Source organism: Haloferax sp. Atlit-6N (assembly GCF_003383195.1).
Classification (GTDB): domain Archaea; phylum Halobacteriota; class Halobacteria; order Halobacteriales; family Haloferacaceae; genus Haloferax; species Haloferax gibbonsii.
Genome location: NZ_QEQJ01000006.1, coordinates 1 through 53,478, shown reverse-complemented (window position 1 = coordinate 53,478; position 53,478 = coordinate 1). Strand labels below are relative to the sequence as shown.

Sequence of the window (53,478 nt, the reverse complement as noted above, 5' to 3'; positions counted from 1 at the left end):
CCAGCAGTAAGCGATGACCATCTTCAAAGAAAAGCTCGACGAGGAGTATCTGACGACCTCCGAGGTCAAGGAACTGCTCGCCGAGGTTGAGGCGGAACGCGCCGCCGACGAAGAGCGCGAGATGCGCTACGAACTGGCCCGTGCGATAGAACACGTCAACCGGTTCGCCCACCTCGACCCCGAGGAATCTCGCGAACTCGTCGAGGAGCTCGCCGAGCTCGAGAAGGTCGACGGTCCGACCGCCATCAAAATCGCGGACCTCCTCCCGCAGTCGCGCGACGAACTTCGCGCGGTGTTCGCCCAGCAGCGCTACGCGCTCTCGGGCGCCGAACTCGACGAAATCCTCAACGTCGTCGCGAAGTACGTCTGACCGCGTGACAGCGCGGCCAACTATTTAAATATCGGCTCGCCGTAACTACTGGCATGACACGTACGGAGAGCGGTGACGCCGACGCCACGACCGAGTACGTCGTCGTACTCGACGTACTCCGCCACGGGCGTCAGGGAGACGACCGACGGCGCTTCGACGCGGCACCCATCGCGTACGCGCTCGGAGAGTCCGACTTCCGTCTCCTCGAGTTGACCCTCGTCGAAGACGCCGACGTGAGCATCGGCGACCGGCTCGTCGTCTCGCCGGTCGCCGACCGCGAGCTGATTCAGTCCGTCGAAGAACTCTCGTACGGCGACCTCTCGAACACGGCGACGGCCGAAGTCGACTACGTCGTCGAGGACATCGTCGAGGCCGACGAACGGCGGTTCGTCGACTTCTACAACGACGCACAGCCCATCACCCTGCGGCTCCACCAGCTCAACTTGCTTCCCGGCATCGGGAAGAAGCTCCGCGACAAGATTCTCGAATCGCGCAAGCGGCAGGGACCGTTCGAGTCGTTCGAAGACCTCGAAGAGCGGGTCTCCGGGCTTCACCGCCCGAAGGAGGTCATCGTCGAGCGCATCCTCGACGAACTCCGCGACAACGACGTGAAGTACAAGACGTTCGTCGGACGCGACGGGCGGTAGCGGAACGGGACTTTTACCCGCTCCCGCACGATACCTCTCCCAATGACGAGCGACGGCAGCGAACAGGTCCGCGGGGCCGGCGCGCGCGACCCGGACGCCCTCATCCGGCGGGCGGGCGCTCGCGGGAACCCGGACCACGACCAGCACTTCCTCGTCGACGACCGCGTCGTCGACCGCATCCCGACGTACCTCCCCGAGGACGCGGACCGCTCGCACGTCCTCGAAATCGGCGGCGGGCCGGGCGTCCTCACGGACCGACTGCTCGGCGTCGCCGACCGCGTCACCGTCGTCGAACAGGACCGGACGTTCGCCGAGCACCTGCGCCGCGAGTTCGCCGACGAGGTCGAAGCGGGACGGCTCACCGTCGTCGAGGGCGACGCGCTCGAGGTCGACCTGCCCGAGTTCACCGCGTGCGTCTCGAACCTCCCGTACGGCATCTCCTCGGAGATTTCGTTCCGGCTGCTCCCCCGCGGGAAGCCGCTGGTGTTGATGTTCCAAAAGGAGTTCGGCGAGCGGATGGCCGCCGAGGCGGGCACCTCGGAGTACGGCCGCCTCTCGGTGAGCACCCAGCACTACGGCGAGGTCGAGGTCTGCGAGCACGTCCCCCGCGAGGCGTTCGACCCCAAGCCGGCGGTCCAGAGCGTCGTCGTCCGCATCACGCCGCGCGACCCGGAGTACGAGGTCGAAGACGAGGCGTTCTTCCTCGACTTCGTGAAGGCGCTGTTTACCCAGCGACGGAAGACCATCAGAAACGGCATCCGAAACACGGCGCACATCTCCGGGCTGTCGGACCCCGAAGCGGTCGTCGAGGCGGCCGACGAGGACGTGCTCCGAAAGCGCGCCGGCAACATGGCTCCCGCGGAGTTCGCCGAACTCGCGGAACTCGCCGCGTCGGTCGGCCGGTAACCTAACTCCATGATACGCCCCGCGCTCGCCGTGACCCTCTCTCGTCTCGCCTCCACCGGCACGCCCCTCCAGAGCGACACGGTTCTCGACATCGCGTCGCTGTTCCCGACGTTCGAGCTTCGCGTCGCCGCGAGCCTCCTCGTGACCGTCGCCGTCGTCGCCGTCTGGCGACTCGGCGCGCGACTCCACGACAAGGAGGTCGACGCCGTCTCGATGCCGGTGTGGCACCTCTCGGTGACGGTGCTCCGACTCGTCGTCGTCGCCGGCGGCGGGGCGTTCGTCTTCGCGGTCTGGTCGCTGTCGGGCGACATCGGCACGATTTCGGCGCAGTACGACCTCAACAGGCAGACGTTCGTCCGCATCGCGCTGTCGGCGGCGTTCGTCGTCGGCGCGTACGTCCTGACGAGCGTCCTCGGTCGGTTCATCGGCGAGATTGCGAGCACGCGACCGGAGATTTCCGACCACCAGCGCGAAATCATCTACCGCATCGCGCAGGTGACGACCTACCTCGCGACGCTCGCGGTCATCCTCGGTATCTGGCGGGCCGACCTCGGCGGCTTCCTCGTCGGCGCTGGCTTCCTCGGCATCGTGGTCGGGATGGCGGCGAGACAGACCCTCGGCGCGCTCATCGCGGGCTTCGTCATCATGTTCTCCCGGCCGTTCGAAATCGGCGACTGGGTCGAAGTCGGCGACCACGAGGGTATCGTCACCGAAATCACGGTCGTGAACACGCGCATCCAGACGTTCGACGGCGAGTTCGTGATGATTCCGAACGACGTGGTGAGCTCGGAGAGCCTCGTCAACCGGAGCCGAAAGGGTCGACTCCGCCTCGACGTCGAGGTCGGCGTCGACTACGAGACCGACATCGACCACGCCGCGGACGTGGCGCAGGCGGCTGTCGAAGACCTCGACGAGGTGCTCTCGGTGCCGAAGCCGCAGGTCGTCGCCAAGCGGTTCGACGACTCCGCGGTCGTCCTCGGGGTTCGCCCGTGGATAGACCGCCCGAGCGCCCGCCGGTGGTGGCGCGCCCGCACGGCGACCATCTCGGCCGTCCGCGAGACGTTCGCCGAGGAGGACATCACCATCCCGTTCCCGCAGCGCGCGCTGTCCGAGCGCGACCCCTCGGGGCCGATTCCGCTCACCGATACGAGGCCCGAGGCGAGCCCCGAAGCCGACGGCGGCGTCGAGGGCGGTGAGGCCGATGGCGACGCCTCGACTGGTTCCACGGAGGCCGACGAATGACCGACCTCGCCGAGCGCCGCGGGATGAACACCTCCGTCTACCAGCCCGCGGAGGACTCCGGACTGCTCGCGCAGGCCGCGGTCGGGCGCGTCTCGGGACGCGTCCTCGAAGTCGGCACCGGCTCGGGCTGGGTCGCAGAGCAACTCGCGACGAAGACCGACGCCGACGTGGTCGCGAGCGACCTCAATCCACACGCCTGCCGGCAGGCGGCCGAGCGGGCCGCAGCCATCCGCGCCGAGGGCGGCCGCGGCTTCGAGGTCGTTCGCGGGAGCCTCGTCGAGCCGTTCCGCGACGACGCCTTCGACGCGGTGGCGTTCAATCCGCCGTACCTCCCCGAGGACCTCGAAGCCGCGCGCGACGACTGGATGGAAGTCGCGCTCACCGGCGGCGAGGACGGCCGCGAAATCATCGACCCGTTCCTCGACACGGTCGGCCGCGTCCTCAAGCCCGGCGGGACCGTCTTCCTCCTCGTGAGTAGCTTCACGGGCTACGACGAGGTGCTCGCCCGCGCCGAGGCGAACGGCTTCGGCCACGAGGTCGTCGTCCAGGAGTCGTACCCCTACGAGACCCTCACGGTGCTCGCGTTGGAATAACCAATGCGCATATGTTGATACAGGAAATATTATAGGCCGTCATTTCTTAGCCAGGAGTGATGACTGAACTCGTCTCGACGACACCGGGACTGTATCCCCTCCCGGATTGGGCGAAACAGGAGCTTTCCGACCTCAAGGGTCACCAGAAACACGACCTCATCTCCGGTAACGAGGGCGCGGACATCGTGAGCGCGTACGACCGCGCCCGCGAGGAAGTCGTCTCCGAACAGACTGACGCCGGTCTCGACCGCGTCGTCGAGGCGCAACTCCGCTGGGACGACATGCTCGCGCACCCGCTGACGGTCCACGAGAACGTCGAGACCGGCGGTATCGTCCGCTACTACGACAACAACAACTTCTACCGCGACCCGCAGGTCCGCGGCGAACTCACCTTCTCCGGCGACGTCGCGGCCGAACTCGACGCTACCGCCGACCTCCTCGGCGACGAGTCGCTGCAGGCGGTCCTCCCCGGCCCGTACTCGCTTTCGGACCTCGCGACCGACGAGCACTACGGCGACGAGGCCGACTTCCTCGGCGCAGTCAGCGAGTTCCTCGCCGGCGAGGTCGACGCCTTCCCCGACCACGAGACGCTGTTCCTCCTCGAACCCTCGCTCGTGTTCTCGCCGCCGGGCGAGGACGTCGACGAGCGCGTCGCCGAGGCCATCTCCGCCGTCTCCGACGCGACCGACGCCGACGTGGTCGTCCACACCTACTGGGGCGCGCTCGACGAGAAGGTCTACGCGCACCTCATGGACGCCGACGTCGAGGCCATCGGCTTCGACTTCGTCGCCGGTGACCGCGACCAGACGCTCTACAACATCAACGAGTACGGCACGAAAGACGACATCGCCCTGGGCCTCGTCGACGGCCAGAACACGCTGGTCGAAGACCCCGACACGGTCCGCGAGCGCGTCGAGTGGACCCTCGACAACGTCCAGAGCCAGACGTTCGACACCGCCTACGTGACCTCCAACACCGAACTGTTCTACCTGCCGGAGAACCGCGCGACGGAGAAACTCGCCGCCCTCGCGGCCGCCACCGAGGACGAACTGGAGGTGGAAGCATGAGCCGCGACGCCGAGAACCGCGAGCAGTTCCGCCCTGAAGGCCACGAAAACGAGCACTTCCTGCTCACCACCGTCGTCGGCTCCTACCCGAAGCCCAAGTGGCTCAACCGCGCCAACGACCTCGCGGAGGACCCCGACTCCAAGTTCACCCAGGAGCACCTCCACGAGGCCCACGACGACGCCTGTCGCGTCATCACCCGCGAGCACGAGCGCTCCGGCCTCGACACCGTCGTCGACGGCGAGATGCGCCGCGAGGAGATGGTCGAGTACTTCGCCCACCGCATCCCCGGCTACGAGTTCAACGGCCCGGTGAAGGTGTGGGGCCACAACTACTTCGACAAGCCCTCGGTCGTCGGCGAGGTCGAGTACGACGAGCCGTGGCTGGTCGACGAGTTCGAGTTCACGAGCGACGTGGCCTCCAAGCCCGTCAAGGTCCCCATCACGGGCCCGTATACGCTGGCTAGCTGGTCGTTCAACGAGCACTACGACTCCGAGGCCGACCTCGCGTACGCGCTGGCCGACCTCGTCAACGAGGAAATCGAGAAGCTCGTCGAGGCGGGCGCGACCTACATCCAGATCGACGAGCCCGCGCTGGCGACGACGCCGGACGACCACGCCATCGTCGGCGAGTGTCTCGAACGCATCGTTGCGGGCATCTCCGACGAGGTCCGCATCGGCCTCCACGTCTGTTACGGCGATTACTCCCGCATCTACCCCGAACTCAACGACTACCCAATCGACGAGTTCGACGTGGAACTCTGCAACGGCGGCTACGAGCAGATTGACGTGTTCACCGACCCCGAGTTCGAGCCGGACCTCGCGCTCGGCGTCCTCGACGTGCACACCACCGAAGTCGAGACCGTCGAGGAGATAAAGGAGAACATCAAGCAGGGTCTGAAGGTCGTCCCGCCGGAGAAGCTCACCGTCTCGCCCGACTGCGGCGTGAAGCTCCTCCCCCGCGAAGTCGCCTACCAGAAGACGGAGAACATGGTCAAAGCCGCCCGCGAGGTCGAAGCCGAACTCGACGCCGGCGAAATCGACCTCGACGCGCCCGTCCCGCAGGCCGACTGAGCGGCTGAGTGTCCGAGCGCCCGAACAACTCCCCGTTCGTCTTTCTTGTCCGTATCGAACCCAGAGTCGCAGACTCCCATCGCGTTCTCGCCGCCGTGAGTGTCTCCCCGTCCTGTACGTGAAATAAATGTTAACATAGCACATAGCGTATCGCTCGGTATGGGCACCGAATCAGTCGCACCGGAACGGACGAACGTCGAACTGTGCCGCCGATACGTCGAGGAGTTCGTCAACGAGGGGGACGCGGCGGCGGCCGAGGAGTTGGTCCGCGAGGACGTCGTCACTCACCAGTTGGGCGTCGACGTCGACAGAGTGGGGAGAGACGCGCTGGTCGACCAGATACTCGGTTTCCGGGGGGCGGTTCCGGACTGGACCCTCGCTGTCGAAGACGCGGTCGGCGAGGGCGACCGGGTGATGATGCGGCTCACGGCGCGGGGGACGCCGCAGGAGCCGTGGGGGAACCTCGTCCCGACCGGGAAGTCGTTCGAGCAACCGGCGTTCTTCGTCTTCCGACTCGAAGACGGCCGCATCGTCGAGCAGTGGAACCTGGTGAACCTGATGGGAATCGCGCGCCAACTCGGGTTGCTTCCGCCGGGACCGCGGGTCGTCGCCAAACTGGCGGCCCGGCGCATTCGGTCGCGCCTCGGCGGCGGCCGGTGACGCGGTCGAGCCGACAGACCGAGTTAGACGCGCTCGGTCTCGAACGAGCGTTCTCGGGTCGCGTCGTCTCCGACGTCGGCACCACCGAGCCCGCGATTGCCCTCACTCCCGATTCGCCACCCGCCGTCGGCACCGCGGACTAACGGAAGCTCCGTCCCGACGGCGTCTGAAATCTCTTCGGGTGGCACGTCGCACGCCGCGGCGATGCGTTCGAACCGCGAGCCGCCGGTCAGCGCCTCGGGAACCGGAACCCAGACCGTCGCGGTCCGGTCGTCGGGCGTCGCGAGCGCGAGGTCGAGTCGCACGCCGTCCCGGCGAGAGAACCGGGCGAAACCGCTCGCTCCGCGCCGCCGCTCGGGGACCACGTTCGTGACGACGCCCGAATCGACGTGGTCGAGCGCGCGCAGGCCGGCCACGCGGAGTTCGACGTCGCGGATGTCGGTCGGCCCGAGGACGACCGGACGCACGAGCGTCGAGAGCGTCGCCGCCAGTCGCGCGGTCGTCCACGCCGCCACCGCGGTCGCGCCGAGCATCGCCACCGCGCCGACGACGAACAGCGCCGCGAGCGCGAGGAGTACGAGTTCAACTTCGACCATGTGACACGTTTCGCCGGGCGACGAGAAAACCGTTGTTCGCCGCGCGGTGGACGGTCAGGTCGCGGTGACGGTCGTCGCCGGCAGTCCTGGTGTGACTGATGATAGTCTTTCGCACACTCCATTGTCGACGGGAGCGTCCCCGTCGGCTGGAGCGCGGACGAGAGGGGAGACGTGGCCGCCGCTCCTCTCGGCAGAAAACGTGAGAACCGCGAGACGAGACTTACTCGTAGAGCCAGGTCTCGTCGATGCGCTCGTAGTCGACGAGTTCGTCCTCGTCGAAGAAGAGCGCGATTTCGCGCTCGTTCGCGCCCTCGTCCTCGTGGTCGGAGCCGTGGATGACGTTCCGGCCGAGGTCGAGACCGTAGTCGCCGCGGATGGTGCCGGGAGCGGACTCTGCGGGGTCCGTCTCGCCCATCATGCCGCGGACCTGTCGAGTCGCGTCCTGTCCTTCCCAGACCATCGCGAAGACGGGACCGGACGTGATGAAGTCGACGAGACCCTCGAAGAAGGGCTTGCCCTCGTGCTCACCGTAGTGGTCGTGAGCGAGCTCCTCGTCGATCTGCATGAACTTGCCGCCGACCATCTTCAGACCGCGGTCCTCGAAGCGGGAGACGATGTCTCCGATGAGGCCGCGCTGGACGCCGTCGGGCTTGACCATCACGAAGGTGCGCTCTGCGTCGGACATCAGTTGTCCTCCGACTTGCCGCTCGCGCGGCGGCCGGCCTCCGTCCACTCGAGGTCGCGGGCCTCGCGGCCGAGGAAGTAGTTCTTCTCGGCCTTCGAGTCCTTGAAGTGGAGGATGGTACCGTCGGTCTTGACGTACATCGTGCCCGTGCCGGGCTCGATTTCCTCACCGCTGTAGTCGCACGTGCGCTTTTCGACCATTGTTACTGCCCTCCGATGGAGTCGGCGTCACGCTGAGTCTCGCGGAGCTGGAGGATGTCGCCCTCGCGGACGGGACCCAGCACGTTTCGCGTGATGATACGGCCCTGGTTGGAGCCTTCGCGGATGCGGCACTTGACCTGCATGGCCTCGCCGTGCATCCCAGTCTTTCCAACGACTTCGATGACTTCGGCAGGCGTCGAGTCGCTGGCTTGTTCGTCCGCGCTCATAGTCGGTTATCGAAGGTCCTCGACCTTAGTCGCGATGTCCTCGACATCGTCGGACGCGTCGCCGGCGTCGACGATGGCGGCCGCGGCACTGCCGACTTCGAGGCCGGCGGCGTGGCCGATGTCGTCCTGCGTCTCGACGAAGATGAACGGAATGCCCTTCTCGTCGGCGAGTTCGGGCAGGTGCATGACGATCTCCTCGGGGGAGACGTCTTCCGCGATGAGGACGAGCTGGGCGTTGCCCCGCTCGATGGACTTGGTCGTTTCGTTGGTTCCTTTCTTCACGATACCAGTATCTCGGGCGACCTCGAGCGCCTCGACGGCGCTGTCAGCGAGGTCGGCCGGTACGTCGAAGTCTACGTAGACAGCCATTGTTGTTCACCTATATCCTGCTCGCGGGCTCGACTCCCTCGCCGGTATCACACCGGTCGGTCGGTCGCGACCGGTCAACGATTTCCCTACGGCGAGGAGGTTCATCAACCCCGGACAGGCTGTAACCACTCTTTGCTTCGGCCCCCATAAAAGCGCTTTCAAAATCGTACCGCCGTGCGACGCGTCCGCACGACCCGCGAAACACCCGATTTCTCGCCGACCGAAGCGCCACGGATTCGCGTGTCGATTGCTCACACGAAACGCTCGTGGCGGGGCGTGACACGCCACCGAAACCGCCGGCTGAACCGACTGGGAGACGAGCGCGCTCGCACCCGACCGAAGGATGTGAATAGTCGCGCCGGCGTATCGCCCCCATGACCGAACTCGGCGACGACCCCGACGTCGAGGCGCTCGCCGCCGCCCGTCGCGAGGAGGCGCTGGCGACGAACCAGCGACGCCTCCTCGTCCTCGCCGGCGACCGGGACGCCGGCATCGACGCCGCCTTCGACGCGGTCCGCGGGGCCGACGTGCCCGACGACGAGGTGACGTTCGTCACCGCGCGGGAAGGATTTCGCTTCCACCGCGTCGAACCGAAGCGCGCCTCGTCGCTCCTCGGGACGACCCGGACGCTCGTCGTCCTCGACGCCCACGAGGACTTCTCGGCGAACGCGCTCGGCCGCGTCGCCGGCGCGGTCGACGGCGGCGGCCTGCTCGTCCTGCTCACGCCACCCCTCGACGAGTGGCCGACCCGCTGCGACGCCTTCGACGAGCGATTGGCGGTCCCGCCGTTCTCCGTCGCGGACGTGACCGGCCGCTTCCGCGGCCGACTCGTCTCGACGCTCCGGGACCACCCCGGCGTCGCCCTCGTCGACCTCGATTCGGGGACCGTCGAGCGCGACGGCGCGTACCGACAGGGAATCAGTTTCGACGCCGCCCCGCCGCGGATACCGAGAGAGAAGAACCGAAGGTTCCCGCGGCGCGCCTACGAGGACTGCCTCACCGCCGACCAGTCCGCCGCGCTCGCCGCGCTCGAAGCGCTGGCCGAACCGGACACCGCCGTCGTCGTGGAGGCCGACCGCGGCCGCGGGAAGTCGAGCGCGGCGGGCCTCGCCGCCGGGAGTCTCGCCGCGGAGGGCGCGGACGTGGTCGTGACCGCGCCCGGAAAGCGAAACGCCGCCGAGGTGTTCGCCCGCGCGGAGCGACTCCTCTCCGAACTCGGCGCGCTCCGAGGCGGCGGCGCGGACGATTTCGACCTCGCGGCCGAGAGCGGCGGTCGCGTCCGCTACGTCCCACCGACGGAAGCCGGCGCGGCGGCGGCCGACGCCGACGCGCTCGTCGTGGACGAGGCGGCCGCCCTGCCCGTCAGGCTCCTCGAATCGTTCCTCGCCGCGCCCGCGGTCGCCTTCTGTACGACCGTCCGGGGCTACGAGGGCGCGGGCCGCGGCTTCGCCGTCCGCTTCCGCGACCGCCTCGACGACGCGGACCGCGAGGTGACCGACGCGCGCCTCGACGACCCGATTCGCTACGCCGCCGGCGACCCCGTCGAGTCGTGGACGTTCCGCGCGCTCCTCCTCGACGCCCGGCCGCCGGTCGACCAACTCGTCGCTGACGCGACGCCCGATACCGTCTCCTACCGGGCGTTTTCGCCCGACGACCTGCTGGCCGACGAACACCTGCTCCGCGAGGCGTTCGGCCTGCTCGTCCTCGCGCACTACCGGACCGAACCGGACGACCTCGCGCGACTTCTCGACGCACCGAACCTGACGCTCCGGGCGCTCACCCACGGGGGGCGAGTCGTCTCGGTCGCGCTCCTCGCCCGCGAGGGCGGCCTCGACGCCGACACCCGCCGGCACATGTACGACGGCGGCCGCATCCGCGGGAACATGCTCCCCGACGTGTTCACGAGCCAACTCCGGGACGAAGCGGCGGGCGTCCCCGTCGGCTACCGCGTGATGCGCATCGCCACCCACCACGCGGTCCGGTCGTCCGGCCTCGGCTCGCGGCTCCTCTCGGAGGTACGCGACGAGTTCGCGGGCGACGCGGACTACCTCGGCGTCGGCTTCGGCGCGACGCCCGAACTCCTCTCGTTCTGGCGCGACAACGGCTACGGCACGGTCCACATCTCGACCACCAGAAACGACACCAGCGGCGAGTACTCGGCGCTCATGATGCGCCCCCTGTCGCCCGCCGGCCGCGACCTCCGGGACCGCCACGCCGAGTGGTTCCTCGGCCGCGTCGGCGACGTGCTCGGCGACGCCCTCTCGGACCTCGACGCCGACGTGGCGCGGGCCGCGCTCGCCGCCGTCGACGCCGGTGCCGACCCAAGCGCCGACGCCGCGTTCTCGCCCGGCCTCTCCGAGTACGAGTGGCGCGTCGTCGTGGGCGCGTCCTACGGACCGGGGCTCTACACGACCGCCCCCGGCGCGTTCCGGCGAATCGGCCTCGCGCATCTCACGAACCCGGACCGGGCCTCGTTGACGCCTCGGGAGGAGCGACTGCTGGTCCGCAAGGTCTTCCAGATGCGACCGTGGGACGCCGTCGCGGACGAACTCGACTTCCACTCGACCGCGGGGGCCATGCGCGCGCTCGGCGACGCCTACGAACCGCTCGTGGACGAGTACGGCACCGACGCGGCCCGCGAGGAACGCGAGCGATTCCGGTGAGCGCGCGGTGAGCGCGAGCCGTGCCGCGGGCGAGGGGGCGGCGAGCCGACCGTCTCGCTCGCCGACACACCGATAGTCGTCGGAACCGACGCTCCTCGTATGGCCGAGTGTAGCGAACCCGACTGCGAGAACGTCGCGGCGGTCAGGCTCTACGTTCCGTGGGACGCCGACAGAGACGTCTGTACGGCCCACGCGAGGGCGCTCGTCCAGCAGGACGGCGTCGTCGCCGAACCCCTCGACGGGGCCGAAGACGACTGGTCGTAGCGCCGCCGGTCGCGAGCGGGGGCGGCCGCACCCCGACGCGTCGCTGGCCGGAGAAGACAGTGCGCAGAAATTCAGGGTCGGAGACGGGGCCGGTCAGCGCTCACCGGAGCGTGACGGCCATCATCACTTCGTCGACGTAGTCGCCGTCTATCTTGTAGTGGGCGTCGCGGACGGCTTCGGTCTCCCAGCCGTGGCCTTCGAGGAACGCGATTGCCTCCTCGTTAGTCGCCGGAACGCTGTTGTAGAGCTTCTCGAAGCCGCGCTCCCGAGCCCAGTCGACGCCGCGGTCGAGGAGCTTGCTCCCGATGCCGTGGCCGCGGAACTCCGGTCGAGTGCCGACCGTCAGGACGGCGGTGTGGCTCAGCTTCTCCGCCTCGGGCAGGTCGAGGTGGACCCAGCCGGCGAGTTCGTCGCCGACGGTGGCGACGAACACCATCCGGGAGTTGACGTCGTTGTGCCGGAGGACGACCTCCTCGTGGTCCAGCAGGTCGGCGACCGTCTCGGCCTCGATGTACCGGCCCTCGTCGGCGACCTCGTGGATGGCGTCGACGAGGCTCTCCAAGTCGACGTTCTGGGCCATCCGAATCGTCACGTCGAGGTCGCCGAGTTCGACCGTCTCCTCCTCGCCGGGCGCGTAGGCCACCTCTACGTAGTTGCCGACCTTTCGGATGTAGCCGTCCCGTCGCAGAACGGTCAGGTGCGCCCCCAGCGCCGCTGGCTCGAAGTTGAGCGCCCGCCGCACCTCGTCCTCGCGGACGGTCCCGTGGCGCTCGATGTACTCGTAGATGTCCTTGCGGTCTTTGTGTCCGAAGTTGAGACTGTCAGTTACTTCCATGGTACACAATCACACTCATGATTTATAATTGTTGTTCGTGCCGGACCCGACGACAGTCGGTGGAGCCGACGGGTGAATCGGGGTCCGTGCGCCGCCCTCAGCGCCTCTCGGGGACGCAGGTCAGCAGTTGGGCGGTGTCGAGCACGTCGTGGGTCCGCAGCAGGACCTCGGCTGCCTCGCGGACCGTGAAGTCCGCGTCGAGGTCGACCCCGTAGCACCGGGCGTACATGTCGAGCCAGTCGTTCATCGCCCGGTGGAGGAGTTCGAACTCCTCGCCGGTGAAGGAGACCTGCCGGTCGCCCGTCCGCGCGCTGACGTAGAGCGAGACCGCCGGGCCGACGCCGTCGCGGGCGCATTCGAGCGCGCGCTGGTCCGCGGCGGACGGCGGCGGCGGGTCGAACGACTCCCGCGCCTCTCGCGCCTCGGCGGCGAGGGCTCTGGCGCGCTCCCCGAACCGAACGTCTTCGGGATGTCGCTCCTCGGCACCGCGACCGTCGGCGACGGCGCGGGACTCCGAGTGGGTCGCCTCGCGGCTCATGGTCTCACCTCCGTCACCCCCACTTGAACTCGACGCCCTTGTCGCCGCGCGGGTGGGTCCACTCCGTGTCGGCGACGACGGCGCAGGTGCCGCACTCGACGCAGGGCTGGGTGTCGAGGCTGACGACGCGCTCTTCCGAGCCGTTGGTCCGGACGACTTCCTCGCGGTAACAGCCGCCGCCGAAGTCGACCGCCGAGACGGGACAGGCCGCAACCGCGGCCCCGCTGGCCTCGTAGGACTCGTCGCGGAGCGTGATGTGCGGGTTGCCGATGTCGGTGTCGTAGGTCAACCCGCCGATGCGGGCTTCGAGGTCCGGCGGCGTCACCGAGCTCTGGTCGCGGACCCGCGTCCCCAACTCCTCGGCGATGACCGTCGGGAGCGTGACGTAGGGCGTCCGCGTGTCCGGCATCAGCGCCGACAGCGTCGGGACGTTGTAGAGCCGTTCGAGCCGCCCCGAGAGCGCGCGGATGCCGGCGCGCCCGACCGGCGAGGTGAGCACGGTGTCGACCACGTCGGTCACGCCGTCGTCTTCGGCCACGCCGCGGAGCAGTTCGTAGCCGCGGGGCCGGAGCTTCTTCATCACGCCCTCGCTCCGGAGCTTGCGGGCGTAGCGAGTCCCCGCTTTTTCGGGCTCGTTGCGCGATTTGGCCTGCGCGTACGCCTCCGCCGCGAGTGCGCCCGCCGTGACGGCGTGGTTCATACCCTTGATTATCGGTCCCTGCGCCTGCATCTGACCGGCCGCGTCGCCGACGAGGAGCAGGCGGCCGAAGTGCGGTTCGCGCAGGGCGACCTTCTTCGAGTCGGGCACGAGCTTCGCGCTGTACTCCAGTTCGGTGTAGTCGTCGCCGAGCCACTGCGCGAGAAGCGGGTGGGTCAGGAGAGCGTCGAGGAGCTGGTGTGGTTCGGCCTCCTCCGCGACGAGGCTGTCGAGGTGGAACACCGTCCCGAGCGACAGCGTGTCGCGGTTCGTGTAGAGGAAACCGCCGCCCCGGACGCCCTCGAAGAGGTCGCCAGAGAACAGGTGCGCCGCGCCCTCGTCTTCCGCCACGTCGAACCGGTCGGCGATGGCGTCCTCCGGCATGTCGACGACGGCCTTGACGCCCTGGAACCACTCGTCGGGCTCGTCCCAGTCCATCAGGCCGGCGTCGCGGGCGAGTTCGGAGTTCACCCCGTCGGCCGCGACGATGATGTCGGCGGTTATCGGGTCGAGTTCGTCCAGCGTGACGCCGACGATGCGGCCCTCCTCGCGGAGCAGGCCGTTGACGTGGACGCCCGTCAGGAGGCCGCCGCCGGTCTCGCGGGTCCGTTCGTGGACGCGGTCTTCGAGCCACGAGTCCATCTTTCGCCGGAGGACGGAGTCGGACCACTCGGTGTCGTGTTCGTGGAGGTCCGTGAGGTCGAACGACTCGACCTTGTCGCCGGCGATGTTGTGGATGCGGTACTTCGTGATGGGCCGCTCGGCGGCCGCCTCCCGGAACCCCGGAAAGAGGTCGTCGATGGTGTACGGCGCGGACTCCTCGGCGTAGATGAGCCCGCCCGAGACGTTCTTCGACCCGGCCTCGACGCCGCGTTCGAGGACGAGCGTCTCGATGCCGTAGTTGGCGAACGTCGCGGCCGCCGCCGCGCCGCCGGGTCCGGCCCCGACGACGAGCGCTTCGTAGTGTTCGTAGTCGCTCATCGTGACTCACCTCGGTCGTCTTCGGCCGCGCCATCGTCCGGCGTTCCGGTCGGTGCGGTACCCCCGTCGCTCGCCACCGCCGCCTCGAACCGACCCTCCTTGAGCGCCGTCGTCAGCCGCGGCAGCACCTCGAACAGGTCGCCCTCGATGAAGTAGTCCGAGAAGTCTCGGATGCGGGCGTCGGGGTCGGTGTTGACGGCGACGATGGTGTCGGACTCGTCCATGCCGACCTTGTGTTGGACCGCGCCGGAGATGCCCGCCGCGACGTAGAGCTTCGGCGCGACGACCTGTCCGGTCTCGCCTATCTGTCTGTCCTCGTGGGTGTACTGCTCGACGTGGCCGTCGAAGTTGAACGACCCCGTGACGATGCCGCGGGTGACGCCCACCTCGGCGTCCTCGAACTGACCGGCGAGGTCCAAGGCGAGTTCGATGCCCTTCGTCGGGTCGTCGCCGATGCCGCGGCCGACCGCGACGATGACGTCGTGGCCGGTCAGGTCGATACCCTCGTCGAGCTGGTCGAAGTCGGTGACGGTGACGCGGAACCAGTCGTCGTCGAGTGGGGCGTCGTGTTCGACCACGAGGCCCTCGCGCTCGGCGTCGGGTTCGGGCAGGTCGAAGCTCCCCGGGATGACCGACGCGCCCTGCGGGTGGAACTCCCGCGTCGGGTTGTCGATACAGAGGATGGTCGAGTACTCGAAGCCGGAGAAGTCCGGGCGCTTCATGTGCAGGACGCGCTGGAACTCCTTTTTCTCGCCGGCGACGCCGGTCTTGACGGGGTTCGAGATGACCTCCTCCGTGATGTAGAGCCCCGAGCAGTCGCTGGCGAGACCGGAGTCGAGTTCGGCCTGCACGAGCGCCGAGAGGTCCCGGCCGTTGTTCGTCGCCGGGAACAGCACGTACCGCGGCTTGTCGTAGTCGCGCCACGGCTCGTCGCGGCCGCCTCGGACCTCGAAGTTCTCGTGGGTCGCCCCCGCGCGGGCCATGTCGCAGAATATCTCGGTGTACGGCTTGTGCTGGAAGCGTTCGAGCCGGGCGTCCTCGCGGACGACGACCACGTCCGCGCCGTAGGCGATGACGTCCTCGACGTGCTTCGACACGTCGGAGCCGATGAGGACCGCGACGACCCGCTCGTCGGTCGTGTAGTCGTCGTTGTAGGTGTCCATCAGGTCGCGGGCCTTGCCGAGCATCTCCTTGGACACGTCCACGAGTTCGCCCGCCTGCGTCTCGCAGTAGACCCACATGTCGCGGTAGGTCCCCCCGTGGAGCGACCGGACGTGCCGCTTGTCCCGGGTCGGGTGGTCGAGGTCCGGGTGGCGCTCCTCGGGCGGCCGGTCGTCCACCTCGATTTCCGTGTCCTCCTCGTCGCTTCCCTTCACGGAGTCGATGCGGCTTCTGATGAGCCGCTTCACCGAGTCGCGGTCCTCGCCGGCCTCCTCGCGTTCGAGGAGGGATTCGAGGTCCGAGACCTCCTCGACGCTCTGGAGGGCGTTTCCGACCTCCGCGGTGCTCATCGACGCGAGGTCCATCTCGTCGGCGTCGGCCGGCTCGTCGTCGTCCTCGGAGAACTTCTCGATGCGGCTCTCGATGAGGGCGATGGCCGGCGCGCGGTTCTGTCCGCGGTGTTCCGCCTGTAGAATCTCCTCTAACTCGCCGAGGTCGTCGATGTCCTTGATGGCCGGGCCGAGCTCCGAAATCTCGTAGTCGCCGGGGTCGAAGTCGGTCACGTTCAGTCACCCCCCGCGGCCGCGGCGTCGCCGGCGTCGTCGCCGACCGCCGACTGCATCGCGCCCAGTACGTCCTGCATGGCTCCCGTATCCTCCGGGTCGACCATCGTCGCCTCCCGCTCCGCCGGGGCCTTCGGAATCGGGTCGACCGACGAGACGATGGTCGGCGAGCCGTCGAGGCCGATGTAGTCCGGGTCGACGTTGATGTCGGCGTGGTCCCGCACCGTCAGGTGCTCCTCGTAGTTCTCGGCGCGCGCTCGAGTCTCCTCGCGCAGGTCCTTCAGCGTCAGGCGTTCGCCCGCCGTCCGATACGACGGCTCGAACTCGGGGTCCGCGACGACGAACGCCGGAAGCTCCGTCTCGACGGTCTCTATCTCCTCGATATCGCCTTCGACCAGCCGCTTGGCGCGCAGCGTCCCCTCCGCTTCGTCGATGTCGAGGGAGATGACGTGCGTGACGAGGGGCATGTCGAGACACCAGTTCGTCTGCGGGCCGGTGTGGCCCGTCTCCCCGTCTGCGGTCTTGAACCCGGCGAACACCACGTCCGGCTCGCCGAGCGTCTCGATGCCCGCGCTGAGCGTGATGGCCGTCGCCCACGTGTCGGCGGCCGCCATCTCGCGGTCCGAGACGAGATGGAGGTCGTCGGCGTACACCGTCTCCATCGCCTCGCGTAACACCTCCTTGTACCCCGGCGGCCCCATGCTCATTACGCTCACTCGCCCGCCGTGTCGAATCCGCGTCTGGAGCGCCGCCTCCAGCGCGAAGCGGTCGTTCGGATTCATCACTGTGGGCGTCTTCCCCCGTTCGAGGTGCCCGTCCTCGTCGAACGATACCTGGCCCTCCCGGAAGTCGGGCACGCCTTTTGTAAGTACCACCATGTGCATTGAGAACACTCTCCAGTTAATGCTAGCTCATATTCATAATAATCTTTTGTACTAGGTGACCGGAATGTCCGCGCCGCGTATCGACGTCGCTGTCGGCGGTGTCGCCCGCAAAAAATCGGGGTTTCTTCCCTCAGATGCGTCCCGCTCGCCCGGGGTCGACGTCGATGGCGTCGACCGGACAGACGTCGACACAGAGCATGCAGTCGATGCACTGGTCTTCGTGGGTCGGTTCGGCCTTGATGTCGGACTCCGGGTGCCCCGGCGTGTCGACCCACGTGAACACGTCCACGGGGCAGTCTTCCAGACACGCTCCGTCGGCGAGACAGATGTCGAAGTCCACCGCGACGTGCGTGCCGTGGATGCCGTGTTTCTCCGGCGGGTCGACCGGTCCCCAGACGGCCACGCCGTTTTCCTCTCCGACCTTCTCCCTGTTTGTCTCGAACTGCGGGTCGATAGCCATGACTCTTAGTGACATATTTCGGTAGAGGCAATAAACTATCCCCCGAACGGGCGGAACCCGGGCGACGTGGCGCGCGAGTTAGAACCCGGTCACACCCGCCGTCCTTCCGCCGCGGCCTCGACGCGCCCACTCGGTGGGGTGAATAGCCCCCGGCCCGAACCACCCCGGTATGGACGTGTTCCTCTGGGTCGCGCTCGCCCTCTTGGTCCTCGGCGTCGTCGGGAGCGTGCTTCCGCTCCTCCCCGGCGCGCTCCTCTCCGTGCTCGGCGTGGTCGTCTACTGGGTATCGACCGGCTTTTCGGACCCCGGGCCCATCGCGTTCGTCGGTCTCACCCTCGTCGGCCTCGTCGCGCTCGTCACCGACTACGCGGGCGGGATGGTCGCCGCGCGGTTCGGCGGCGCGTCGACCCGAACGTCGATTGTCGCCGGAGTCGCCGGCTTCCTGCTCATGTTCCTCATCGGCCCGCTCGGCATCTTCGTCGGCGTCGCTGGCACGGTCTTCGCCCTCGAATATCTCGAACACCAAGACGCGGAAGAGAGCGGTCGGCGAGCCCTCGTCGCCACGGTCGGCGTCCTCGCCACAGCGGCGGTGCAGGCGCTGTTGACCTTCTCGATGCTCGTCGGCTTCGTCCTCGTCGTGGTGCTCTAACGCCGGCCGACTTCGCTTCGCTCCCGAGTTACCGCTCGTCTCGACGCCGAATCAGTCCCGTCTCCGCGTCGGCGACGACCCGAGCGGGCGCGCCGTCGGCGTCCACGCGCAGCGGCATGACGTACAAATCGAACGTCCGGTCGGTCGGCAGCGCGTCCAACCCGCGGAGGTTCTCGACGACGAGCAGTCCCGCCCCGAGAATCGCGTGGTGCGCCGGGACGCCGTCGCCGCCGGTCGGGTCCGGGCTGAGCGCGTCGATGCCGACCGAGAGCCCCCGTTCTGCGCAGGCTCTGGCCGTCTCGGGCGCGAGCGCCGGGTGGTCGGGCATGCGCTCTGTCCCCCACTCGTCCTCCCAACCGGTTCGGAACACGAGGAAGTCCACGCGCGGTTCGAGGTGTTCGGGAATCGCGTCCGGCCCGATTCGACCGCGGGGGCCCGCGTCTCGGCAGTCGGCGACCCGAGCGGTGAACCGGAGTTCCTCGACCGGGAAGTCGTCGAGCGTCGCGCCGTCCAGTTCGGTGTGTGCGGGCGCATCGACGTGCGTTCCGGCGTGCGTCCCGAGTTCGAGCCGCGAGACGCGGTAGCCGTCGGCCTCGAAGTCGGCGTGCGACTCGACGGCGACGGGCGGGTCGCCGGGGTACGTCGGCATCCCGGTCTCGACGCGTCGGGTGAGGTCGAGGAGGGTCATACCGTCCCTTAGGCGGGGGTGGGTAAAACGAGTGTTCGTGTCGAGAGCGACTGTCCGTCGCTCAGTTCACTTGTGCGCGAAGTAGACGACGGTCTCGTCGTCGCCGCGGTCGTCCACGCGGACGAAGCCGACGCGCTCGAACTGGACGAGTTCGTCCTCGGGCACGTCGCCGAAGTCGGGTTCAGCGACGCCCGTCACGTCGCCGTCCATGGTGCGCATGCGGACCGGGACGCCGTCGGTCGGTGCCCAGTGAATCACGGCCACGTCGCCCTCGCGGACCACGTCGAGGTCGTCGCCGGTGGCGACGAGCGAGTCGCCCTCGCGGCGGACCGCGCCGAAGCCCTTCAGCCAGACGCGCTCGCCCTCGGCGGGCACGTCGCCCGATTCGAGGAGGACGCTGTCGCCGACCGGGATGTCGCGGGTGCCGCGCTCCTCGAAACTCGGGTGGAGCGGCGGGTGGGCGCTGTCGGGGCCGCCCTCGACGGCGAACTCCTCCCCGTCCCGAACGAGGAAGTAGCGGTCCGTCTCGTCGTCGACGAGGTCGCGGTTGTTCGCGTAGACCGTGGACATCGAGAGGTCGACGTTCGACGTGGAGGTGCCGAGGCCGACCATCGCGTCCACGATGGCCTGTCCGCGGATGCCGCGGCGGCGGAGGCTCTTGATGGTCGGCACGCGCGGGTCGTCCCAGCCTTCGACCTCGCCCGCGTCGATGAGCTCCTTGATGCTCGACGTGGACATCTTCACGTCGTAGGCGTCGACCTGCACGTGGCCCCAGTGGACGACCTCGGGGTAGTCCCAGCCGAAGTAGTCGTAGACGAACTGCTGGCGCTTCGCGGAGTCCTGCAGGTCGATGCCGCGGATGATGTGGGTGACGCCCGTGAGGTGGTCGTCGACGCCGGACTGGAAGTCGAGCATCGGCCACGCGCGGTAGTCGGCCGCCTCCTCGCGGGGGTGCGGCGTGTCTATCATGCGGAAGGCGACCCAGTCGCGCAGCGCGGGGTTCTTGTGTTCGATGTCGGTCTTGACGCGGAGGACCATCTCGCCCGAACTGTACTCGCCTTCGACCATGTCCTCGAACTCCTCGCGGGTCGTCTCGGGGTCCTTGTCGCGGTGCGGACACGGCTTCCCGTCGTTCTTCAGGTTCGAGAACGCCTCGCCCGAACACGAGCAGGTGTACGCGCCGCCCATCTCGATGAGTTCGCGGGCGTAGTCGTAGTACGTCTCCACCCGGTCGGAGGCGCGAATCACGTCGTCGGGCTCGAACCCGAGGTAGTCGATGTCGTCGAGGATGGCGTCGTACGCCGTCAGGTCCGGCCGCTTCGTCTCCGGGTCGGTGTCGTCGAACCGGACGATGAAAGAGCCGTCGTACATCTCCTTGTACGTCCCGATGACCGCGGGCATGCGGGCGTGGCCGAGGTGCCACGGGCCGTTGGGGTTCGGCGCGGCGCGCATGCGGACCTCGTCGTACTCCTCGACGTTGGGGAGGTCGGGGAGAAGCGACTCGTCCGCTTCCTCCTCGGCTTCCATCTCGGCGAGTTCCTCGGGCGCGAGGTCTTCGAGTCGGTCGCGCTTTTCACCCGCCGACAGCCGGTTGACCTCGGCGACGACGGGACCGATGAGTCCCGGAATCTCGCCGCCGTGCTGTCGGAAGTCGGGGTTTTCGCCCATCAGCGGGCCCATAATCGCGCCCACGTCGGCGTCGCTGTCGTGTTTGACCGCGTTGAGAAGCGCGTGCTTTTCGGCCTCTCGCTCGATGCGCTCTCGAAGCTCGTCGTCCATTACCGTTGGCTTCCGCGGCGCGCCTAAAAACAGGCCCGGATTGCGGGGAAGGGTCCTCGCGCGGGCAGGGGTACGTGGGATGTTAGCACTTCAGAGCAAATATGCGTTACGGCGGCGGGGCTCGGGAGGCGGACGGACCGAAGAGAAATCCTCGTGGCCGCGGTTCGCGGGCGCGTCGCGCTCTCAGTAGCCGCGGGTGATGAGGTAGTCCGCGATGTCGCAGAGCAGCTCGCGGGCCTCGTTGTCCGGGAGGACGTCGAGCCGCGACTTGGCCTGTTCGGTGAGGTCTTCGGCCATCTCGCGGGCGTAGTCGATGCTGCCCGCCTCGTTCAGTTCGGCGACGGCGGCCTCGACGGCGTCCTCGGTGAGCTCCTCGGCCGTCTCGGCGTCGACGAGGTCGTCCACGTCGATGCCCTGCTGGCGCGCGTGGAGCGAGATGATGGTCTCTTTGTTCTCCACGAGGTCCGAGCCGCGCTGTTTGCCGAGCTGCTCCGACGGCACCGTCAGGTCGAGCACGTCGTCCTGAATCTGGAACGCGCTGCCGGACTCGATGCCGTACTGGTAGAGTGCCTCGACGACGTCGTCGTCCGCGCCCATGACGACCGCCGGAACGGCGGCCGCGGTCCCGTAGAGGACCGCCGTCTTCAGTTCGACCATCTGGAGGTACTCGTCGGGGAGCACCTCGGTGCGGCGCTCGAACTCGATGTCGAGCGCCTGCCCCTCGCAGATCTGCGTGCAGGTGGTCGCGAGTCGGCGGACGGCTTCGAGACCGTCGGCGGGGTCAGCGCCGGTCTTCGTCAGGAGTTCGAACGCCTTGGCGTACAGCGTGTCGCCGGCGAGGATGGCGGTCGAGTTGTCGTACTCCTTGTGGACCGCCGGAACGCCGCGACGGAGGTCGTCGTCGTCCATGATGTCGTCGTGGATGAGCGTGAACGACTGGATGACCTCGATGCTCACGGCCGCGACCATCACGTCGATGGGGTCGCCCGCGAGCGTCGGGAACGCCCGGTAGTCCTCCGACATCGGTTCGACGTCCGCGAGGGACTCCGCGGTCAGGAGTGAGACGGTCGGCCGGAGGCGCTTGCCGCCGGCTTTCAGGAGGTACCGGGAGGCCTCGTAGAGCCGTTCGGGCTCGGCCATCGGCACGTCCTCGTCGAGCGCGTCGTTGACGAGTTCGCGCCGCTCGCGAATCGCCTCGAGCACCCGCTTTTCCGTCGCGTCGGGAGTCATCACTCCACCAGCTGAATCATGTTTCCGTTCCGCGTGACGTGGACGTCGCGACCGAGGGCGTAGCCCTGACTCTCGGCGAGGTCCACGTACGGAGCGAAGCCTTTCAGGTTCTGGTGAGCCGGGATGACGTGCTGGGGCTGGAGCGCCTGCAGCATCTCGTAGTGCCCCTCCTCGCGGAGGTGGCCCGAGACGTGAATCTCGTCGTAGATGCGCGCGCCCTGCATGCGCAGGAGGCGCTCGGACTGGTAGCGCTGGCCCTCGTTCGTCGGCTCCGGGATGACCCGCGCCGAGAAGATGACCTTGTCGCCGTCGTCGATCTCGTACGGCGTCTCGCCGCGGCCCATGCGGGTGAGCATCGCGCGCGGCTCGCCCTGGTGGCCCGTGACGATGGGCAGGTAGTTCTCCTTGCCCTCCTTCATGATTCGCTTGAAGGTGCGGTCGACGGACTTGCGGTGGCCGTACATCCCGAGGTCGTCGGGGAGGTCGACGAAGCCGAGGCGCTCGGCGGTGCCGGAGTACTTCTCCATCGAGCGACCGAGGAGGACCGGCTGGCGGCCGATGTCCTTGGCGAACTCGACGAGCGAGGAGACCCGGGAGATATGCGACGAGAACGTCGTCGCCACGATGCCGCCGTCGTAGTCCTCGACGGAGGTCATCACGTCTTTGAGGTGGCGGCGCGCGACGGACTCGGAGGGCGTGCGGCCCTTCCGGCCGGCGTTCGTACAGTCTTCGATGTACGCGAGCACGCCGTTGCCCTCGCGACCGATTTCGCGGAAGCGCTTCATGTCGATGGGGTCTTCGAGGACCGGCGAGTGGTCCATGCGCTTGTCGAGACCGTAGACGACGGCGCCCTCGGGCGTGTGGACGACCGGGTTGATGGCGTCGATGATGGAGTGGGTGACGTGGACGAATTCGAGTTCCACGTTGCCGGAGTCGCCGATGGACATCGTCTCGCCGGCTTCCATCTTGACGAGGTCGTTGTTGACGTTGAACTTGTTCTCGCCTTCGATCTGCTGTTTCACCAGTTCGATGGTGAAGGGCGTCGCCACGACGGGGGCGTCGTAGCGGTGGGCGAGCTTGGAGATGGCACCGATGTGGTCGAGGTGACCGTGCGTGGGGACGATGGCCTGCACGTCTCCTTCGAGGTCGCTCATGACCCGGTCGTCCGGGATAGCGCCCATGTCGATGAGGTCGAGGCTGTGCATCTTTTCGGTCTCGACGTTGTCGTGGATGAGGACCTGCGACAGGTTGAGACCCATGTCGAAGACGACGACGTCGTCTCCGGCACGGACGGCCGTCATCTGACGGCCGACTTCTTCGTATCCGCCTATGGTTGCGATTTCGATTTCCATGGTTTGTGTCTCGATATTCCGAGCATCGAAAGCCACGATGTGGCGAAGGTGCTCACGGAAAGACGGGTGTCTGGGGGCCACCGGCCCCGGCGTCTTGCAGCTCGTCGGTCGAATGACCCCGCGTACGAGACGGCCCGAACCGGTCGAACTGGGCGCGCCCGCACTTACCCGCGGGTTTCTGGTACTGAGTTCTACTCACGGGGGTACTAAAAACTACGTGGGTTCACCGCGCCCGCACGCCCGGGCTCGTGAGAGAACGTCTCACGTGACCCGGGTTTTCCTCCGTTCGACGACGGTTTCGACCCGGACGGTCGGATTCGACGGCCATCTCGCACTGTCGGTCCGGCACATTTAAGATAACTACGAGACGGGTTTGATGCATGAGCGGCCGACCCCTCGACGTCCTCGAAGCGTCACTCGACGAGCCGGTGACGGTTCTCCTCAAGGACGGAAACGCGTACTTCGGCGTCCTCGCTGGTTACGACCAGCACATGAACGTCGTACTCGAAGAAGCGCTGGACGAAGACACCGTGCCCGGGGATATCGAACTCGAGCAAGTCCAAGACACAACCATTATACGCGGCGATAACGTCGTCACCATCAAAGCATGACGGGTGCAGGAACCCCTAGCCAAGGAAAGAAGAACAAGACGACGCACGTCAAGTGCCGTCGCTGCGGCGAGAAGTCCTACCACGTGAAGAAGAAGGTCTGCTCGTCTTGCGGCTTCGGTAAGTCGAAGAAGCGTCGGAGCTACGCCTGGCAGTCGAAGTCCGGCGACAACTAACGACTCTCGACGGTCTCTGACCGTCTCTGTCTTCTCTCTCGCCGTCTGCGGCGAGAACGAACCCGCGTTCCTGACTCCCGGTTTGTCCCCGCGCCCGTGACACTCGCTAGCACCGAGTACGGCGTCGCTCTCCGCCCGTCACGCCCGAGTTCCTTCCTCGTGTGCTCCGGTTCCCCGAACTGTCACTTCATCTCGTCACCGCCCTCGACTGGTTTGGTTTACCTCCGTTCTCAGCCCTCGCCGTCCGTGCGCCGCATCGTCCGACTCCTCGTCGAATCCCCGCCCCACCGAGCGGTCACCACCGCGCACGAGATATGCACTTCTATGCATATTTGCCGGTTACTGAACCCGTCGTTACTGCATAAGGACGGGTTTTTTACCCCCTCGACTCTCTATCGTCTTCCATGGTATCTGGGCGGGACGACTCCCACCACCACATCGGCGGACCGACGGAGAAGTGCGGTGTCGTCGGCGTCGCACTCGGCGGTCGAGACGCCGCACGACCCCTGTACTACTCGCTGTACGCCCTCCAGCACCGGGGCCAAGAGTCCGCAGGCATCGTCACCCACGACGGGTTCCAACAGCACAGTCACGTCCAGATGGGGCTCGTCGGCGACGCGTTCGGCGCCGACGACCTCGACGGCCTGAAAGGTGAGGCGGGCATCGGCCACGTCCGCTACCCCACCGCCGGCGACGTGTCGAAGTCGTGCGCCCAGCCGTTCGCCGTCTCGTTCAAGTCGGGGTCGCTCGGGCTCGCGCACAACGGCAACCTCGTCAACGCCGACGAACTCCGCGACGAACTGGAGAACTTCGGTCACGCCTTCACCTCCACGGGCGACACCGAGGTCATCGCCCACGACCTCGCGCGCAATCTCCTCGAAGAGGACCTCGTCCGCGCCGTCAAGCGGACTATGGAGCGCATCCACGGCTCGTACGCGCTCACCATCATGCACGACGAGACGGTCCTCGGCGTGCGTGACCCCGAAGGGAACCGTCCGCTCTGTATCGGCAAACTCGACGACGGCTACGTGCTCGCCTCCGAGTCGGCCGCCATCGACACGCTCGACGGCGAACTCGTCCGCGACGTGAAACCGGGCGAACTCGTCGTCCTCGACCCCGACGGAAGCGGCTTCGACTCGTATCAACTGGTCGAACGCGACAACACGGCCCACTGCTTTTTCGAACACATCTACTTCGCCCGCCCGGACTCCGTGATGAACGACACGCTCGTCTACGAGGTCCGCCGCGGGCTCGGCCGGAAGCTCTGGGACGAAAACGGCGTCGACACCGACGTGGTCATGCCCGTTCCCGACTCGGGCCGCGCGTTCGCCTCCGGCTACGCGGAGGCCGCCCAAGAGGACGACGCGACCGTCGAGTTCGCCGAGGGACTGATGAAGAACCGCTACGTCGGCCGGACGTTCATCATGCCGACTCAAGACGAGCGCGAGCGCGCCGTCCGCCTCAAGCTCAACCCCATCAAGAGCACCGTCGAGGGCAAGTCCGTGACGCTCATCGACGACAGCATCGTCCGCGGGACGACCTCGAATCAGCTCGTCCAACTGCTGTACGACGCCGGCGCGACCGAGGTCCACATGCGCATCGGCGCGCCGCCCATCGTCGCGCCCTGTTACATGGGCATCAACATGGCCACCCGCGAGGAACTCATCGCCTCGGACAAGTCGGTCGAGGAGGTCCGCGACACCATCGACGCCGACAGTCTCGGCTACCTCTCTATCGACGCCGTCGCCGAAGTGCTCGAAAAGTCCCGCGCCGACCTCTGTCTCGGCTGTGTCACCGGCGAGTACCCGTACGACATCGACGGCGAGGAGACCGACCGCGACGTGAGCCGACCAGTCGTCGGTGCCGAAGCGCCGCTGAGCGACTGAGTTCCGGTTCCGGACCCCGCCGGTTCCGCTCCCGTTCGTCCCCCCCACGCCCAACCTATCGCTCCGTCTGACAGTCACCGGGAGCCTCGATAGCATAATCAACGCGGTCTTTCTTGTCTCTCGCACCCGTTGTTCGAACCGTACTCCGACTCGCCGAGGACCGGGTTGCGAGCGGAGTACGGAGTGCGAATCGACGGGGTGGTGGAGCGCCGCGGGAGGGCCCGCACATCCCGTCTCTGTGACCTGCCGGTCGCACCACGTACTACCGCCCGTCCGAATCGGCGGCCCTCGGGCCGCGCGCCCCGCCGCGGGCGTCGGACGGGTACTCCCTTTGAACGCCCGAGCGACGGCGCTCTCCGAACGCGCCTCAGTAGACGACGTAGAGGAGGACGTAGACGACGTTTCCGAGGACGAACGAGACGAGCCACAGCGAGGCCGCGACGCGGCCGAACCGGGCGTGTTCCGTCCCGAAGACCTCGGTTATCGGTCGCGTCAGCGCCAACAGCAGCGCGTAGTAGACGACGGGGACACAGACGACGGCCAAGAGGATGTGAACCGCCAGCGTCGGGAGGTAGACGAACTGGTAGACCGCGTCGGGGCCGGGGAACTCCGCGGTTCCCTGGACGACGACCTTGTAGAGATAGAGGACGAGGAACGTCGCAAAGAGGAGGAACGAGGCGAGCATCATGCGCCGGTGGCGCTCGATTTCGCCGCGGCGGACGAACCGGACGCCGGCGAGGATGGTGACGATGGCGACGGTGCTGATGACCGCGTTCACGTGCGGAATCGCGTTCAGCACGGCCTCGGGGGCAGTCGGAATCGCGGCGCGGGGAATCGCGCCGAGCGCCGCGCCGAAGACGAGCGCGAGCGACAGCACCGAGAGAATCGCAGTCAGTCCGCGGACGTGGTCGCGTGCTCGGAACTCCATAGGCGTATCCCGGTGCCGCGAGGCCAAAATCGTTCTGTCGCCCGCCCGCGGCACGGCGCCTGCAAACGCCCGACATTGCCGAGGCGAAAGGAAAGTCATTTAAATTACCGCGGGGTAAACGAGAGTGCAGCAAGACACAGCGAGCGTGGGTAGCCAAGCCAGGCCAACGGCGCAGCGTTGAGGGCGCTGTCCTGTAGAGGTCCGCCGGTTCAAATCCGGTCCCACGCATCGCAAGATGCAGGTGACGTCCCTACACGGACATCACCCACGCACAATCCTTCCACGAAACTACACCCCGGAGAGGTTCGCCTCTCTCGGGTTCTCCGAACTATTCTTCGACAGCAAGGGCGCTGTCCTGTAGAGGTCCGCCGGTGAGAATCCGGCTCGCCGGATTCGAACGTCGAGACGAGCGGAGTGAGTCTCGGAAGTTCAAATCCGGTCCCACGCATCGCATGTGCGGACTCACAGTCCGCAATGAGGCGGCGTAGCCGCCGAATGATGCAGGTGACGTCCCTACACGGACATCACCCACGCACAATCCTTCCACGAAACTACACCCCTGAGAGGTACTCCTCTCTGGGTTTCTCTGCACTGCTCCTCGTTGAGGGACACCTCTCCGAACGTCTCGTTATTCACCGGCCAGCGCCCGTGCCGCCCCCGACTTCGACTACCGACCGCCGTCCCGTGCCGCGAGTTTAAAAGGGTCGAACGAGTAACACGCGGCATGGCCAAGTACTCGACGAACCGGGGCGGTGGCGGCGGCGACGGCGACAGTTGCGAACTCTGCGGTCGCAGCACCGCGAAGCTCCGGCGCGCGAACGTGGCCGGCGCGGACCTGTTGGTCTGTCCGGACTGCGCGCCGCACGGCGAGAACCGCCACGCGGACCGAAAAAGCGAGTCGACCGACGCCTCGCGCGACGGCTCCGAGCGGAACCGCAAGAAGCGCGCCGCCCAGCGCACCGCCAAGATGTACGACAGCGCGAAGGGCGATTCCAAACACTGGGAGGAAAAGGGGACGAACTACGAGAAAGACCGGCTCCCCTATCTCGTCTCCGGCTACGGCGGCGTCGTCGAGTCCGCCCGGCAGGACGCCGGCCTCCAGCTCGCCGACCTCGCCGACGAACTCGAACTCGACGAGAAGCAACTGCTCGCCATCGAGCAGGGCCGGGCCACGCGGGCGAACGTCGGCGGCTCGGCCATCCGCGCGCTCGAAGAGCGCCTCGACGTGACCCTCGTCGACGAGTAGCACGATTTTTCTCGGTCGGGCGTCTCGACGCGCATATGTCCGACTCACTCGCACCCGAGTCCCCGACGGTCCGGGCGTTCGACGCGACGGTGGCGCGCGTCGATGGCCGGTCGGTCGTCCTCGACGAGACGTACTTCTACCCCGAAGGCGGCGGTCAGCCCGCCGACCGCGGTGTTCTCGGCGGCGTCGACGTCGAACATGTCCGAAGCGAAGCCGACGGAACGGTCGTCCACGACCTCGCGGCCGACCCCGACTTCGGCGTCGGCGACGAGGTGACCGGCGTCGTCGACGACGACTTCCGGACGTACTGCATGCGGGCGCACACCGCGAGTCACGTGCTCTACGGCGCGGGTCGCCGCATCTTCGACGACCTCGGCTACGGCGGCTTCGACATCTCCGCGGAGAAGGTGCGCGTCGACTTCGAGACCTCGACCGAGGTCGACGACGGCGCGCTCGTCGAACTGGAGCGTCTCGTCAATCGGGCGGTGTGGGACAGCCGCGAGGTGTCGTGGGAGGAGATTCCCGTCTCGGAGGCCCGCGAGCGCGGGGAAATCGCGTTCAACGTCAAGACCGAGGAGGGCGTCTTCTCCGAGTCCGACACCGTTCGGGTCGTCTCCATCGACGGCTGGGACTGGGCGGCCTGCGGCGGGACGCACGTCTCGAACACCGTCGAAATCGGGCCGGTCGAGGTGCTCGGCCGGTCGAACCCCGGCGAGGGACTCACCCGCGTCGAGTTCGCGGTCGGCGCCTCGGCCATCGACCGCCGCGCCGCAGTTCGAACGTCCGCCTACGAGGCCGCCCGAGCGCTCGGAACGAACCTCGACGGTCTCGGGGAGTCGGCCGCCACCGTCGCGGCCGCGCGCGAAGAACTGGAATCTGAACTCGCAGACCTGAAGTCCGAGGTGCTGCGCGCTCGCCTCGACGACTTCGAGACGGTCGAGCGCGACGGACTGACGTGGCGGGTCGGTGCGGTCTCCGGCTTCGACGCGAACGAGGTCGGCGACGCGGCCAAGGAGGCCCGCGACGGTGCGGACGTGCTCGTCGCCGTCGGCGAGTCCGACGCCCCGTTCGTCGTCGTCGCCAGCGCCGGCGACGCGGCCGCCGGCGACGTCGTCGCCGAGGTGACAGACGAGTTCGGCGGCGGCGGCGGCGGGGGACCGACCTTCGCGCAGGGCGGCGGTCTCGGCGCGCCGGCCGACGAGGTGCTGGCATACCTGCGCGACTGAGTTGACTCTGGCCACCGATACTGTGTCGTGCTGACGCCCGACGGACGACCGGCGGTTCAATCATCTTTTTCAATGATGGTCCGTACTCACCACCATGGAAACCGTAGGGTCTGCCACGGGTCTGACCGACGAGCAGCGGGCCATCCGAGACGTCGTCCACGAGTTCGCCGTCGAGGAGATTCGCCCGACCGCGCGCGAGGCCGACGAGACGGAGACGTTCCCGGAAGACGTGTGGAACGGCCTCGCCGAACTCGACCTGACCGGCCTGACCGTCCCCGAGGAGTACGGCGGGTTCGGTGCCGACCGCGCCACCTACGCCGTCGTCAACGAGGAGGTCGCCTACGGCCAACTCGCCGTCGCGACCGCGCTCTCCGTGCACTGTCTCGCGACCGAGTGCATCGCCGAGTTCGCCACCGACGAGCAGAAGGAAACGTGGCTCCCCGAGATGGCTCGCGGCCGGCCGGTCGGCATGTTCGGCCTCTCCGAACCCGACGCCGGGTCGAACCCCGCGGAGATGTCGACAGTCGCCCGACGAGACGGCGACGAGTACGTCATCAACGGCAAAAAGCAGTGGATAACGAACGGCCAGCGCGGCGGCGTCTGCATCCTCTTCGCCAAGACCGACCCCGACGACCCCTCGTCGGTCACGCAGTTCCTCGTCCCGAAGGAGGCCGGCTACGAGGTCGGCAAGAAAGAGGAGAAACTCGGCCTCCGCGCCTCCGACACGACGGCGCTCCTCTTCGACGACGTTCGCATCCCCGCGGAAAACCGACTCACCGAGGAGGGCAAGGGCCTCTCCGCCGCCTTCCGCATCCTGACCGGCGGCCGAATCGGCATCGCCTCGCAGGCCGTGGGACTCGCGCAGGCCGCGCTCGACGACGCCATCGACTACGCCAACGAGCGCGAGCAGTTCGACAAACCCATCTCGAAGATTCAGGCGATTCGCCACAAAATCGCCGACATGGGCACGCAGGTCCACGCCTCGCGGATGCTCGTCCGCGAGGCCGCCCGCGTCGCCGACGCCGGCGACGACCCGCGGACCGCGGCGTCCATCGCGAAGTACTTCGCCAGCGAGGCCGCGGTCGACGTGACGAACGAGGCCGTGCAGGTCCACGGCGGCTACGGCTACACCACCGATTTCGACGTGGAACGCTACTACCGCGACTCGAAGATCACGACCATCTACGAGGGGACCAGCGAGATTCAAAAGGAGATTATCGCGCGGTCGCTCCTCGACTGAGCGGTCGGGTCAGCCCGCTTTTTCACTCGGCCGCGTCGCTCACGGACTACGGGCGAGCGTCGGCAGCCCTCGCTCGCGGACCACGTCAGCGGCGGCGACACCCGCGAGAAGCATACACCCGACGAGCGTCACCCATGCGCCGACAGCCGAGACGAACGTCTCGTCCCACAGTTGGATGAACCGCAGGACTGCGACGGTCCCGACGACGCCGACGACCAGTTCCGCGCGGCGGGACCGCCGTCCGGCGAGCGCGGCGAGAGAGAGCAGGACGACTGTCGGGAGGAGGACGATGCCGTGGACGAGCTCCAGACCGTTTCCCATGCCGCCGTAGTAAACGGAGATAACCGGACCTTCGTGGGCCGGGTCGACCTGTATCCACGGGAGGAAGACGCCGACCGCGACGACGAGCGACGGGAGGACCGGAGCGAGGCGTTCGCGGAGCGGGGATGCCATACCGGAGGCGACGCCGGTTTTCCGTATAGGCCTTCTCCCGAAGCGCCTTTTCCCCGCGGTTCCCTACTGCGGGCAATGACGCTCCCCGACCTCTCGGCGTTCGACGCCGTCGTGTACGACCTCGACGGTACGCTCGTCAACCTCCGCGTCGACTGGGACGACGCCGCCAGCGACGCCGCGGCCGTCCTGCGCGACGCCGGCGTCGACGCCGACTCGCTGGACCTCTGGAAGATGCTCGACGCGGCCGACGCGGCCGGCGTCCGCGACGAAATGGAGCGAGAGCTCGCGGCGCACGAGCGAGAGGGCGCGTGGGTCTCCGACCGCCTCCCGCTCGCGGATCACCTCGCCGTCGACGGCGTTCCCTCCGGCGTCTGCTCGCTCAACGCCGAGGACGCCTGCCGGGTCGCGCTCGACGTGCACGACCTCGCGGACCACGTCGACGCCGTCGTCGGCCGCGACACCGTGGCGACCCGCAAGCCGGACCCGGAGCCGCTGCTCGCGACGCTCGAACGGATGGCGGTCGACCCCGACTCGGCCGTGTTCGTCGGCGATTCCGCCCGCGACGAGGTGACCGCCGACCGCGCGGGCGTCGCCTTCAGATACGTCGACGGCGGCCCGTCGGGCGTCTGAGACGAGGCTCTGAGGAAGCAGAAATCGAGAGACGCAGGGCGAACAGGCGGCACGTCCGCTTCGCCGGACGGCGTGCCGCGCTCCCGCGTCTCGCCCGGCGGCGATGCTCAACGCACGGGGGCGCTGGCCGCGGAATCGGTGATAAACCTCCGCTCCGGCGCGGCCGTTAAGCCCGCCGAGTCCTACGGTCACGCATGGGATTTCCGGTCTCGTACTACTGTCCGCACTGCGGCGCGGTCGTCGAACTCGAACGCGACGGCTACCTGGCCGACAAGTCGGTGACGCCGTACCCGCTCGAAGGCTGGTCGTACGCCGACCCGACCGACGACTTCGAAGACGCCGAGGGCGTCCGGTTCGCCTGCGGCGAGAGCGACGCCCCCGGCCTGTCGTGGACCGGTGACGTGGTCGACGCCGACGACGTGGAGAACCCCACGCTGGCGTCGCCGTGCGGCCGCGAGTTCTACCTCTCGTTCGTCAGATACGAGGACGGCCGCGAGGTCGAAGCCGTCCCCGAGAGCGACTACGTCGTCATCGGCGGGGGAGGCCCGTCCGGTCCGTCGGGCCCGCGAGGTCCGGACGCGGGGCCGCGCGGTCCCGACGGGTTCTGAGTCTTCGGGGGCCTCCGCGCCCGCGACGGACGTCCGCGTCGTGCGAACGCGCGTCACTCCGTATTCAATAGCTCGCGCGTCGACTATCTATCATGGTTCCCATTCAGTCCACGTTCGGTCTCGGTGACGCGCTGTTCTTCGTCCCGTTCGTCGTCATCGCCGTCGTCATCTTCGCGTTCGCCGGCGCGGTGGTCTACCTCGAACACAGAAAGGAGATGGCGCTCATCGAGAGCGGCCACTACGACGAGGTCGGCCGCGACTCGCGGGCGTGGATTCTCGGCGGCGGCCTGCTCGTCCTCGCGCTCGGCCTCGGAAGCGTCGTCTCGGCGCTCCTCTCCGGCGGCGCGGTCGGCGACGGCGTGACCGCGGTGTTCGTCGGTCTCGCGGCGCTCGCGTACTACTTCTACAAGCGCCGCGCGGTCGGAACGACCGCCGCCTGAGCCGCGAAAAGCGGTCGGGAACTCAGCCCTTGATGTTGCAGACGGGGAACGTCCGCGCGACCTTGTCGCCGATGCCCAGTTCGTCCGAGACGCGGACGACCTCGTCCACGTCCTTGTAGACGCCGGGCGCTTCTTCGGCGACCGTCGCGCCCGACTGGGCCTTCACGTATATCTTCTCCTGCTCGCGGAGTTCGTCCTGCACCGTCTCGCCCCAGTACTCCTGTTTCGCCTTGGTTCGGCTCATGAGTCGGCCCGCGCCGTGGGCCGTCGAGCCGAAGGTGAGGTCGAGCGACTGGTCGCCGCCACGGAGGACGTAGCTCCCCGCGCCCATGCTGCCGGGGATGATGACCGGCTGGCCCACGTCGGCGTAGGCGGGCGGGAGTTCGGGTCGCCCCGCGGGGAACGCCCGCGTCGCCCCCTTCCGGTGGACGTAGAGTTCGCGCTCCTCGCCGTCAACTTCGTGAACCTCTTTCTTGGCGATGTTGTGCGCGACGTCGTACAACAGTCGCATCTCCATGTCGCGCCAGTCGCGGTCGAACACGTCGGCGAACACCTCGCGCGTTCGGTGCATGATGAGCTGTCGGTTCACCCACGCGAAGTTGATGGCGGCGCACATCGCGCCGTAGTACTCTTCTGCGAGCGCGGAGCCGGCGGGCGCGGCCGCGAGCTCCTTGTCCGGCAGCTCGTCGAGCAGGTCCTTGTGTTCCTTCTCGATGCGTCGGAGGTAGTCGGTGCAGGTCTGGTGGCCGAGGCCGCGGGAGCCGCAGTGGATGAGCACGACGATTTGGTCGGCTTCGAGCCCGAACGACTCGGCCACGTCCTCGCGGTAGACGTCCGTGACGCGCTGGACTTCGAGGAAGTGGTTCCCGGAGCCGAGACTGCCGATTTGGTTGCGGCCGCGGTCTTTCGCCTTCTGCGAGACGAACTCCGGTCGGGCGTCGTCGCGGAAGCCCTCGTCCTCGCAGTGGGCGAGGTCGTCGTCCGTGGCGTAGCCGGCGTCGACCGCCCAGCGCATCCCGCGGGCGAGGATGTCCTCGATGGTCTCGGCGTCGCCCTTGACGACGCCGCCGCCGCCGAGGCCCGAGGGAACCGCCTCGAACAGGGCGTCGACGAGTTCCTCCTCGTGTCCCTGGAGGTCCTCGTAGGTGAGGTTCGTCGTCATCATGCGGACGCCGCAGTTGATGTCGTAGCCGACCGCGCCGGGCGAGAGACAGCCGTCCGTGGCGTCGGTCGCGCCGACGCCGCCGACTGGGAACCCGTAGCCCTGGTGGCCGTCGGGCATGCAGATTGCGTGCTTGGTGATTCCCGGCAGGTGCGTCGCGTTCCGTAGCTGTTCGAGCGTCTTGTCGTCGCCGATGTGGTCGAGCAGCGCCTCGGAGGCCAACACCCGCGCGGGGGCGTTCATCTCGCCCTCCCGCGGAATCTCCCAGACGTGCTCGCGAACCCGTCGCAGTTCGATGTCGCCGAACTCGCGCGTTTCCATACCGGGACAATCGACGCGGCGACTCAATAGGATTCCGTCACGCGCCCGCGGACCGCCCGGACGCGTCGCCGCCGCTTTCGGCGTCGCCCGCGCCGCGGTCGGAGAGCGCGCGGTCGACGGACAGCGGCCCGCCGCCGGTCACGAGCAGCGCCGACACGAGACCGAAAAGCGAGATGTGCGCCAGCACGGGGTCGTCCGGCAGGCCGAACAGCGTCGTCGTGAACAGCAGGAAGGCGACGGCGGAGGCCGCTCGGGTGAACGCGCCGGCGACGAGCAGGACGCCGACGAGCGCCTCGGTCAGCCCCGCGCCGACGACCCACAGTTCCGGTGCGACCGGGACGACCGCGGTGAGGTCGTACTTGGCGACGACCGCGAGCGCGTCGCCGGGTTCCATGAGCTTCTGGGCGACGCCGAGGTAGACGAACGTGAGGCCGAGACCGACCCGGAGAACCGCGGGCACGTAGGCTTCGAGGTGGCGAGTCCGCTCGACGAACGGGAGGGCGACCCGTCGGTAGAACGGGTCGACCCGAGAGTAGAACGTCCGGTCGTCGGCCGCCATCGAGGCGACGGCGTGGTCGGCGCTGGGGCGACCGCCGCCGACGAGCGCGATGGCGAGGAAGCCGGGAACGTACTCGAACGCCAGCACGAGCGCCGGTTCGACCGCGAGTCCGACGAGGTAGCCCGCGAGGCCGACCGCGGCGACGAGGCGCGTCCCGAACCCGAACAGCAGGAGGAACCCGACCGTGATGCCGAACAGTCTGACGAAGACGGGCGACGAGGACTGGACGGCGGGCGAGAAGAAGTAGCCCGAAAAGCCCGCCCCGACGAGCGGGAGCCCAACCGCGAGGCGGAGGAGCCACGGGAGAAGCGACTCGTAGGACGCCATCGTTCGGCGGAACGCCCGAACGTCGTTCGGGAGCGGTCGGAACCGCAGGTAGGCCGCACCGGCGACCGCGACGCCGACGCCGCCCGCGCCGAGGACGGCGAGGTTGAACGGGTCGGTCAGCGCCGCCAACAGAAACGCCGCCACTTCGACGGGGTCGCTCCCCGGCGTCACGTACTTGACGTGCGCGCTCGCGTTCCCCGCCCCCGCCGCGAGGAGCGCGACGAGGCCGGCGAGTCGGGTCGCCCCGCGGACGTGCTGTGTCATGTCTCGGGTTACGACCGACCGACCATAACGGCGCGGGATGAATACAGCCGAAACCGGGCGAGAGAAGGTATGAAACGATTGAATCGGAACGTCACACGTCGAAGACGACGTACGCCTCCCAGCCGGCGTCGGTCTCCGCCAGTCGCATCTCGGAGTAGGTGACGGCCTTCACGTCGCGGGCGTCCACGTCGGCGAAGGGGACGCCGCGCGCGGACGCCTCGACGGCCCACTCGTCGCCCTCCCGCCGGACGGTCGCCTCGTGGGCCGCCGGGAGGACGCCACGCACGTCGCGCTCGTAGATGAGTTGGTCGAGGTAGTCGAACAACAGCGCCTCGCGGCCCTCAGCGCGGACGGCGACCGAAAAGCGGTCGCCCGTCTCGGCGGGGTCGTCGCACATCGCGGCGGTGAGCCCGTCGGCGACGGCGGCGAAGACGGCACCGAGGCTCTCGCCGTCGGCCTCGACGGCCACGTCGGCGGTGTGGTCGCGGAGCGTGAATCCCATACCGGAGGGAGGGACGCCGCCGACCCTCGTCCTTTCGGTCGGCGACGGGTGCGCGTCCCGACTCCCGCGTTGGTGCGCCGCTCGTGTCGGTGAGCTATCCTGTTTGCCGACGGCGGCTTCGGTCGGACCTGCAAACGGACGGTGGAGTTATATTCTCGCTCCGGCTACGACGGGACGTGAGCGTCAACGTGGAGATGCGGGTCGACGCCCCCGGCCAGCGCGAGTACGCCGAGGAGGCGTGGGACCTGAAAGAGCGGATTCGGGTCGATGAGGGGCTCCTGAAACAGCGCCGGGGCTTCTTCATGGACGCCTACCGCCGGTCGAACACGTATCTCCTCTACGAGAACGACGCGCTCGTCGCGTTCGCCTCCACGCGGCGCGACGGCTACATCCTCTTTCTCGCGGTCTCGCCCGACGCCCGCGGCGAGGGCTACGGCAAGCGACTCGTCGCCGAGGTCGCGAGGGAGCATCCGGTCGTGACCTGTCACGCCCGGACGACGAACACGAACGCCCTCGACTTCTACGAGCGGATGGGCTTCGAGGTCCGCCGCCGCATCGACAACTACTACGAGGACGGCGGGGCCGCCTTCTACCTCCGACTCGGGGAGGAAGCCGGCCTCAGAGAGAAGCTCTCGGAGTTCCTCCGCCGGTAATCCACTGACGGAACCGCATTCGACGCAGATTCGGAGAGCCGCCGCGCCGCCGTCGACCCGGTTGCGTGTATCCTTAATTTTTATTCACTTCCTAGTATATGTGGTTGATATGTACATCGGAGTGCTCACCGTCCCGCTCGGAGACGAACCCCTCGACGACGCGCTCGACTACCTGTCCGGTATCGGCGTCGACGGCGTCGAACTCGCCGTCGGCGGCTGGCCCGGCGAGGACCACGTCGACCGAAGCGCCGTCCTCGCGGACGACGACGCGCAGGCCGACCTCCTCGATTCGGTCGAGAGCCGAGACCTGCAAATCAGCGCGCTCGCGACGCACAACAACCCGCTTCACCCCGTCGAGGAGACGGCCGCCGAGGCCGACACCGAACTCCGCGAGGCCATCGAACTCGCGGACGCCCTCGACGTGAACACCGTCACCTGTTTCTCGGGACTCCCCGCCGGCGGCCCGAACGACGAGGTCCCGAACTGGATTACCGCGCCGTGGCCGACCGAGCACGCCGACGCCCACGACTACCAGTGGGAGGTCGCCGTCGACTACTGGTCGGACCTCGCCGCGTTCGCCGACGACCACGGCGTCGACATCGCCATCGAGATGCACCCGAACATGCTCGTCTACGAGCCCACGGGCATGCTGAAGCTCCGCGAGGCGACGAACGAGCGCATCGGCGCGAACTTCGACCCCTCGCACCTCTACTGGCAGGACATCTCCATCACCGACGCGATTCGGTTCCTCGGCGAGGAGGACGCCATCCACCACTTCCACGCGAAGGACACGAAGGTCTACGAGTCCGAGTCGCGCATCAAGGGCGTCCTCGACACGACCTCCTACGCGGACACCGCCGACCGCTCGTGGCTCTTCCGCTCTATCGGCTACGGCCACGACGAGGGCCACTGGAAGGACGTGGTCTCGACGCTCCGGATGGTCGGCTACGAGGGCGCGCTCTCCATCGAACACGAGGACGCGCTCACGTCGTCCAAGGAGGGGCTCGAAAAGGCCGTCGACGTGCTCTCGCGGGCCGTCTTCGAGACGCAACCCGGCGAAGCCTACTGGGCGGAGTAATCCATGTCTGAACCGCTCTCAGTCGGCGTCCTCGGCTACCGCTTCAGGCCCACCTTTTTGCGGTTCGGGGCCGCTTCGCGACCCGCTCTCCCCAAAAATCTGGACCAAAAAGTGCCGCGAGACTCGGCCTCCGGCCTCGCCCGCGGTACCGCATCGGGCACGGAGGTGGCGCAATGACTGAACCGCTCTCAGTCGGCGTCCTCGGCTACCGCTTCATGGGGAAGGCGCACTCCAACGCGCTCGCCCGCCTGCCGATGTTCTTCCCCGACGCGCCCGACGTGGAGCGCTCCGTCATCGTCGGCCGCAACGAGGAGGCGCTCGCCGACGCCGCCGACCGGTTCGGCTTCGAATCGACTGCGACCGACTGGCGCGACGTGGTCGACGACGTGGACGTGTTCTACAACCTCGGCCCGAACCACCTCCACGCCGAACCCTCCGTCGCCGCGCTCGAAGCCGGTGCCAGCGTCTTCTGCGAGAAGCCGCTCGCGCCGACGCTCGACGAGGCCGAGGCGATGCGCGACGCCGCCCGCGCGGCCGACGGCGTCGCCGGCTGCGCGTTCAACTACCGCTTCGTCCCCGCCATCCAGTACGCGAAAGGACTCATCGAGAACGGCGAACTCGGCGAGATTCGGCACGTCCGCGGGCGCTATCTCCAGGACTGGCTCGTCGACCCCGAAGCGCCGTGGTCGTGGCGAAACGACGCGGAACTCGCCGGCTCCGGCGCGCTCGGCGACCTCGGCGCGCACACGGTCGACCTCGCGCGCTTCCTCGTCCGCGACGCCGCGGGCGACATCGAACGCATCTCCGGCCACCTCCAGACGTTCGTCGACGAGCGGCCCGTGCCCGGCGCGGACGAGTACAAGCCCGTGACCGTCGACGACGCCTACACCGCGCAGGCGGAGTTCGGAAACGGCGCGGTCGGGAACTTCGAGGCCTCGCGGTTCGCCGACGGGCACAAGAACGACCACACCATCGAGGTTCACGGCTCCGAGGGGAGTCTGCAGTTCTCGCTCGAACGCCTCAACGAACTGGAGGTGAAGACCGGCGACGCCCGCGGCTACGAGACGGTGCTCGTCACCGACGAGGACGACCCCTACCTCGACCACTGGTGGCCGCCGGGCCACGTCCTCGGCTGGGAACACACCTTCGTCCACGAGAACTACGAGTTCCTGTCGGCGGTCGCCGAGGGCGGCGAGTTCTCCCCCTCGTTCGAGGACGCCTACGAGGTCCAGACAGTGCTCGACGCCATCGAGCGCTCCGACGAGACCGGCGAGTGGGTCAGCCTCGGCTGACGGCGTCGAACTGAGCGAAAAGGAACGAACCGCGGGCGAGTCGCCGCCCGCTCAGAACTCGATGACGCCCTCGTCGGTGATGACCTCGTCGATGAGGTCGACCGGCGTGGCGTCGTAGGCGGGGTTCTCCAGTTCGATGCCCTCGACGGGTTCGAGCATGACCTCGCTGGGCGAGCGAATCTCGTTTTCGAAGCGGAAGCCGCCGTCGACGACCTTCGCGCTGGAGCCGACGACCGTGACCGGCACGCCGACCTCGTTGGCGGCGGCGACGAGCGGGAACGTCCCGATGCGGTTGTAGAGCGTCTCCTCGACGATGCAGTCCATGCCGATGATGACGCGGTCGCACTTGGGGAGGAACATCCCCGACGCGCCGTCGACCATCAGGTGCGGTTCGACGTCGTCGATGGCGGCGAGTTCGCGCGCGAACTTCCGGCCGAGGAAGCGCGGGCGGGCCTCGGTCACGTAGGCGGTGAGTTCCGCGCCGTCGGCGACGGCGAGTTCGACGGCCTCCATGACCGTCGAGGAGTAGTCGTGAGTGAGGAACGTCTGGCCGTCCTCGATGGTCGCGGCCGCCTGTTGGGCCGCGCGGCGCTTGCCCGTCTCGACGGTCTCGACCACGCGGTCGATGGTCGCCAAGGTGAGTTCCCGCGCCTCGTCGAGGTCGTCGACCTCGCCTTGGATGCTGTGCAGCACGTCCTGTAAGGCGTTGTACAAAGACGCGTGCGACGGGTTCGCCCGCTTGAGCGCGCCGACGTTTCGCTCGAGGTCGCGTTCGAACTCCTCGACGGTCGCGTAGTCGCGCTCCGTCAGCTCCGCGAGCGCCCGCGTAGCCTTGACGGCGACGACCGAGGAGCTGTGCGTCTGCATCTCGCGAATCTCCTCGATGGTCTCGTCTATCATACGAGAACGTCGCCGTATCGTGTGAAAGAGTTTCCGGGAGCGAGCGCCGCCGCGGGCGCGGACGCGGACCTCGGGCGGGGCTCGGTTCGGCTCAGTTCTCCGCGTCGATGTCGGTGTCCAACTCCGCTTCGGGGGGCGTCCCGCCGTCGCCCGCGTTGGTCCGCTTGGCGTAGACGAACAGGGCGACGGCGGTCACGAACCAGATGACCGCGCCGACGCGAATCGCGAACTCGGCGCGCGCGCCCCACGTCTGGAGCCCCGCGTTCACGGAGAGAACCGCGACGATGGGCGACCCGACGAGAATCGTCGTGACGAAGGTCATCTGCATGACCCACCCGTAATCGACGCCGTCCGGATTCGAGCGCTCGACTGGTTGCACGGGTAGCAGTATCACGGCGACGGCTAATGCGTGCCGGTTCTCGTTCGCGACCCGCGTCCCGACGGTCCGGTGTGCCCCGGCCTCAGCAGGCGGCGCTTTTCGAGGTCGGTTCGGTCGGAACCTCGTAGTCGACGAGGATGCTCGACGACCCGTCCTCGTGTTCGATGACGACCCGGTAGCGCTGGCCCGCCTCGCAGACGGGGTTCAGCGCGCCGTCGGAACCGGCACCGTCGATGTGGGCGTACTCGCCCGCGGGGCCGACCGTCTCGCCGCCGGTCCACACGTCTTCCCACGCGATGCGGTTGTTGGCGTCGTCGACGACGAACACCCGACTGCCGTCTTCGAGACTGCCGAACTCGTGGGTGATGTTGATGTACGCGCCGTTCGCCCCGTTATCCGGGCCGTCGGGGTGGTAGTCCACGTCGAACGACACCTGCGGTTGTGGCTCGGAGAGCACGTCCTCGAACCCCATCACCATCACGCCGACCGTGGCGGCGAGGAGGACGACGATGACGACGAGGAGCGAGACGCCGACGACCGGCGAGAGGCCGCGGGCGGAGCGGTCGTTGGAGGGCGACGAGGCGGGCATGCGTCGTTCGTACAGGCGCGTTCCGCCGAGTAAAGTGTTCCCTCGGCCGCAGGTTCGGGTGAGCGGGCGCAACGAGCGAACCTCGCGCGGCGCGCTGGGGGTGGCTGATAAGGCTGATAACCCGGACGCGCGAACGGCACGCATGGTCACGGTACGGTCCATTCGAGCGAAGGCTGGTAGCGAGCCCATCACGATGCTCACGGCGTACGACGCGCCGACCGCGAGCGTCGTCGACGAGGCGGGAATCGACATCATCCTCGTCGGCGACAGCATGGGCAACACGGCGCTCGGTTACGACTCGACGCTGCCGGTGACCGTCGAGGACGTGGCGAGCCGGACCGCCGCGGTGGCGCGCGCGGCCGACGACGCCCTCGTCGTCGCCGACATGCCATTCCTCTCGTTCGGCGTGGACGAGGCGTCGAGCGTCGAACACTGCGGTCGGATGCTCAAGGAGGCCGACGCCGACGCGGTCAAACTGGAGTGCGGCCCCCACACCGTCGAGCTGACAGAACACCTCGTCCGGCTCGGTATCCCCGTGATGGCCCACCTCGGTTTGACTCCCCAGCGCGTCAAGGAAGTCGGCTACGGCAGACAGGGGACGGACCGCGACGACGCACAGGTGATTCTCGACCTCGCGAAGGCCCACGCCGACGCGGGCGCGTTCTCGCTCGTCCTCGAACACGTCCCGGCGAACCTCGCGAAACAGGTCACGGCGGCCATCGACATCCCGACTATCGGCATCGGTGCGGGCCCCGACTGCGACGGGCAGGTGCTCGTCGTCGACGACGTGGTCGGGATGAGCGACCGCACGCCGCCGTTTGCGGCCCAGTTCGGCGACGTGAAATCGGAGATGGAGAAGGCGGTCGGCGCGTACAGGGACGCCGTCGAGGCCGGCGAGTTCCCGGCCGACGAACACAGCCACGTCGAAGACGACCTCGACGAACTGTACTGAGGAGGTTCGCGTCCGCGCGGCTTCAACTCACGCGACGCGACTGTCGAGGAACGCTTTCACGGCCTCGTTGAACGCCGCCGGCCGTTCGAGCATCGCCAGGTGCGCGGCGTCTTCGATTGTCCCGAGTTCGCAGTCGGGCATCGTCTCGGCGAGGTACTCGTGGTACGACGGCGGCGTCAGTCGGTCGTACTCGCCGACGAGCGCGAGCGTCGGAACCGAAATCCCCTCGATTTCGTCGCGCACGTCGAAGGTGTGACACGACCGGAAGTCGCGGCGGGTGACGGCCTGTCCCGCGTCGTACATCGCTTCTTTGGAGCCCTCGACGAGTCGCTCGTCGTCGGTGTGGAACAGTTTGTCCTCGCCGTGGAGAAAGGAGACGGCGCGGTCGAAGTCGTCGTCGAGCCAGTTCAGCAGGTCCGAGAGCACGGCGAGTTTCGCGCCCGTGCCGGCGAGGACCAGCGCGTCGAGGTCGAGGTCGCGTTCGAGCGCGAGCGTCAGGACGACCGCGCCGCCGAGCGAGTTGCCGACGAGGACGCTCGCGTCGGTCTCCTCGGCCACGGCGACCACGTCGTCGACGTAGGCCGAGAGCGTCTCGTAGCCGACGTCGGCGTTCACGTCGTCGCTGTCGCCGTGGCCGCTCAGGTCCAGCGCGGCGACCGGGTAGTCGCTCGCGAGGCGGAACTGACCGCGCCAGACGCCGTGTGCGCCGCCGCTCCCGTGGACACAGAGGACCGTCGGTCCCTCTCCGCCCGCGTCGCGGTATCGATAGGCTGTCTCCCGTCCGTGGTGGTCCGCCGAGGCCGTCTCCATACCTCGAAACTGGTCGCCGCGAACCAATAAACCCCCACGCCGGCACCGAGTTTCGGGGGCGGTCGTCCCGCCTCGACCGTGCGGGCGACTGCCGTGGCCACTAGTTTGACGTTACTCCGCCGCGAATAGCACGGTGAGGCGTGACGACTGTGAACCGCAATTCAACCGAAATGCGGCATATCGGTGTCGTCACCCGATTCGTCAGGGAAAGATTTATATATTCAAAACGCTAACCTTGGGTTAGACTTACCATGAGCATGCAACAGTTCGCCGGCGGGAACGAGCGGTTCATTCGCCGGTACGAATACGAAGACTGCTGGGTCATCGCGGCCGACGTGGGCCTCTCGGAAGACGAGGTCGACGTGGACATCGTCGGGTCGACGGCCATCGTCGTGGCCGACACCGGCGACCGCGTGACCGAGACGGAGTTCGAACTCCCCGCCGGCGGCGACGCCGACGTGGCGGTTCGAAACGGCGTGCTCACCATCACCCTCACCAAGTAAATGAAACTCATCGTCAAACCCCTCAAACAGAAGGACGCCGGTCGCGGACTCGCCGCTATCGACCGAGCCGCGGCCGCGGAACTCGACCTCGAAGGCGGAGATTTCATCCGCATCGACGGTCCGAACGACGGGACCGCCATCGCCCGCGTCTGGCCCGGTTACCCCGAAGACCAGGGAACCGGTATCATCCGCATCGACGGTCGTCTCCGCCAGCAGGCCGGCGTCGGCATCGACGAGCGCGTGGACGTGGAGAAAGCCGACGTGAAGCCCGCAAAGCGCGTCACTATCGCGCTCCCGCAGAACCTCCGCATCGGCGGTAACATCGGGACCTACATCCGCGACAAGCTCTCCGGCCAGCCGGTCGCGCAGGGCCAGAGCGTCCAGCTTCCGCTCGGCTTCGGCTTCATGAGTGCGTCGAACCAGTCGGTCCCCATCAAAATCGCGTCGACCGACCCGGACGGCACCGTCGTCGTCACCGACAACACCGAGTTCCAGGTGAGCCAGAAGCCCGCCGAGCAGATTAAGGACTCCGCGCCGGGCGACGACGGCGGCCCCTCCGTCACCTACGAGGACATCGGCGGCCTCGACAAGGAACTCGAACAGGTCCGGGAGATGATCGAACTCCCGATGCGCCACCCCGAGCTGTTCAAGCGCCTCGGCATCGAGCCGCCGAAGGGCGTTCTCCTGCACGGCCCGCCGGGGACGGGGAAGACCCTCATCGCGAAGGCCGTCGCCAACGAAATCGACGCCTCGTTCCACACCATCTCCGGCCCGGAGATCATGTCGAAGTACTACGGGGAGTCCGAAGAGCAGCTCCGCGAAATCTTCGAGGAGGCCACGGAGAACTCGCCCGCCATCGTCTTCATCGACGAGATAGACTCCATCGCGCCCAAGCGCAGCGAGGCCGGCGGTGACGTGGAACGCCGCGTCGTCGCCCAACTGCTGTCGCTCATGGACGGCCTCGACGAGCGCGGCGAGGTCGTCGTCATCGGCGCGACCAACCGCGTGGACGCCATCGACAACGCGCTCCGCCGCGGCGGGCGCTTCGACCGCGAAATCGAAATCGGCGTGCCGGACCGCGACGGTCGCAAGGAGATCATGCAGGTCCACACGCGGAACATGCCGCTGACCGACGACGTGGACCTCGACGCCTACGCCGACAGCACGCACGGCTTCGTCGGGGCGGACCTCGAATCGCTGGCCAAGGAGTCGGCGATGCACGCCCTGCGGCGCATTCGGCCGCAACTCGACCTCGACGCCGAGGAGATAGACGCCGAGGTGCTCGAAGGCCTCAAAGTCACGGAAGACGACTTCAGACAGGCGCTCAAGAGCATCGAGCCCTCGGCGCTCCGCGAGGTGTTCGTCGAGGTACCCGACGTCACGTGGGAGGACGTGGGCGGACTCGAATCCACCAAGGAACGCCTCCGCGAGACCATCCAGTGGCCCCTCGAATACCCCGAGGTGTTCCAGCAGATGGACATGGACGCCGCCAAGGGCGTTCTGATGTACGGCCCGCCGGGCACCGGGAAGACCCTGCTGGCGAAGGCCGTCGCCAACGAGGCGGAGTCGAACTTCATCTCCATCAAGGGCCCCGAACTCCTGAACAAGTTCGTCGGCGAGTCCGAAAAGGGCGTCCGCGAGGTGTTCAAGAAGGCCCGCGAGAACGCTCCGACGGTGGTGTTCTTCGACGAAATCGACTCCATCGCGACCGAGCGCGGCCGCGACTCGTCGAGTTCGGGCGTCACCGAGCGCGTCGTCTCCCAACTGCTCACCGAACTCGACGGCCTCGAAGCGCTCGAAGACGTGGTCGTCATCGCGACGACCAACCGGCCGGACCTCATCGACTCGGCGCTCCTGCGCCCCGGCCGCCTCGACCGCCACGTCCACGTGCCCGTGCCCGACGAGGACGCCCGCCGCGCCATCCTCGACGTGCACACCCGCGAAAAGCCGCTGGCCGACGACGTCGACCTCGATAAAATCGCGTCGAAGACCGACGGCTACGTCGGTGCCGACCTCGAAGCGCTCGCCCGCGAGGCGTCGATGAACGCCTCCCGCGAGTTCATCCGGAGCGTCGAGAAGGAGGACATCGGCGAGAGCGTCGGTAACGTCCGCGTGACGATGGAACACTTCGAGAACGCCCTCGACGAAATCGGCGCGAGCGTCACCGACGACGTGCGCCGCCGCTACGAGGAGATCGAAGAGCGCTTCCAGAAGAGCGAGGTCGAACGCGACCGCGAGACCGAAGTCGGCCGCACCTTCCAGTAAGCGCCTCGTAACGCCCCTTCAGACGTATTTTTCGAACGCGTCCCAGCCACCGAGCGACGGCGACTGTTCGCCTACCATCCGCCCGACTCAGAGGCGCGACCGTCACGTTCATATCACTCCCGTCTGCTACGTAGTGGTACGCGGTTCTCGGGATACGCAATAATCAACGAGTTCTACGTTTATTTCACCGGAAATGCGGTGTGTCTCCCGTCGTTTGTAAAGAATGTACTCGGTCAGTAGTTGTCGGTTCGGCGCGAGACGGAGACCGGGCGGTCCGGCGGGGCGGGGCAGTCGCCCGGTCGAGGTGGTCTCCCCGTTCAGCCGTCCAGTTCGTCGAGGTCGGCGAGGATTTCGTCGGCGTGGCCGTCGGGCGAGACGCCCTCGTAGACCCGCTCGACGGTCCCGTCGGGGCCGACGAGATACGAGTTGCGGAAGACGCCGTCGAACGTCTTGCCGAACATGTTCTTTTCGCCGTACGAGCCGTACGCCGAGGAGACGCTGCCGTCTTCGTCCGACAGGAGCGTGAAGGGGAGGTCGTACTTCTCGGCGAACGAGTCGAGGTCCGAGACGGGGTCGTCGCTGATGCCGAGAACCGTCGCGTCGCGCTCCTCGAACTCGTCCCACGAGTCGCGGAAGCCGCAGGCCTCGGTGGTACAGCCCGGCGTGTCGGCGCGCGGGTAGAAGTAGACCACGACGTGCTCGCCGCGGAAGTCGGAAAGCGAGACGAGGTCGCCGCGCTGGTCGGGCAGTTCGAAGTCGGGGGCGTCGTCGCCAATGTCGAGCATAGCCACCAGTTCCGGCGGCGGGAAGAAGGGTCTTTCTCAGTCGAGTTTCTCGGCCGCGCCGCGCTCGACCAGCGGGTCGGCGTTGGCCGACGGGAGCGTCACCACGTCCTCGGTGGCGAGGTCGTACTCGCGCTCGTCGACGCCGAGGATGGTCCCCACGTCGGCGGTGATGCGGACCGTCTCGCGCTCGTCGGCGAGGCCGGAAAGCGGGTCGTCGGCGGAGGGTTCCACCGTGTCGGCTTCGCCCGCTGACGGGGCCGCGGTCTCCGGGTTTGGTTCGTCCGGCGGAACCGCGGGACCGGAGTCCGCGGGGGCGGAATCGGTCGACGCCGCGGCGGCCTCGGTGGCCGGTCGGTCGGTCCCCGACTCCGCGTTCGATACGTCGTCGCCGGTCCCGCCGCCCATCGCGTCCGCGAGCACGTCGCCCGCGGCCGAGTCGCCGGTGGGGGCCTCGGAGCCGTCGGTGGCCGTCCCGGAGCCGTCGGCGTCGGTGCCGATGCCGGTCGGCGCGGTCTCTGGGTCGGGTTCGTCCGGCGGAATCGCGGGTCCGGAATCGCCGGGCGCGCCCGGTTCCGCGGTCGTCACGTCGGTCGCCGAAACGGCGTCCTTCGGGGAGTCGGCGGCAGACACGTCTTCGAGCGCGGAGAGCACCGTGCCGCGGTTCTCCTCGATGCGGTCGACGAGGTCGTCGAACAGCCGCTTTTCCTCGTGGGTCAGCCCGTCCGTCTCGGAGGACATCCCCGCGGCCGCGAAGCTCGCGGCCTTGACGACCTTGCCGACGCGGCGCTCGTAGATGGAGGTGACGACCTCCTCCGCGGTCTCGATTTCGTCCGTGAGCCGCCGAATCTCCGGCGAGTAGTGGGTGCCGAGCTGTTCGGCCTTCTCCTCGCGTTTCGCCTTCTGCTCGGCGATGAACTCCGCGACGTCCTCGTAGAACGACTCGCGGAGGTGCTGTAGGCTGTCTTTCTGTCGCTCCGTCCGAAGCACGCTCCTGAGGTCGTCTACGTTCATTCTGTCACCTTCTCGGCTCGACCGCGGGTCATGAGAAACACGCCGAGGCTCTCGTCTACCGACTGCACGCCCGAGTCGAGTGTAAAGCTATCGCCGTCGAACTCGACCTCGCCGGGGTCGGTCACTTTGACGGCGATGTCGCGGCCGCGGAAGCGGTCCGGGACCGCGTCGGAGAGGGGGTCGAAATCGTCGATTTCGTCGCGGTCGAGCGGTTCGACGACGAGTCCCGACCCGCCGTGGAGGCTCTTCGGGAGGCGAATCAGCCGTTTCGTGTCGGTCGTCACGGGTTCGTCTATCGGCGAGGTCTCGTCCTCGACGGTCTCGTGGGCGAGCGCCTCGACCAGGGTCCGGACGCCCGGGCCGCCGGCCTCGACGTTGCCCTCGCGGACGGCGTCGGGGTTGTTCCGGAACGCGCCGAGAATCGTCTTCGCGCGCCCGTCGCCGATGCCGTCGAGTTCCTTCAACCGCGAGAGCGCGGCGTCTTCTTCCATCTCCAACAGCGCGTCCACGAACGCGAGGAGTCGCCGGTGGGTCCGCCGGCCCCACCCGCCCTCGGTTCGGAGGACGCGCTGGGTCGTCGTCCCGTGCTGTCGCGTCTCGACGAGCGCGTCGAAGTCGAGGTCGATGGCGCGGATGTAATCGACCACCTCGCGGCGGGCCTCGCTGTCGAGGCCGCGGACCGACTCGTCGCGCACGTGGACGTGGTAGCCGCGGCCGCCGGAGAACACGGCCTGCATCTCCTCGAACGCGAAGTCGTCTTCGAGGAGGTTCAGCAGGTCCAACAGGGCCTCCTTCCCGGCGTCGAGCATGTCGGCGTACCCCGTCGTCTCGGGGTCGACGCCGGGGAGGTGGTCCGCGTCGATGTCGAAGACGAGGTCGGCCTCGCGCCAGTCCTTGTCGTCCATCGAGGCCGCGCCGGGGTCCGAAAACCGGGCCGACGAGAAGTAGACGTGCCGGGGCGCGCTCCGGGCGAGGTAGTCCGAGAGGTCGCCGAGGTCGAGAAGCGACTGGTGGCGGTGCATCCGCGTGCCGCCGGCCGACCACGGGATGACCCCCCACTCCCGTTCGCCCGGCGCGGGCGGGAGCGGAACGTCGGTGCTCCGGTAGTAGTCACCGAAGCGACCTTCGAGGTACTCGCGAGTGCGCCCGTCCATACACCTCGGGTTCCGGAGGCGCGGGTAAAGCCATTACGTCTCCCCACGGCCGTGGTCGTTTCTCTCACGTCCGTGATGTGCGTATGCTTATCATTGTCGTTCGTGTATGAGGCGGTGTGACCGACATGGAGTACACTTACCTCGGCGACACCGGCCTCGAAGTCTCACGGCTCTGTCTGGGCTGTATGAACTTCGGTTCCAGCGCGGAGTGGATGATGAACGACAGGCAGGCGAGTCTCGACCTCCTCGACAGCGCGCTCGACGCCGGCATCAACTTCCTCGACACGGCGAACGCCTACTCCCGCGGGGAGTCGGAGGAAATCGTCGGCGAGGCCATCGCCGAGCGCGACCGCGAGGAACTCGCCATCGCGACGAAGGTCTACTTCCCGATGGGCGACGGGCCGAACAAGTCCGGGCTCTCGCGCAAGCATATCATCGACCAGGCGCACGCGAGCCTCGACCGCCTCGGCACCGACTACATCGACCTCTATCAGATTCACCGCTGGGACGACGGGGTCCCCATCGAGGAGACGCTCTCGGCGCTCGACTACCTCGTCGAGGAGGGGCTCGTCCGCTACGTCGGCGCGAGCACGATGTCTTCGTACCAGTTCACGAGGGCGCTGTACACCGCCGACGTGGAGAACTTCGAACGCTTCGCCTGCATGCAACCGGAGTACAACGCGGTCGACCGCCACGAGGAGGCGAACCTGCTTCCGGTCTGCGAGGGCGAGGGCATCGGCGTCATCCCGTGGTCGCCGCTCGCGGGCGGCTTCCTCACGGGCAAGTACGAGCGCGACGCCGAGGTCCCGGCGGACACGCGCGCGGAGTCGGACGAGTACACGTCGAACCGCTTCACCGACGAGAACTGGGCCGTCATCGACGCGATTCGCTCGCTCGCCGAGGAGAAAGGGGCGACGCCCGCGCAGGTGTCGCTCGCGTGGCTCCTCCACAAACCCGTCGTGGACGCGCCCATCATCGGGCCGCGCCGACTCGACCACCTCGAAGAGAACGTCGGCGCGCTCGACGTGGACCTGAGCGAAAGCGATATCGAGCGAATCGAAGCCCCGAAGACGCCGCGGTGGCCCGCGCCGGGTAAAGACTAAGCGTCAACGGCGATATATTTTATAAACAATCGTTACAAATACTCTATTGATTGAATTTCGGACTGCCGAGACTATTGACAAGTAATTTACTACAACACCGGTAGTGGCCAGCACCAAAACTATAAATAATCACTAATTGTAGAATACAGACTGTAATGGTTGATGCTGACTCACGCAAGGGCAAGCGTACTGGCGTCTCTCGACGCAATTTTGTGAAGGCGGCCGGCGCATCGGGCGTCGCCGTCGGACTGGCCGGGTGCATTAGCACCGGCGGCGGAGACGGGAACGGCGGCGGAAACGGTGGCACCGACACCGACACCGACACGCCGATTAACACCGAAGAGACCACCGACGACATCACGCTTCAGTGGGCCGCCGACACCCGCGTCGCGGAGTCGGAAGAGGAAGTCGTGCAGGCGCTCCGGGACGCCGGCCTCCCGGAGAACATCGATATCGACATCCTCGCCGGGTCGCAGGTGACGGACAACCGGCAGGCGCAGTACCAGCAGTGGCTCTCCGGCGGTCGCTCGGAGCCGACGCTGCTCATGATGGACAGCGGGTGGACGATTCCGTTCATCGCGCGGAACCAACTGCAGAACCTCTCGCAGTCGCTCCCGGAGGAGCTGACAAGCACCATCGAAGAGGAGTACTTCGAGGCCAGCGTCTCGACGGCGAAGGGGTCGAACGGCGACCTCTACGGCCAGCCGCTGTTCCCCGACTTCCCGACGGTCCAGTACCGAAAGGACCTGCTCCGAAACGCGGGTTACACCGACGACGACTTCTCGACGTGGGCAACCGAGTCGATGTCGTGGGAAGACTTCTCGCGCGTCACGAAGGAGGCGCTCGACGCCAACCCCGACATCGAGAACGGGTTTACCTTCCAGGCGAACGTCTACGAGGGGCTGTCGTGCTGTGACTTCAACGAGTTCATGACCTCGTACGGCGGCGCGTACTTCGGCGGCCGCGAGAACCTGTTCGGCCCCATCGGCGACCGACCCATCACGGTCGAAGAAGAGCCGGTTATCAACGCGATTCGGATGGTCCGGACGCTCATCCACGGCGAGGACGACGAGTACGCCCTCGACGGCATCACGGGCGGCATCTCGCCCGAGGCGGTCCTCCAGTGGACCGAGGACCCGTCCCGACAGCCGTTCACGACGGGCAACGCGGTCATGCACCGCAACTGGCCGTACTCCATCGTCATCAACGGCGCGGAGCCGTCGGAGGAGAACGACCAGACCGGCTTCGGCGAGGACCTCGGCGTCATGCCGATTCCGTACGGCGTCACCGCCGACGAGGCCCAGTACGAGGGCACGGGCGGCCCCGTCGCCGCCCTCGGCGGCTGGCACATGACGATGAACCCGAACTCCTCGGACGAACAGAAGCAGGCCGCGGTGCAGGTGCTTCGGACGATGCAAACCGAGCAGTTCCAGCTCGATATGTTCCGCATCATCGGCTGGATTCCGCCGCGCCCGTCGCTGCTCGAATCCGACCAGGCCGCCGAGGTGCCCATCATCGGGCGCTACCTCGACGCCCTGAAGGTCGCCGGCGAGAACGCGATTCCGCGCCCGGTCACCGTCGTCTGGCCGCAGCAGTCCGGTCGCATCTCACAGGAGGTCAACGCCGCGTTCGCCCAGGAGAAATCCCCCGAACAGGCGATGTCCGACCTCGCATCACAGCTCGAACAGATCGAGCAGAACGCGTAGAGCAACGTCTTTACCGAGACGTAACCAACATACACGTTATCATTTGACATGGCTACAGAACAACAATCAGGGGAGGCACTTTCCGACACCCGGCGGAGCGGCCCGTACGCGTCGGCCGTCAACTGGATGGAGTCGCTCTCCGAGACGCAGTTCGCGTACCTGCTTCTGACGCCCGCGCTCGTTCTCTTGGGGGTAATCGCCGTCTACCCGCTGGTCTCGACGTTCAGCATGTCGCTGTTCGCCGACCAGTTGACGGGGAGCGCGCGACTCGGCGAGTTCGTCGGATTGCAGAACTACGTCGACCTGTTCACCGGCGCGCGCAACTACGCGCTCCCGTCGCAGTTCCTCCCGACGTTCAGCTCAGAGTTCCCGTTCGTCACGAACATCTACTCCAGCGCGCTCGCGGTGACGCTCATCTTCACCGTCTTCAGCGTGCTGTTCGAAACGCTCATCGGCTTCGGTCAGGCGCTCATCCTCGACCAGGACTTCCGCGGTCGGCGCTGGGTCCGCGTCGCCATCATCATCCCGTGGGCCGTTCCCATCGTCATCCAGGGGATGATCTGGTACCTGATGTTCCAGCCGAACATCGGATTCCTCGTCGGCACGTCAGAGAACCCGGCGCTGTTGAACCAGCTCGGTCTCATCGGCACGACGCCGCTTCGGAACACCGCGGACGCGCTGTTCCTCATCATCGTGGCCGACGTGTGGAAGACCTCGGCGTTCATGGCGCTTCTCATCCTCGCGGGGATGCAGAGCATCGACCGCTCGCTGTACGACGTGGCGAAGGTCGCCGGCGCGTCGCGCTGGCAGCAGTTCAAGCTCATCACCTTCCCGCTCATCCTGCCGACGGTGCTCGTCGCGATGCTGTTCCGCACCATCGACGCGATGCGCGTCTACGGTATCATCCAGACCATGGCCGGCTGTCAGACGGTCCCGTCGCTGTCGTGTCTCGTCGTCACGACGTTCAACACGCCGCTGTACGGGACCTCGGCGACCGTGGCGTTCGTCACCGCGGGCATCATCGCCGTCGTGGTCTCGGTGTACATCGTGAACTTCGCCAGCGAGGGTCTCTAAGATGTCCAGCGAAACTTCGGGAGCCGGCATCGGCTCCGACGACGCCGACATGGAACAGGGGCCGCTCGGCCGCTGGGTCGACTCGGCCATCAAGAACCCCGACAGGGTCTACCGCGCGATGTTCTACGTCGCGATGCTGTTCTTCCTGGTGACGACCCTGTTCCCGTTCTACTGGCTGCTCGTGCTCGCGCTCACGCCGAACAACCTCATCGCCAACATGGGGCTCGTACCGAAGGGATTCAACCCCGAGGTGTTCCTCGCGATGTTCGAACGGGTGCCGTTCCACCTCTACATGTTCAACAGCTTCGTGCTGGGCATCACGACCACCGTGCTCGTGTTGCTCATCGCCAGCCTCGCGGGGTACGTCTTCGGCCGCCTCCGGTTCCCCGGCAAGGGCGTGCTGATGCTCGGCATCCTCGCCATCAGCTACTTCCCGCCGGCGGCGTTCCTCATCCCGCTGTTCGAGCTGTTCACGGGGAACACCTCGCTCAGTATCGGGATGGTGACGATATCGACGCCGGACCTGTTCAACACGCCGGCACCGATGGTGTTCCCGTTCAGCGCGCTGTTCCTGCCGCTGTCGATATTCATCCTCACGACCTTCTACGGGCAGATTCCCGACGGGTTGGAGGACGCGGCGCGGGTGGAGGGAACGACCAGACTGGGCGCGCTGTTCCGCGTCATCGTGCCGCTTTCGGCACCCGGCGTGGCGACCGCGGGCGTCCTCACGTTCATCAGCGTCTACAACGAGTTCTTCTTCTCGTTCCTGATGAACAACGGTGAGGCCGACTCGTGGGCGCCCATCGTCGCGGGTATCCTGAAGTATCAGGGACAGTTCGACACCCCGTACAACCTGATGGCCGCCGCCTCCATCGTGGGAGTCTTACCCGTGGCCATCCTTGTCATCATCGCACAGGAACGCATCGTGAGTGGACTGACTGCAGGAGCGCTGAAGGAGTAACCATGGGAGACGTAACACTCGAACACGTAAGCAAGCACTACGACGACGTAACGGCGGTCGACGACATGAACCTCGACATCGAAGACGGAGAATTCATCTGTCTCGTCGGTCCGTCGGGGTGCGGGAAGTCGACGACCATGGAGATGATTGCGGGCCTCACCATCCCCTCCGAGGGGAAGGTGTTCATCGGTGACCGCGAGGTGACGAACCTCCCGCCGAAGGACCGCGGCGTCGCGATGGTGTTCCAGAACATCGCGCTGTTCCCCCACATGGACGTCTACGACAACATCTCCTTCGGGCTCCGCCTCCGC

59 protein-coding genes and 1 tRNA gene (1 of these 60 only partly in view) are annotated in these 53,478 nt (G+C 67.4%); 33 read left to right on the top strand and 27 right to left on the bottom strand.

Going from position 1 to position 53,478, the window contains the following annotated elements; translation table 11 throughout:
- The 9 genes from DEQ92_RS17840 to DEQ92_RS17800 form a co-directional block, all read left to right on the top strand.
- Positions 1-10, top strand: the 3' portion of a protein-coding gene (locus DEQ92_RS17840) for a 50S ribosomal protein L21e (protein WP_004974579.1). It extends 281 nt beyond the left edge of the window; only the last 10 of its 291 coding nucleotides appear in the window; the start codon falls outside the window, past its left edge; its stop codon occupies positions 8-10.
- 3 nt (positions 11-13) lie between these two features.
- The gene (locus tag DEQ92_RS17835; protein ID WP_115821186.1) at positions 14-370 is read left to right on the top strand and encodes an RNA polymerase Rpb4 family protein; all 357 of its coding nucleotides are present in this window, start codon (positions 14-16) and stop codon (positions 368-370) included.
- Between the two features lie 53 nt (positions 371-423).
- Positions 424-1,017: a DUF655 domain-containing protein gene (locus DEQ92_RS17830; RefSeq protein ID WP_004974581.1), complete on the top strand. Its 594-nt coding sequence runs from the start codon at positions 424-426 to the stop codon at positions 1,015-1,017.
- Between the two features lie 42 nt (positions 1,018-1,059).
- Entirely contained in the window at positions 1,060-1,923 is an 864-nt protein-coding gene (locus DEQ92_RS17825; protein WP_050459766.1) for a 16S ribosomal RNA methyltransferase A, read from the top strand.
- A gap of 9 nt (positions 1,924-1,932) precedes the next feature.
- The gene (locus DEQ92_RS17820) at positions 1,933-3,165 is read left to right on the top strand and encodes a mechanosensitive ion channel family protein (protein WP_115805010.1); all 1,233 of its coding nucleotides are present in this window, start codon (positions 1,933-1,935) and stop codon (positions 3,163-3,165) included.
- Positions 3,162-3,758: a HemK2/MTQ2 family protein methyltransferase gene (locus DEQ92_RS17815; protein ID WP_004974586.1), complete on the top strand. Its 597-nt coding sequence runs from the start codon at positions 3,162-3,164 to the stop codon at positions 3,756-3,758. The genes DEQ92_RS17820 and DEQ92_RS17815 overlap by 4 nt, the downstream gene beginning before the upstream one ends.
- 59 nt (positions 3,759-3,817) lie before the next feature.
- Entirely contained in the window at positions 3,818-4,825 is a 1,008-nt protein-coding gene (locus tag DEQ92_RS17810; protein ID WP_004974587.1) for a vitamin-B12 independent methionine synthase, read from the top strand.
- Complete coding sequence (locus tag DEQ92_RS17805; RefSeq protein WP_004974588.1) at positions 4,822-5,895, top strand: methionine synthase; 1,074 nt, start codon at positions 4,822-4,824, stop codon at positions 5,893-5,895. Before DEQ92_RS17810 ends, DEQ92_RS17805 begins: the two co-directional genes overlap by 4 nt.
- Before the next feature lie 159 nt (positions 5,896-6,054).
- Positions 6,055-6,555: an ester cyclase gene (locus tag DEQ92_RS17800; RefSeq protein WP_050459765.1), complete on the top strand. Its 501-nt coding sequence runs from the start codon at positions 6,055-6,057 to the stop codon at positions 6,553-6,555.
- A gap of 23 nt (positions 6,556-6,578) precedes the next feature.
- On the opposite strand, the gene DEQ92_RS17795 is transcribed toward DEQ92_RS17800, so the two are convergent.
- The 5 genes from DEQ92_RS17795 to rpl7ae all read right to left on the bottom strand — a co-directional run bounded on the left by DEQ92_RS17795 (position 6,579) and on the right by rpl7ae (position 8,632).
- On the bottom strand, positions 6,579-7,151 hold the full coding sequence (locus tag DEQ92_RS17795) for a hypothetical protein (protein ID WP_115821185.1): 573 nt from the start codon (positions 7,149-7,151) through the stop codon (positions 6,579-6,581).
- 220 nt (positions 7,152-7,371) lie between these two features.
- On the bottom strand, positions 7,372-7,836 hold the full coding sequence (gene ndk / locus DEQ92_RS17790; RefSeq protein WP_004974592.1) for a nucleoside-diphosphate kinase: 465 nt from the start codon (positions 7,834-7,836) through the stop codon (positions 7,372-7,374).
- Complete coding sequence (locus DEQ92_RS17785) at positions 7,836-8,036, bottom strand: 50S ribosomal protein L24e (protein ID WP_004974594.1); 201 nt, start codon at positions 8,034-8,036, stop codon at positions 7,836-7,838. Before DEQ92_RS17785 ends, ndk begins: the two co-directional genes overlap by 1 nt.
- 2 nt (positions 8,037-8,038) lie before the next feature.
- Entirely contained in the window at positions 8,039-8,263 is a 225-nt protein-coding gene (locus DEQ92_RS17780) for a 30S ribosomal protein S28e (protein ID WP_004042966.1), read from the bottom strand.
- Positions 8,264-8,269: 6 nt separating this feature from the next.
- Positions 8,270-8,632 carry a 50S ribosomal protein L7Ae gene (gene rpl7ae, locus DEQ92_RS17775; RefSeq protein ID WP_004042964.1) on the bottom strand — a complete coding sequence of 121 codons (363 nt, stop codon included), beginning with the start codon at positions 8,630-8,632 and terminating at the stop codon, positions 8,270-8,272.
- 374 nt (positions 8,633-9,006) lie between these two features.
- Between rpl7ae and tmcA the strand changes: the two genes are divergently transcribed.
- Positions 9,007-11,295 (top strand): tRNA(Met) cytidine acetyltransferase TmcA, encoded by a 2,289-nt coding sequence (tmcA, locus tag DEQ92_RS17770; protein ID WP_115805012.1) that lies wholly within the window; start codon positions 9,007-9,009, stop codon positions 11,293-11,295.
- A 99-nt stretch (positions 11,296-11,394) separates the two neighbouring features.
- The gene (locus tag DEQ92_RS23960) at positions 11,395-11,559 is read left to right on the top strand and encodes a hypothetical protein (protein WP_004974596.1); all 165 of its coding nucleotides are present in this window, start codon (positions 11,395-11,397) and stop codon (positions 11,557-11,559) included.
- 100 nt (positions 11,560-11,659) lie between these two features.
- Here DEQ92_RS23960 and DEQ92_RS17765 read toward each other — a convergent pair whose 3' ends face one another.
- The 6 genes from DEQ92_RS17765 to DEQ92_RS17740 all read right to left on the bottom strand — a co-directional run bounded on the left by DEQ92_RS17765 (position 11,660) and on the right by DEQ92_RS17740 (position 17,678).
- A complete protein-coding gene (locus DEQ92_RS17765) occupies positions 11,660-12,394 on the bottom strand; it encodes a GNAT family N-acetyltransferase (protein WP_004974597.1) in 735 nt (244 codons plus the stop codon).
- A gap of 97 nt (positions 12,395-12,491) precedes the next feature.
- Complete coding sequence (locus DEQ92_RS17760; RefSeq protein ID WP_115805013.1) at positions 12,492-12,932, bottom strand: hypothetical protein; 441 nt, start codon at positions 12,930-12,932, stop codon at positions 12,492-12,494.
- A gap of 13 nt (positions 12,933-12,945) precedes the next feature.
- Positions 12,946-14,610, bottom strand: a complete 1,665-nt coding sequence (locus tag DEQ92_RS17755; protein WP_050459762.1) for an FAD-dependent monooxygenase — start codon at positions 14,608-14,610, stop codon at positions 12,946-12,948.
- Complete coding sequence (locus DEQ92_RS17750) at positions 14,607-16,334, bottom strand: electron transfer flavoprotein subunit alpha/FixB family protein (protein ID WP_050459761.1); 1,728 nt, start codon at positions 16,332-16,334, stop codon at positions 14,607-14,609. The genes DEQ92_RS17755 and DEQ92_RS17750 overlap by 4 nt, the downstream gene beginning before the upstream one ends.
- A 2-nt stretch (positions 16,335-16,336) precedes the next feature.
- Entirely contained in the window at positions 16,337-17,218 is an 882-nt protein-coding gene (locus DEQ92_RS17745; protein WP_049913602.1) for an electron transfer flavoprotein subunit beta, read from the bottom strand.
- 130 nt (positions 17,219-17,348) lie between these two features.
- Entirely contained in the window at positions 17,349-17,678 is a 330-nt protein-coding gene (locus tag DEQ92_RS17740) for a ferredoxin family protein (RefSeq protein ID WP_004974610.1), read from the bottom strand.
- 169 nt (positions 17,679-17,847) lie between these two features.
- On the opposite strand from DEQ92_RS17740, the gene DEQ92_RS17735 reads away from it, so the two are divergent.
- Positions 17,848-18,327, top strand: coding sequence for a DUF456 domain-containing protein (locus DEQ92_RS17735; protein WP_004974612.1), 480 nt, complete (start codon positions 17,848-17,850; stop codon positions 18,325-18,327).
- A 28-nt stretch (positions 18,328-18,355) separates the two neighbouring features.
- On the opposite strand, the gene DEQ92_RS17730 is transcribed toward DEQ92_RS17735, so the two are convergent.
- The 4 genes from DEQ92_RS17730 to DEQ92_RS17715 form a co-directional block, all read right to left on the bottom strand.
- On the bottom strand, positions 18,356-19,015 hold the full coding sequence (locus DEQ92_RS17730; RefSeq protein WP_050459760.1) for a cyclase family protein: 660 nt from the start codon (positions 19,013-19,015) through the stop codon (positions 18,356-18,358).
- Positions 19,016-19,081: 66 nt separating this feature from the next.
- Positions 19,082-20,794 carry a glutamate--tRNA ligase gene (locus DEQ92_RS17725; RefSeq protein ID WP_115821184.1) on the bottom strand — a complete coding sequence of 571 codons (1,713 nt, stop codon included), beginning with the start codon at positions 20,792-20,794 and terminating at the stop codon, positions 19,082-19,084.
- Positions 20,795-20,977: 183 nt separating this feature from the next.
- On the bottom strand, positions 20,978-22,024 hold the full coding sequence (idsA3, locus tag DEQ92_RS17720; protein WP_004974617.1) for a geranylfarnesyl diphosphate synthase: 1,047 nt from the start codon (positions 22,022-22,024) through the stop codon (positions 20,978-20,980).
- On the bottom strand, positions 22,024-23,376 hold the full coding sequence (locus DEQ92_RS17715; protein ID WP_004974618.1) for a ribonuclease J: 1,353 nt from the start codon (positions 23,374-23,376) through the stop codon (positions 22,024-22,026). The genes idsA3 and DEQ92_RS17715 overlap by 1 nt, the downstream gene beginning before the upstream one ends.
- Before the next feature lie 380 nt (positions 23,377-23,756).
- Here DEQ92_RS17715 and DEQ92_RS17710 point away from each other — a divergent pair, with 380 nt between their 5' ends.
- The 3 genes from DEQ92_RS17710 (at position 23,757) to purF (ending at position 26,046) form a co-directional block, all read left to right on the top strand.
- The gene (locus tag DEQ92_RS17710) at positions 23,757-23,987 is read left to right on the top strand and encodes an LSM domain-containing protein (RefSeq protein ID WP_004042938.1); all 231 of its coding nucleotides are present in this window, start codon (positions 23,757-23,759) and stop codon (positions 23,985-23,987) included.
- The gene (locus DEQ92_RS17705; RefSeq protein WP_004042936.1) at positions 23,984-24,160 is read left to right on the top strand and encodes a 50S ribosomal protein L37e; all 177 of its coding nucleotides are present in this window, start codon (positions 23,984-23,986) and stop codon (positions 24,158-24,160) included. Before DEQ92_RS17710 ends, DEQ92_RS17705 begins: the two co-directional genes overlap by 4 nt.
- A 404-nt stretch (positions 24,161-24,564) precedes the next feature.
- The gene (purF, locus tag DEQ92_RS17700; protein ID WP_004974620.1) at positions 24,565-26,046 is read left to right on the top strand and encodes an amidophosphoribosyltransferase; all 1,482 of its coding nucleotides are present in this window, start codon (positions 24,565-24,567) and stop codon (positions 26,044-26,046) included.
- Positions 26,047-26,413: 367 nt separating this feature from the next.
- On the opposite strand, the gene DEQ92_RS17695 is transcribed toward purF, so the two are convergent.
- Positions 26,414-26,974, bottom strand: coding sequence for a DUF420 domain-containing protein (locus tag DEQ92_RS17695; RefSeq protein ID WP_050459757.1), 561 nt, complete (start codon positions 26,972-26,974; stop codon positions 26,414-26,416).
- A gap of 143 nt (positions 26,975-27,117) precedes the next feature.
- On the opposite strand from DEQ92_RS17695, the gene DEQ92_RS17690 reads away from it, so the two are divergent.
- From DEQ92_RS17690 to DEQ92_RS17675, 4 genes are all read left to right on the top strand, one after another.
- A tRNA-Leu gene (locus DEQ92_RS17690) sits at positions 27,118-27,202 on the top strand.
- Positions 27,203-27,698: 496 nt separating this feature from the next.
- Positions 27,699-28,220 (top strand): multiprotein-bridging factor 1 family protein, encoded by a 522-nt coding sequence (locus DEQ92_RS17685; RefSeq protein WP_050459756.1) that lies wholly within the window; start codon positions 27,699-27,701, stop codon positions 28,218-28,220.
- A 35-nt stretch (positions 28,221-28,255) separates the two neighbouring features.
- Positions 28,256-29,446 (top strand): serine-tRNA(Ala) deacylase AlaX, encoded by a 1,191-nt coding sequence (locus DEQ92_RS17680; protein WP_050459755.1) that lies wholly within the window; start codon positions 28,256-28,258, stop codon positions 29,444-29,446.
- A gap of 94 nt (positions 29,447-29,540) precedes the next feature.
- The gene (locus DEQ92_RS17675) at positions 29,541-30,686 is read left to right on the top strand and encodes an acyl-CoA dehydrogenase family protein (RefSeq protein ID WP_115821183.1); all 1,146 of its coding nucleotides are present in this window, start codon (positions 29,541-29,543) and stop codon (positions 30,684-30,686) included.
- 39 nt (positions 30,687-30,725) lie between these two features.
- Here the strand turns inward: DEQ92_RS17675 and DEQ92_RS17670 are convergent, their stop codons facing one another.
- The gene (locus DEQ92_RS17670; protein WP_115821182.1) at positions 30,726-31,139 is read right to left on the bottom strand and encodes a hypothetical protein; all 414 of its coding nucleotides are present in this window, start codon (positions 31,137-31,139) and stop codon (positions 30,726-30,728) included.
- Positions 31,140-31,214: 75 nt separating this feature from the next.
- On the opposite strand from DEQ92_RS17670, the gene DEQ92_RS17665 reads away from it, so the two are divergent.
- The 3 genes from DEQ92_RS17665 to DEQ92_RS17655 all read left to right on the top strand — a co-directional run bounded on the left by DEQ92_RS17665 (position 31,215) and on the right by DEQ92_RS17655 (position 32,817).
- Positions 31,215-31,769 carry an HAD family hydrolase gene (locus DEQ92_RS17665; protein ID WP_115821181.1) on the top strand — a complete coding sequence of 185 codons (555 nt, stop codon included), beginning with the start codon at positions 31,215-31,217 and terminating at the stop codon, positions 31,767-31,769.
- A gap of 194 nt (positions 31,770-31,963) precedes the next feature.
- On the top strand, positions 31,964-32,377 hold the full coding sequence (locus DEQ92_RS17660; RefSeq protein WP_004974634.1) for a hypothetical protein: 414 nt from the start codon (positions 31,964-31,966) through the stop codon (positions 32,375-32,377).
- Positions 32,378-32,469: 92 nt separating this feature from the next.
- Positions 32,470-32,817, top strand: a complete 348-nt coding sequence (locus tag DEQ92_RS17655) for a hypothetical protein (protein WP_004974636.1) — start codon at positions 32,470-32,472, stop codon at positions 32,815-32,817.
- Between the two features lie 22 nt (positions 32,818-32,839).
- Here DEQ92_RS17655 and DEQ92_RS17650 read toward each other — a convergent pair whose 3' ends face one another.
- The 3 genes from DEQ92_RS17650 to DEQ92_RS17640 all read right to left on the bottom strand — a co-directional run bounded on the left by DEQ92_RS17650 (position 32,840) and on the right by DEQ92_RS17640 (position 35,952).
- Positions 32,840-34,300 carry an RtcB family protein gene (locus tag DEQ92_RS17650; protein WP_004974639.1) on the bottom strand — a complete coding sequence of 487 codons (1,461 nt, stop codon included), beginning with the start codon at positions 34,298-34,300 and terminating at the stop codon, positions 32,840-32,842.
- 37 nt (positions 34,301-34,337) lie between these two features.
- Entirely contained in the window at positions 34,338-35,450 is a 1,113-nt protein-coding gene (locus tag DEQ92_RS17645; RefSeq protein WP_004974641.1) for a DoxX family protein, read from the bottom strand.
- A gap of 91 nt (positions 35,451-35,541) precedes the next feature.
- Complete coding sequence (locus tag DEQ92_RS17640) at positions 35,542-35,952, bottom strand: archease (protein WP_004974644.1); 411 nt, start codon at positions 35,950-35,952, stop codon at positions 35,542-35,544.
- 176 nt (positions 35,953-36,128) lie between these two features.
- Here DEQ92_RS17640 and DEQ92_RS17635 point away from each other — a divergent pair, with 176 nt between their 5' ends.
- The 3 genes from DEQ92_RS17635 to DEQ92_RS17625 all read left to right on the top strand — a co-directional run bounded on the left by DEQ92_RS17635 (position 36,129) and on the right by DEQ92_RS17625 (position 38,975).
- Positions 36,129-36,605: an N-acetyltransferase gene (locus tag DEQ92_RS17635; protein WP_004974645.1), complete on the top strand. Its 477-nt coding sequence runs from the start codon at positions 36,129-36,131 to the stop codon at positions 36,603-36,605.
- Between the two features lie 109 nt (positions 36,606-36,714).
- A complete protein-coding gene (locus DEQ92_RS17630) occupies positions 36,715-37,683 on the top strand; it encodes a sugar phosphate isomerase/epimerase (RefSeq protein ID WP_004974649.1) in 969 nt (322 codons plus the stop codon).
- A gap of 173 nt (positions 37,684-37,856) precedes the next feature.
- Entirely contained in the window at positions 37,857-38,975 is a 1,119-nt protein-coding gene (locus tag DEQ92_RS17625) for a Gfo/Idh/MocA family protein (protein ID WP_004974652.1), read from the top strand.
- A gap of 51 nt (positions 38,976-39,026) precedes the next feature.
- Here the strand turns inward: DEQ92_RS17625 and DEQ92_RS17620 are convergent, their stop codons facing one another.
- From DEQ92_RS17620 to DEQ92_RS17610, 3 genes are all read right to left on the bottom strand, one after another.
- Positions 39,027-39,875, bottom strand: coding sequence for a translation initiation factor eIF-2B (locus tag DEQ92_RS17620; protein WP_004974654.1), 849 nt, complete (start codon positions 39,873-39,875; stop codon positions 39,027-39,029).
- Positions 39,876-39,966: 91 nt separating this feature from the next.
- A complete protein-coding gene (locus tag DEQ92_RS17615; protein ID WP_004974655.1) occupies positions 39,967-40,203 on the bottom strand; it encodes a DUF5822 domain-containing protein in 237 nt (78 codons plus the stop codon).
- A gap of 133 nt (positions 40,204-40,336) precedes the next feature.
- The gene (locus DEQ92_RS17610) at positions 40,337-40,843 is read right to left on the bottom strand and encodes a type IV pilin (RefSeq protein ID WP_004974656.1); all 507 of its coding nucleotides are present in this window, start codon (positions 40,841-40,843) and stop codon (positions 40,337-40,339) included.
- Between the two features lie 142 nt (positions 40,844-40,985).
- On the opposite strand from DEQ92_RS17610, the gene panB reads away from it, so the two are divergent.
- A complete protein-coding gene (panB, locus tag DEQ92_RS17605; RefSeq protein WP_004974657.1) occupies positions 40,986-41,795 on the top strand; it encodes a 3-methyl-2-oxobutanoate hydroxymethyltransferase in 810 nt (269 codons plus the stop codon).
- A 27-nt stretch (positions 41,796-41,822) separates the two neighbouring features.
- Here panB and DEQ92_RS17600 read toward each other — a convergent pair whose 3' ends face one another.
- On the bottom strand, positions 41,823-42,605 hold the full coding sequence (locus DEQ92_RS17600; protein WP_050459749.1) for an alpha/beta fold hydrolase: 783 nt from the start codon (positions 42,603-42,605) through the stop codon (positions 41,823-41,825).
- Positions 42,606-42,856: 251 nt separating this feature from the next.
- On the opposite strand from DEQ92_RS17600, the gene DEQ92_RS17595 reads away from it, so the two are divergent.
- Both DEQ92_RS17595 and DEQ92_RS17590 read left to right on the top strand, forming a co-directional pair.
- Positions 42,857-43,108 carry an Hsp20/alpha crystallin family protein gene (locus tag DEQ92_RS17595; RefSeq protein ID WP_049905056.1) on the top strand — a complete coding sequence of 84 codons (252 nt, stop codon included), beginning with the start codon at positions 42,857-42,859 and terminating at the stop codon, positions 43,106-43,108.
- Positions 43,109-45,373 (top strand): CDC48 family AAA ATPase, encoded by a 2,265-nt coding sequence (locus DEQ92_RS17590; protein WP_004974660.1) that lies wholly within the window; start codon positions 43,109-43,111, stop codon positions 45,371-45,373.
- A 317-nt stretch (positions 45,374-45,690) separates the two neighbouring features.
- On the opposite strand, the gene bcp is transcribed toward DEQ92_RS17590, so the two are convergent.
- The 3 genes from bcp to priS are packed head-to-tail and all read right to left on the bottom strand — an operon-like array spanning position 45,691 to position 48,323.
- Complete coding sequence (bcp, locus tag DEQ92_RS17585; protein WP_004974661.1) at positions 45,691-46,158, bottom strand: thioredoxin-dependent thiol peroxidase; 468 nt, start codon at positions 46,156-46,158, stop codon at positions 45,691-45,693.
- 36 nt (positions 46,159-46,194) lie between these two features.
- On the bottom strand, positions 46,195-47,169 hold the full coding sequence (locus tag DEQ92_RS17580) for a DNA replication protein (RefSeq protein ID WP_115805020.1): 975 nt from the start codon (positions 47,167-47,169) through the stop codon (positions 46,195-46,197).
- Positions 47,166-48,323, bottom strand: a complete 1,158-nt coding sequence (gene priS, locus DEQ92_RS17575) for a DNA primase small subunit PriS (RefSeq protein WP_004974668.1) — start codon at positions 48,321-48,323, stop codon at positions 47,166-47,168. Before priS ends, DEQ92_RS17580 begins: the two co-directional genes overlap by 4 nt.
- Positions 48,324-48,448: 125 nt before the next feature.
- Here priS and DEQ92_RS17570 point away from each other — a divergent pair, with 125 nt between their 5' ends.
- The 5 genes from DEQ92_RS17570 to DEQ92_RS17550 form a co-directional block, all read left to right on the top strand.
- On the top strand, positions 48,449-49,426 hold the full coding sequence (locus tag DEQ92_RS17570; protein WP_197092909.1) for an aldo/keto reductase: 978 nt from the start codon (positions 48,449-48,451) through the stop codon (positions 49,424-49,426).
- Between the two features lie 155 nt (positions 49,427-49,581).
- A complete protein-coding gene (locus DEQ92_RS17565; protein WP_081605194.1) occupies positions 49,582-51,132 on the top strand; it encodes a substrate-binding domain-containing protein in 1,551 nt (516 codons plus the stop codon).
- A 126-nt stretch (positions 51,133-51,258) separates the two neighbouring features.
- Complete coding sequence (locus DEQ92_RS17560; RefSeq protein ID WP_050459745.1) at positions 51,259-52,206, top strand: carbohydrate ABC transporter permease; 948 nt, start codon at positions 51,259-51,261, stop codon at positions 52,204-52,206.
- Between the two features lies 1 nt (position 52,207).
- Positions 52,208-53,167, top strand: coding sequence for a carbohydrate ABC transporter permease (locus DEQ92_RS17555; RefSeq protein WP_050459744.1), 960 nt, complete (start codon positions 52,208-52,210; stop codon positions 53,165-53,167).
- A gap of 2 nt (positions 53,168-53,169) precedes the next feature.
- The coding region (locus tag DEQ92_RS17550) for an ABC transporter ATP-binding protein (protein WP_147299503.1) at positions 53,170-53,478 on the top strand (309 nt) is incomplete at its 3' end.

Excerpts from the sequence above, each read along its gene's own strand:
- DEQ92_RS17765 (WP_004974597.1), bottom strand. The coding sequence starts at position 12,394 with ATGGAAGTAACTGACAGTCTCAACTTCGGACACAAAGACCGCAAGGAC.
- DEQ92_RS17795 (WP_115821185.1), bottom strand. The coding sequence starts at position 7,151 with ATGGTCGAAGTTGAACTCGTACTCCTCGCGCTCGCGGCGCTGTTCGTC.
- idsA3 (WP_004974617.1), bottom strand. The coding sequence starts at position 22,024 with ATGACTCCCGACGCGACGGAAAAGCGGGTGCTCGAGGCGATTCGCGAG.
- DEQ92_RS17740 (WP_004974610.1), bottom strand. The coding sequence starts at position 17,678 with ATGGCTATCGACCCGCAGTTCGAGACAAACAGGGAGAAGGTCGGAGAG.
- DEQ92_RS17565 (WP_081605194.1), top strand. The coding sequence starts at position 49,582 with ATGGTTGATGCTGACTCACGCAAGGGCAAGCGTACTGGCGTCTCTCGA.
- DEQ92_RS17830 (WP_004974581.1), top strand. The coding sequence starts at position 424 with ATGACACGTACGGAGAGCGGTGACGCCGACGCCACGACCGAGTACGTC.
- priS (WP_004974668.1), bottom strand. The coding sequence starts at position 48,323 with ATGGACGGGCGCACTCGCGAGTACCTCGAAGGTCGCTTCGGTGACTAC.
- DEQ92_RS17665 (WP_115821181.1), top strand. The coding sequence starts at position 31,215 with ATGACGCTCCCCGACCTCTCGGCGTTCGACGCCGTCGTGTACGACCTC.
- DEQ92_RS17595 (WP_049905056.1), top strand. The coding sequence starts at position 42,857 with ATGAGCATGCAACAGTTCGCCGGCGGGAACGAGCGGTTCATTCGCCGG.
- DEQ92_RS17640 (WP_004974644.1), bottom strand. The coding sequence starts at position 35,952 with ATGGGATTCACGCTCCGCGACCACACCGCCGACGTGGCCGTCGAGGCC.
- ndk (WP_004974592.1), bottom strand. The coding sequence starts at position 7,836 with ATGTCCGACGCAGAGCGCACCTTCGTGATGGTCAAGCCCGACGGCGTC.
- tmcA (WP_115805012.1), top strand. The coding sequence starts at position 9,007 with ATGACCGAACTCGGCGACGACCCCGACGTCGAGGCGCTCGCCGCCGCC.
- bcp (WP_004974661.1), bottom strand. The coding sequence starts at position 46,158 with ATGCTCGACATTGGCGACGACGCCCCCGACTTCGAACTGCCCGACCAG.
- DEQ92_RS17725 (WP_115821184.1), bottom strand. The coding sequence starts at position 20,794 with ATGGACGACGAGCTTCGAGAGCGCATCGAGCGAGAGGCCGAAAAGCAC.
- DEQ92_RS17615 (WP_004974655.1), bottom strand. The coding sequence starts at position 40,203 with ATGCAGATGACCTTCGTCACGACGATTCTCGTCGGGTCGCCCATCGTC.
- DEQ92_RS23960 (WP_004974596.1), top strand. The coding sequence starts at position 11,395 with ATGGCCGAGTGTAGCGAACCCGACTGCGAGAACGTCGCGGCGGTCAGG.
- DEQ92_RS17820 (WP_115805010.1), top strand. The coding sequence starts at position 1,933 with ATGATACGCCCCGCGCTCGCCGTGACCCTCTCTCGTCTCGCCTCCACC.
- DEQ92_RS17670 (WP_115821182.1), bottom strand. The coding sequence starts at position 31,139 with ATGGCATCCCCGCTCCGCGAACGCCTCGCTCCGGTCCTCCCGTCGCTC.
- DEQ92_RS17745 (WP_049913602.1), bottom strand. The coding sequence starts at position 17,218 with ATGCACATGGTGGTACTTACAAAAGGCGTGCCCGACTTCCGGGAGGGC.
- DEQ92_RS17610 (WP_004974656.1), bottom strand. The coding sequence starts at position 40,843 with ATGCCCGCCTCGTCGCCCTCCAACGACCGCTCCGCCCGCGGCCTCTCG.
- DEQ92_RS17555 (WP_050459744.1), top strand. The coding sequence starts at position 52,208 with ATGTCCAGCGAAACTTCGGGAGCCGGCATCGGCTCCGACGACGCCGAC.
- DEQ92_RS17715 (WP_004974618.1), bottom strand. The coding sequence starts at position 23,376 with ATGGAAATCGAAATCGCAACCATAGGCGGATACGAAGAAGTCGGCCGT.
- DEQ92_RS17650 (WP_004974639.1), bottom strand. The coding sequence starts at position 34,300 with ATGGAAACGCGCGAGTTCGGCGACATCGAACTGCGACGGGTTCGCGAG.
- DEQ92_RS17655 (WP_004974636.1), top strand. The coding sequence starts at position 32,470 with ATGGTTCCCATTCAGTCCACGTTCGGTCTCGGTGACGCGCTGTTCTTC.
- DEQ92_RS17570 (WP_197092909.1), top strand. The coding sequence starts at position 48,449 with ATGGAGTACACTTACCTCGGCGACACCGGCCTCGAAGTCTCACGGCTC.
- DEQ92_RS17685 (WP_050459756.1), top strand. The coding sequence starts at position 27,699 with ATGGCCAAGTACTCGACGAACCGGGGCGGTGGCGGCGGCGACGGCGAC.
- DEQ92_RS17760 (WP_115805013.1), bottom strand. The coding sequence starts at position 12,932 with ATGAGCCGCGAGGCGACCCACTCGGAGTCCCGCGCCGTCGCCGACGGT.
- DEQ92_RS17730 (WP_050459760.1), bottom strand. The coding sequence starts at position 19,015 with ATGACCCTCCTCGACCTCACCCGACGCGTCGAGACCGGGATGCCGACG.
- DEQ92_RS17560 (WP_050459745.1), top strand. The coding sequence starts at position 51,259 with ATGGAGTCGCTCTCCGAGACGCAGTTCGCGTACCTGCTTCTGACGCCC.
- DEQ92_RS17805 (WP_004974588.1), top strand. The coding sequence starts at position 4,822 with ATGAGCCGCGACGCCGAGAACCGCGAGCAGTTCCGCCCTGAAGGCCAC.
- DEQ92_RS17600 (WP_050459749.1), bottom strand. The coding sequence starts at position 42,605 with ATGGAGACGGCCTCGGCGGACCACCACGGACGGGAGACAGCCTATCGA.
- DEQ92_RS17755 (WP_050459762.1), bottom strand. The coding sequence starts at position 14,610 with ATGAGCGACTACGAACACTACGAAGCGCTCGTCGTCGGGGCCGGACCC.
- DEQ92_RS17800 (WP_050459765.1), top strand. The coding sequence starts at position 6,055 with ATGGGCACCGAATCAGTCGCACCGGAACGGACGAACGTCGAACTGTGC.
- DEQ92_RS17680 (WP_050459755.1), top strand. The coding sequence starts at position 28,256 with ATGTCCGACTCACTCGCACCCGAGTCCCCGACGGTCCGGGCGTTCGAC.
- DEQ92_RS17695 (WP_050459757.1), bottom strand. The coding sequence starts at position 26,974 with ATGGAGTTCCGAGCACGCGACCACGTCCGCGGACTGACTGCGATTCTC.
- purF (WP_004974620.1), top strand. The coding sequence starts at position 24,565 with ATGGTATCTGGGCGGGACGACTCCCACCACCACATCGGCGGACCGACG.
- DEQ92_RS17675 (WP_115821183.1), top strand. The coding sequence starts at position 29,541 with ATGGAAACCGTAGGGTCTGCCACGGGTCTGACCGACGAGCAGCGGGCC.
- DEQ92_RS17630 (WP_004974649.1), top strand. The coding sequence starts at position 36,715 with ATGTACATCGGAGTGCTCACCGTCCCGCTCGGAGACGAACCCCTCGAC.
- panB (WP_004974657.1), top strand. The coding sequence starts at position 40,986 with ATGGTCACGGTACGGTCCATTCGAGCGAAGGCTGGTAGCGAGCCCATC.
- DEQ92_RS17785 (WP_004974594.1), bottom strand. The coding sequence starts at position 8,036 with ATGGTCGAAAAGCGCACGTGCGACTACAGCGGTGAGGAAATCGAGCCC.
- DEQ92_RS17710 (WP_004042938.1), top strand. The coding sequence starts at position 23,757 with ATGAGCGGCCGACCCCTCGACGTCCTCGAAGCGTCACTCGACGAGCCG.
- DEQ92_RS17835 (WP_115821186.1), top strand. The coding sequence starts at position 14 with ATGACCATCTTCAAAGAAAAGCTCGACGAGGAGTATCTGACGACCTCC.
- rpl7ae (WP_004042964.1), bottom strand. The coding sequence starts at position 8,632 with ATGGCTGTCTACGTAGACTTCGACGTACCGGCCGACCTCGCTGACAGC.
- DEQ92_RS17625 (WP_004974652.1), top strand. The coding sequence starts at position 37,857 with ATGACTGAACCGCTCTCAGTCGGCGTCCTCGGCTACCGCTTCATGGGG.
- DEQ92_RS17620 (WP_004974654.1), bottom strand. The coding sequence starts at position 39,875 with ATGATAGACGAGACCATCGAGGAGATTCGCGAGATGCAGACGCACAGC.
- DEQ92_RS17825 (WP_050459766.1), top strand. The coding sequence starts at position 1,060 with ATGACGAGCGACGGCAGCGAACAGGTCCGCGGGGCCGGCGCGCGCGAC.
- DEQ92_RS17660 (WP_004974634.1), top strand. The coding sequence starts at position 31,964 with ATGGGATTTCCGGTCTCGTACTACTGTCCGCACTGCGGCGCGGTCGTC.
- DEQ92_RS17580 (WP_115805020.1), bottom strand. The coding sequence starts at position 47,169 with ATGAACGTAGACGACCTCAGGAGCGTGCTTCGGACGGAGCGACAGAAA.
- DEQ92_RS17810 (WP_004974587.1), top strand. The coding sequence starts at position 3,818 with ATGACTGAACTCGTCTCGACGACACCGGGACTGTATCCCCTCCCGGAT.
- DEQ92_RS17645 (WP_004974641.1), bottom strand. The coding sequence starts at position 35,450 with ATGACACAGCACGTCCGCGGGGCGACCCGACTCGCCGGCCTCGTCGCG.
- DEQ92_RS17590 (WP_004974660.1), top strand. The coding sequence starts at position 43,109 with ATGAAACTCATCGTCAAACCCCTCAAACAGAAGGACGCCGGTCGCGGA.
- DEQ92_RS17780 (WP_004042966.1), bottom strand. The coding sequence starts at position 8,263 with ATGAGCGCGGACGAACAAGCCAGCGACTCGACGCCTGCCGAAGTCATC.
- DEQ92_RS17815 (WP_004974586.1), top strand. The coding sequence starts at position 3,162 with ATGACCGACCTCGCCGAGCGCCGCGGGATGAACACCTCCGTCTACCAG.
- DEQ92_RS17735 (WP_004974612.1), top strand. The coding sequence starts at position 17,848 with ATGGACGTGTTCCTCTGGGTCGCGCTCGCCCTCTTGGTCCTCGGCGTC.
- DEQ92_RS17705 (WP_004042936.1), top strand. The coding sequence starts at position 23,984 with ATGACGGGTGCAGGAACCCCTAGCCAAGGAAAGAAGAACAAGACGACG.